This window comes from Chryseobacterium sp. JJR-5R, assembly GCF_034047335.1.
GTDB lineage: Bacteria > Bacteroidota > Bacteroidia > Flavobacteriales > Weeksellaceae > Chryseobacterium.
The window spans coordinates 1211096-1268766 of the sequence record NZ_CP139137.1; the positions used below are offsets into that span (position 1 = coordinate 1211096).

A 57671-nucleotide genomic window follows, 5' to 3' on the forward strand; every position below is an offset into this window, starting at 1 on the left:
TTCCATTCGATGAAATCTTTCTTTACAGGCAGATGAACGAGGCTCCGTGCTTTTTCAAAAGCCTGAGCCAGCCTTTCCCGTTTAATCGGTTTTCTTACATAATCAACCACGTTCAGGTCAAATGCTTCGGCAGCATATTCTTTGTAGGCGGTTGTGAAAATAATTTTTTTTGAGCCTGAGATAAGTTCCGCAACCTGAAGCCCGTTGATTCCGGGCATTTCAATATCCAGAATACAGACATCGCAGTCAATCCGGTCAATTTCGTCTAAAAAAGCCTTGGGATCATTGAATGCCTTTACGATTTCCACCTGGTCAATCTGTTCGCACAGCAGTTTTAAATAGCTGATGGCCAGCAGTTCGTCATCAAGAATAACGCATTTTATCATAGAATTCTCTCAAATTAATTGTTAGTTCTGCCGTGAAGATACCGTTTTTTGAATTTTTATGGAGAGAATAGCTGCTGTTGTAGATCATTTTCAGCCTTTGGTCCAGAGACTGGCTCCCGAAACCGCTTTTTTCTTTTTCCAGCATGTTTTTCAGTGAAGCTTTATTGCTGACTTTCATGATAAAGATGCCGTCCTCAAGTTCCAGCTGAATGGAGATAAAGGAATCCTGAGCCAGGAAATCGGTGTGTTTAAATGCATTTTCAATCAAATCTACCGAAAGCAGGGGCGCAAAAACTTTTTCCTCATACATTTCATCAGATTTGTCGATTTTAGATTTAATCCTGAAATCAAATAATGGATTTACCTTGATTTTGTTAATCTCAATAAGGCTTAATGCGAAATTCATTTCCTCTTTCGGGCTTACGAATTTATTGTTACTTTCATACAGGATATAATCCAGCACATTGGCCAGTTTATCCAGTGACCTATAGGTGTGGTAGGCATGTGACTGAACCGAGTTCAGGATATTTTTAAACAAATGCGGGTTCAGCTTGGTCCCGATGTGTTCCAGCTGTACTTCATTCAGCCTTTGTTCAATAAGTTTATTGGCTGTTGACAGCTTTGCATTCTTCAGCCTGATGGACTGATTCTGGCTGAATAGGAAAACAGCGGCCGCTAAGAAAAGGAAAATGGCAAATACCGCGGTGAAGATCAGGTAATCATGGATCATGTAATAATTGCCTTCCATAATGTAATTTGCTTTTTAATACAGTTCCATAGGTTTAAAATCAATCCTTAAGCAGTCAGGTTGGGATTATCTGATTTTCTTCAGGGTATTTAAAATCAGGGTTTCCTCACATTTTTCAAAGGTGATTTCATATGACGGATTTTTTTCAGGATAAGTTAAAAGATAATCCGGGCACGGCTTTTTCTGCGCATGGCTTCTGTCGAAATCGATCTTTCCCTCGGTCATGATGCTGTCTTTCAGGAATTTCTCATTGATTTTCAGCGCATCCATTTCAGTTTTGAAGGGTTCAGAATATTTAAAATCTTTAGATAAAGATTCTGCAATAACGCGGCTGTTGGGAAGATAACCGGTGCAGCTTGCGCCTTTTTTGTTTAAGATAAAGAATACAAGAACAAGTCCGGGAACAAGACCGATTAAGTAGAATTTCAGCTTTTTCATCAGAAAATTAAAAGGTTGATATCATGATACGTAAGCCCGAAACGGTCGCAGATGCTTTTTCTGGTATGCCTGCCTTTGTACATGTACAGGCTCTGTTTCATTTCATTTTTGCGGACCAGCATATTTTCGAAACCGCCTTCTTCATCATAATTCAGAATGTAGGACAGGAAGAAATTAGAAATGGCTTTTGTGGTGGTTCTCGGCATTCTTGAAGTGAGGTTCGGAAGCCCGCAGTGGATAACGCCGTGCTTAATGATATACGGATCTTCCACGGTGGTAAGTTCTGAAGTCTCGATTACTTTTCCGTTGTCAATGGTAATATCAATAATTACGCTGCCTTTTTTCATGGTCATGACCATATCTTCGGTCACAATAGGTGTCATGTTCAGCCTTGGAAGTGCCCCGATGACCACATCGGCTCTCCGTAAAGCCTTTTTAAGCTCTTTGGGATCGATAATGGATGTGGGAACCCTGCTGTCGACCAGCGTATGAAGCCTTCTCAGTTTTGAAAGGGAATTATCGAAAACCCTGACATTGGCACCAAGTCCTATGGCGGCTTTGGTTGCAAATTCACCAACAATTCCGGCTCCTAGAATTACAACTTCCGCAGGACGTACCCCGGTGATTCCTCCCAGCATCAGACCGTTGGACAGGGCCAGCAATTCGGAAGCATACAGGATGGAAACCGTTCCTGCAATTTCGCCGATCAGCCTTACCAGAGCCAGCTGCTTGTATTCATCGACAATAAATTCAAAAGCAATGGCGTTGACTTTTTTCTCCGCAAGTTTCAGGAAATATGCTTTATCCCTCAGATTGATCTGAAGCGCTGATACCAGATAGGTATTCGGGCGCATATAGTCGATCTCTTCTTCTGTGGGCGGATTGATTTTTAGAATTAAATCCTGGGCGAAAGCTTCCTTAGGATCATTGGTAATCCTGGCCCCCGATTCAGAATACTGTAAATCTGTAAAAAACGAGCATTCCCCGGCACCTGCTTCTATAATGATTTCATGGCCGCTCTCCACCAGGACCTGTACCGCATCCGGAGTGATACATGTTCTTCTTTCGTTCAGGGAGGTCTCCTTCGGGATCCCGATACTGAACTGTTTTCCTTTCTTAATAACCTCCAGTTTTTCTTCCTGCGGCATCAGTTCCTCTTCGGTAAAAGGAGTAAAAATGTTTGTAGTACTCATCCTTATAAATTAATTCAGTTCTTAGAGATCGTTATTTTACATTCAATTTCAACGGCAAAGATACATAATATTTACGCGAATAAAACCTCTCTGTTTTCTCCGGTATTGATGATACTCATCTCGTGATACTTAAGCCCGTACAATTCATCTTCATACACTTCCGGCCACTCGATAATGCAGAGGAAAGCGTTGTCTAGGTACTCTTCAATGCCGGTATCGTAGACTTCCTCGATGCTTTTCAGGCGGTACAGGTCAAAATGGTAGATCTTTCCTTTCGGGGTGTCATATTCGTTGACAATGGAGTAAGTAGGAGAGCTCACTTCATCCTGGCTTCCCAGATTTCTAAGCAGAAACTGTGTAAATGTGGTTTTCCCTGCACCCAGGTTGCCCTTTAACAGAAGGATGGGGTGCTTTAATTCTGAAATGACGGTCTCTGCAATATGCTGCCAGTCGTTAATGCTTTTTATATTAAATTGCATGAAAGTTCTTTGATGCAAAATTAGCCATAAACTGTTATATTTGTAACAGAATTTTCTACTTCCCACATTACTTTTTGCATTATGATTTCTAAGCTGACTATTGACAAGATCTTTTCAACAATTCGTGTAGAGGAAATTGTTGGGGAGTATGTACAGCTGAAGAGGGCCGGGTCCAATTTTAAGGGCTTAAGCCCGTTCCATGATGAAAAGTCTCCCAGCTTCGTTGTTTCGCCAAGCAAGCAGATCTGGAAAGATTTCTCTACCGGAAAAGGCGGGACTGCCATTTCTTTCCTGATGGAGATTGAAAATTTTACTTATCCTGAAGCACTCCGGCACGCTGCCAAAAAATACGGCATTGAGATTGAGGAAGACCAGAAAATTTTTTCCGAGGAAGCCCGGCAGGCCAATACCGAGCGGGACATCCTCTACAAAATTCATGAAATTGCCAATGATTACTTTCAGGAGCTGTTGTGGAATTCCCAGGAAGGGAAGTCAATCGGGTTGTCCTATTTCAAAGAGCGTGAACTGAAAGATGACATCATCAAAAAATTCCAGCTGGGGTATTCTCCGGAAAAGAAAGATGCTTTTACGGCTTATGCCCTGGAAAAAGGCTACAATAAGGAAATCCTGGAAAAATCCGGACTGTCTATATTCCCGGAAAATACACCGTCTGGTGTTGACCGTTTCCGGGAGAGGGTAATGTTCCCGATCCACAGTTTCTCAGGAAGGGTGCTGGGTTTCGGAGCACGGATCCTTAAAAACAATGTAAAGACTGCAAAATACCTCAACTCGCCGGAGACGGAGATCTATCACAAATCCAATGTCCTTTACGGATTAAACCAGAGCAAGCAGGCCATTTCCAGAAAAAATATCTGCCTTCTGGTAGAAGGATATATGGACGTGATTGCACTCCATATGTCCGGAATTGAAAATGTGGTGGCGAGTTCCGGGACTTCTTTAACCACGGAGCAGATCAAGCTGATCAAAAGGCTTACGGAAAACGTAACGATTCTCTTTGACGGTGACAATGCAGGGATAAAAGCCAGTTTCCGGAGCATTGATATGCTGCTGACGGAAGGCATGAACATCCGTGTGCTTTTATTCCCGGATGGTGACGACCCGGATTCCTTTGCCAGAAAACATCCGCAGGACTACGTTGAAAAATTCATTGAGGAAAAAGCAATGGATTTTATCGATTTTAAAGCTGAAATCCTTCTGAAGGATGTCGGAGAAGACCCGATCAAGAAAGCAGAGGCTATCCGCGATATTGTAAAGTCGGTTTCCTTTGTCCAGAATGCCCTTAAAAGAGAAGTGTACCTGAAACAGGTTTCCAATAAATTCGGGCTGTCTGAGCAGAGCCTCTTTAATGAGCTTGATGTTCAGCAGCAGATTACCCAGAATCAGACCCAGCATCAGCATGTCCAGCAGCAAAGGCAGAACGTGGCCCCTCCCAAAATGGAAATTGTCCCTCCGGAAGAAGACCGGGGCGACCGTTTTTTATATGATGTGCTGTTCATGGAAAATAAGCTGGTGGACCATATGCTGATGTTCGGTGACATTGTTCTGAAAAGAAGCAATGACAAGGATGAAGAGTACCAGATTACCGTCATCGAAGAAATACTGCATCATTTTGAAGAAGAAAATTACAGTTTTTTAGCCAAGCCCAATGAACTGATCATTCACCATGTAAGAGAAGGGATTCAGAAGGATGAACTGAGAAGCGGGAGTTTTTTTATCAATTTTATGGATGAAGGAATTACCCAAAAAGTAGTGGATGCCTTACTGACGCCGGATGACCTTGAAAACTGGGCTTCCCGAAATATTTTCCCTCCCAATTACGGTGATAAAATTGCCGAGCAGGTAAGAGGGGATGTACTGCTGCATAAATACAGATACATAGATTACCTTATAAAGGAGACGGCAAAACAGCTTGAGGAATACCGCACGGCCGATGAAAACAGGTATTATGAAATTATCAAACAGATTACCATGCTGAAACAGGCTTCCATCCGCCTAAGTGACATGATAGAATATTCCCCTATTAAAGGTATTTATGCCAACAGGAAATAAGATGTAGGACATCCTGCAAATAAAGGCTGTACTTTCTGTGACAAAAAGTCCTGTAAAATTTTAGGAATAAAAGTTGTAATTTAAATCTTGTAAATTTTAATATACACAACAGAAATATGGACATTAAAAAAGAATTCAGAGATTTCTCTACAAAACATTTAGGAAACAGCGGTCTGGCTACCGATCAATATATGGGAATGTACGGCCCTACGAATCTTACACCGTATATCATGGAAGAGAGAAGGTTAAACGTTGCGCAGATGGACGTTTTTTCCCGTCTGATGATGGACCGGATTATTTTCCTGGGTACGGGAATCGATGACCAGGTAGCGAACATCGTTACAGCACAGCTTTTATTCCTGGAAAGTGCAGACCCTTCCAAAGATATCCAGATTTACATCAATTCTCCCGGCGGAAGTGTTTATGCAGGATTGGGGATTTATGATACGATGCAGATCATTAAGCCTGATGTAGCTACCATCTGTACCGGTATTGCCGCTTCAATGGGAGCTGTATTACTGGTAGCAGGAGAAAAAGGCAAGCGTTCGGCACTTAAGCATTCAAGGGTAATGATTCACCAGCCTTCCGGAGGTGCACAAGGGGTGGCTTCTGATATGGAGATCAACCTGAGAGAAATGCTGAAGCTTAAAAAAGAGCTGTATGATATTATCTCAGAACATTCCGGACAGACGTATGAATGGGTAGAAAAAGCGTCTGACAGGGATTACTGGATGACTTCTGCCGAAGCAAAGGATTTCGGAATGGTAGACGAAGTTTTACAGAGGTCTAAAGAGAAAAAATAATTTTCTTAAACAATAAGCATAAGGCGCATCAACTGTTTTTGATGCGCTTTTTTTATATTCAATTCAATTCAACTCAAATTTCAACTGCAAGGTTATAAAAAAGATTGTATAGGATGATGACAGAGCATAAAGTTCTCAAAGAATAAAAATCAAAGGGTTTTATAATCTGATGTATCATGATCTGTTGATTTTAAATTATGTTCTTAACCATATATACTTCAAAATTTTAACAAATTTTTATCAATAAAGAAGTTGAGAACGGCACTATTTTTCCAATAAGAACAGCATAACACTTAAATCATAAAATTATGTCAAAGAAAATTGCAATTTTAGCAACCCACGGATTTGAAGAAAGCGAACTGAAATCACCGAAAGAACATCTGGAACAGCAGGGTTGGACGGCTCATATCATCAGTCCGGAATCAGGGACGATCAAGGCATGGGCAGAGAAAGACTGGGGACAGGAATACAATGTAGATAAGACGTTAGATGAGGCACATGCTTCAGATTATGATGCTTTGGTTTTGCCGGGCGGCGTAATCAATCCGGATCAGTTAAGAACCAATGAAACCGCTTTGTCATTTGTAAGAGATTTCTTCCAGCAGCATAAGCCGGTAGCAGCAATCTGCCACGGGCCGCAGATTTTGATCAATGCTGAGGTGGTAAAAGGAAGGAATATGACTTCGGTAGATTCCATCAGCAAAGACCTTAAGAATGCAGGCGCAGAATGGAAAGACAGTGAAGTAGTGGTGGATAATGGCCTGGTAACCAGCCGTACCCCGAAAGATCTTCCGGCATTCAATGCTAAAATGGTAGAAGAAATCAAGGAAGGCAAACATGAGGACCAGACGGTCTAATCTGATCTTACAAAGAAAAATATAAAATACCCGGATTTTTAATCCGGGTATTTTTATGCTTTTTATTTTGAATGAGACGGAAGCATCGGATTGCTCATGACCGAACACTTTCTGACTTCTACCACGGTAGAGGCCGTATTGTTGGTAAGATCAGTGTCTGTGATCTGGTTGCTTGAAATGGTAGATACCATTTTAAAGCTGTGGTTGGTACCGATTCCTTTTTTGTAATACTGTCCGGTTACGGTAATAATGCCTGAAGATTTGGCATTCAGTCCTACCACGCCGTTAATTTCATTCGATGTAAAATTAGAGCTTGGCAGGTTGGAATTGGTAAAACTGCTGTTATACGAAACTCCGGTAATTTTGAATTTGGAAAAATCTACCAAATTATTATTCTGGTCCAGGATTTTCCCGTTGAAATCGATGCTGTTGAGGGCAGCATTGGTATCATTGCTTATTTCTACCTTAAATGTTACGGGGCGGCTGCTTTCGTTACAGGTGAAATAACTGTCTGAACGGCTGTCTACCCTTAAATTACCGGGCGTAGTCAGTATGATATTCCGGATTTCCTGAAAGTTGAACCCTCCTCCTGTAGAAGCTGAAAAGCCCAGTTTCAGATTACTTGGAATCGGATAGGTAGCGGAGCTTAACGTGTAGGTAAATACCTGTGTAAAATCAAGTTGATTTTCTTTTCTCCACTTAACGGTAACTACGTAATCTGTTCCCGGTTTTGTAATAATCACCTGTACTCTCCTGTAAAAAATGTTATCTGCAGGTCTTGTATCCGTTACCGTATTATAATCTATTTCGTTTCTTTTGCGGATATCGTCTACCGTACCTGATCTGTCACCCAGTGCCGTGCTGGTAAGATAGATGTTGGAACTGGTATAAGTGCTGCTGGTAGGGCCTCTCAATACAAAAGCATTGGGAAGCATTCCTGAAGTGAGCGTTCCTGCCGGAGCAGACCCATGCCTGCTTTCTCCGTTGTTTGCATAGTTTCCGTACGCATCCAGGCCTACGCCCAGATATCCTCCGGAAAGCCCGGTTGTACCTGCAGGATTGCTGTATGTAGCATATCCCAATGAGCCTCCGTAGCCTCCGAGCTTAAAATTGGCATCCGATATTGACGCATCGAACAGATAGACGCAGAATCCGTCGGCTCCGTTGTAACTGTCGGCAATATTCCGCCAGTCCTTATACTCAAAATCAGCAATTACGCCTAAAGTAGTCGGGAATCCCTGTAAAACATACATGTAGCCTTTCTGATTGGCTTTGGCTTCTGTAAGCCTGAGCCATCCTGCTCCGTTGGGATCTGCACCTGTAGCGGCGGTAAGGGAAGCATTATCCCCAATCTTGATTCCTGTAAAATCTTTTGTGGTAAGCGGATTCGTTATGGTAAACTGGGCCGAAGCCGAAACAAATGCCAGGCAAGTGCATAGAGGGATAATGAATTTTGAGCAGTAGTGTTGAAATTTCATATGTCCGTGATCTTATTTTACAACAAATACAATATTCATAAAGCTGGCTTCCGTAGCATTGTTGCTTACCGTATAATTCAATATACCGTTGGCATCAATGGTTACATTGGTAAATACACTGCTGTCATGATAAGTAATGTAGTATTCAAGATCATTTTTACCCAATACCGGAATTTTTCCTGAAGCTCCGGTACTGGATACCTGGGGAGCTGTAAACTGGTTATAGTACAACTGGTAAAGATCTTTGGTTTTGGCTCCTAATGTGGTAGTATCAAACAAAATGGAAGGCATATAGAAAAACTTGGGCATAGACAGGCCTATCCATTTCGATAATGAATTATTGTAGTAATAAAACCCCGGAGCCGTAACATTGGAGGTCTTTGATGTTGAGGTACCGGGTACCGCAGTTACATAGACTACGGCAGAATTCTGGTCAGCTCCGTAGAGGTTGTCTCTGGAGGCCAGGTCGGTTCCGGACAGGCGTACGGTAAGAAAGCCTTCGGCAGAAGCTGCTGCAGATTTACCGAGATCAAGTGTTGATTTTGGGGCAGCTGTATTAATGCCTACCTGGCTATAGAACAACGAAGCTGCACACACACAGAGTAATGAGATAATTTTTTTCAATTTACAATTTTTTGCAAAATTAGAAAATCATAATGATTAATATGATGTTTTTGGGGTTAATTTTTATGAAATTAATCATATATAATCTCTTTATTAATGACTTATAATGAATTTAAGGTTAAATATTATTAATTCTCTAATTAGAGATTTTTATGAATGGCAGTAGTTCAAAGCTATGGGCCTATTTCAGAGAATAATGTAAATGTGATCATCACAGCGGTTAAGAAATATTTAATTCAACAGGCAAATAATTTAAGATATACATAGTATTCCATTGATGATCAGTTAACATAACAGCATTACTTTCGCGTCATAATAAACGACATGAAAAAAATACTGCTATCTGTAGTGATACTCGCTGCTGTTACAGCCTGTAAAGATGATGAGACCATTAGTAACCAGGATCTCAACTACTCCAAGCTTCCCCAGGAATTTCCTTTTTCTACAATGTTGACCCTTAATGGTGTCGGGGTCATCAACGGAGGTTTCGGTTCAGGAGCTGCGGCACATCCATCCAGAAAGGGAGAATTCTATGTAATTACAGACCGCGGCCCGAATACGGATTACCTAAGCGGTAAAAAATTTCTTATGCCTTCTTTTACCCCAACCATCATGCATTTTAAAATCAATGCTGACGGAAATATTGAAGTAATTAAATATATCAAGCTTAAAAATCCTTCCGGACAGCCGATTACAGGACTTCCAAACCCTGCAGGAATGGGAAGTACCGGTGAAGTAGCCTATGATGCCAACGGAAATATACTGGGCACCGATAATTACGGGCTCGACAGTGAGAGTATTGTGGCTGCTGCAGACGGTACATTCTGGGTATCTGACGAATATGGCCCACACATCGTACATTACAGCGCAGAAGGCGTTGAAATGGAAAGAATCAGTCCGATCGGCGTAAATACCGGAACGCGAAAATTACCGGCTGTTTTAGCTAAGAGAAGAGCTAACAGAGGAATGGAGGGCCTCTGCATCACGCCTGACGGGAAAACATTGGTAGGCACAATGCAGTCTATGATGTACGTACCGAACAAAAATGCCGCGACTAACAAAACCCTGACCAGAATTGTAACCTTTGATCTGGCTACAGGCCAGACCAAACAGTTTCTGTATCAGCAGGACGGAGGCGCTTCGGATTCCGTATGCGATATCACCGCCATCAGCAATACGGAATTTCTGGTGATTGAAAGAGACGGTAACTTCGGTTCCCAGGGAGGAATTAAAAAAGTATATAAAATTAACATTGCCGGAGCTTCTGATGTCAATGGGAGTGACCTGGCTGCTGCTGACGGGATGAAAATCAATGGAAAAGCCCTTGAACAGTGTACGTGGAGTGAAATTTCAGCAGCTGGGATCCAGGCTGTTTCCAAAACGTTAGCTGTTGACCTTGTCGCTAAAACAGGGTATGAGCATGATAAATTTGAAGGATTGGTTTATTTGGGAAATAATAAAATCGCAGTTTTCAATGATGACGATTTCGGCATTGTAGATGACGGAAACGGCAATCCCAAAGCAAAAGTTCTTCCTAAAACAGGAAAAGTGGATAAAGGAACCATGTACGTAATGGATATTCAGTAATGAGATTTAAAAAAGTCGGCCGCATCGAAGATGCGGCCGACTTTTTTTTATGTGCTTTTATCGGCTTTTTCTTTCTGAAGAAAACCGTATAGCCCAAAAATGCCTGTGGTTAATTGAACCCTTCAATAATCCTGGAGAAATCTTCCAGTTTCAATGCGGCTCCGCCGATCAGCCCGCCGTCAATATCCGGCTGGGAGAAAATCTCTTTTGCATTGTCCGGCTTTACGGAACCTCCGTACAGGATGGAAATTTCGTCTGCTACTTCCTGTCCGTATTTTGCGGCAATCGTGCTTCTGATATGGGCATGGATTTCCTGTGCCTGCTCAGGTGTTGCCGTTTCACCGGTTCCGATGGCCCAGACTGGCTCATAAGCAATCACTACTTTTTTGATTTCTTCTGCAGAAAGCGTGAAAAGAGCGACTTCCGTCTGGTTTTTCACCACCTCAAAATGCTCTCCGGCCTTTCTTTGCTCAAGGGTTTCACCGTTACAATAAACAGGAATCAGGCCTTTATCCAAAGCTAATTTTACTTTTTTGTTGCAGTGGGAATCTGTTTCGCCATGGTACTGCCTTCTTTCGGAGTGCCCGATTAAAGAACCCGAGGCACCAATGGATTCCAGCATGTCTGCGGAAATTTCACCGGTATAGGCACCGCTTTCATGCTCGCTCATGTCCTGGGAAAATACACCGATTTCATCCTTTTCAAAAATGTCTTTTGCCATTGTTAAATATAATGCAGGCGGGGCAATCCATACTTCACAGTTGGTGGTATGGTTATTTTTATAGCTTAGCAACTGAACCATCAACTGTTGGGCATCAATTGCATTCTTATTCATTTTCCAGTTTCCTGCTACTATTTTTCTTCTCATAGATTTATTTATTTTAGAAGTTATAAGTTATGGGTTAGAAATTAGAAGTTAGCATTACGGTAATTTTTTAAACTGATATCTAACTCCCGTTATCTAATTTCTCAATTGATTTTCCAAAGGTTTTTCAGAAGCGTATAAAAAGTATGCTCCTCATCGGTAACCACATTGTCCGCTTTGATCAGGGTTTTTGCAAATTGTACAAAATTTTTGCGCTCTTCTTCGGTAGAATCGTCATAGAAACAGCGGGCATGGAATTCAAAATGGTCTTTCCATTCTTCCGGCTGCAGGGTAGCAATGGCGTCAAGCTCATTGTCAAGATTGATTTTGAAAGGAAATTCATCGGCTAAATACTGCTGAACGATCATTCCTTCTTCCGGAGCAAATTCCCCGTCTACAGAGGAAAGGATCATCAATAAATGGTAACCGGCAATCGGTTTATTTGATTTTTGCATTATTAAATATATAGTTTAGCATTTAAAGTTAATCTTACATTTTTTCAGTTTAGCCAGGCTATTCATTAATTTACATAGTCTTTAGCAGGCTGTTTGTCGGTAATTTTCCCGTTCTGTAAAACCAGTACGAACGGGTTGCTTCTTGCAATGGTTTTAATAGCGGTGCCGTCCATCATCATGTTTTTGATGTTTTTAAAGGTATTCGGATCTGTAGAAACACCATACACCACATTGGCTCCCTGATTTTTAGCTTTGGCTTCAACCTGTTTTAAAAGTTCCGGTGAAACTTCTTTAGGGTGGTAAGAGAATACAAGAATGGCTTTCGGCGCATTGATTACTTCTTCCGTAAATTCCATTCCTGTAGGATCTTCTATCTTAAACTTAACGATCTCAGATTTATAACCTTCCTTTACCAGCACAGATTCATTCTTCCCTTCCTCAATTTTCCAGGGCGAACCTTCTGCCCAGTATTTGGTCTCTTTGATATAATCGTCCTGGTTTACTTTTAAAACTTCCCCTGTTTTCTGGTTTTTAAGGGTATAAAAAGTCTTGTATTCAGAAGGGTTTTTATTGATTTTTTCCTTTTCGGCTTTTAAGTCGGTCCCGATTTTATAGTCGCGGAAATCAATAACCGGTTCTTTTATAATCCCATACGTGCCAATCCCGATCATTACAGCGGAAAATACAGCCAAAAGAATGTACTTAAATCTGTTTGCAGGCTTTTCCTGGGCATCAGCACTATAAGCATCTTTCTTCTTAAATTCCTTTCTGTACAGGATAAGTACTACAATAAGACCGGTTAAAAGCACAACGTCTTTTATAAAACTCTGCCAGGGCGTAAATTTAATTGCGTCCCCGAAACATCCGCAGTCTGTTACCACATTAAAATAGGCAGAATAAAATGTAAGGAACCCAAAAAAGATACAAAGTGCAATTAATGCCGAAAGGGTGAATTTAAGCCTGAGTTTCAGCAAAAGCATAAACCCCAAAAGAAGCTCCAGCACCACGACAATCACTGAAAACAGCAGCGCGAACTTTTCCAGGAACGGCATGTTGAAAACAGAAGGTGAGAAGTATTCTTCCATTTTAAAGGAAAAACCGACCAAATCCACCGCCTTTACAAAACCTGAAAGGATGAAAATAACGGCAATAACGAAACGTAATAAACTTTTGATCATTTTATATGGTTTTAGGTTCAGTACTGCTTTCTGCTTCAGAACATTTAATCAGGCAGAAAACGGCGTAATTCAGCATGTCAAAATAATTGGCATCTAAGCCTTCGGAAGCAATGGTAATACCCTGGTTGTCTTCAATCTGTTTTGTCCTCAGTACTTTTTGGTAGATCAGATCAGTAATGGATGAAATTCTCATATCCCTCCATGCTTCGCCATAATCATGGTTTTTCCTTTCCATTAAATGTTGAGCGTCCGTAGAATATTTGTCATAGAGTGCTAAAATTTCTTCCCTGTTTTCATTGAAATCATTGGACAAGCCTTTTTCAAGCTGGATCAGGGCAATGATGGAGTAGTTGACAACTGCGATAAATTCACCTTCCTCGCTTTCGTCCACCATTTTTTTTCCGGTCATCTGTATCGTACGGATCCTGTTGACTTTAATATAAATCTGATCCGTAACCGAACTTGGCCTCAAGACCCTCCATGCTGCCCCGTAATCCTGTAATTTCCTGCTGAAAAGCTCACGGCATCCGGCAATGATTTTCCCGAACTGTACTGATGTTTCTGACATAAATTCTCTTAATCTTCCAAATATACGAATTAGGTTTCAGGTAGGAGAAATTAGCATTTAGTTTTTTGGAGGCCAGAAGCCGGAAGTTCGTATTTTTGCAGCACATAAATCATTCATCATGATCCATCATTACTCAATGAACTGTAACGGAAAGCTTATCGATTTATCTTGCCCGAAGATTATGGGAATACTGAACCTGACTCCGGATTCTTTTTCCGATGGCGGACAGTTCAATAATGAAAAATCGGCACTGGAGCACGCTGAAAAGCTGCTGAAGGATGGTGCGGAAATCATTGATATCGGCCCGCAGTCTACCCGCCCGAAGGCAGAATTTTTAAAGGCTGAAGAAGAAATAAAAAGAATCGGGAATGTTATTTCCTCCATTAAAAAAGAATTTCCCGAAGCCCTGGTTTCTCTTGATACCTTTTATGCAGAAACGGTGGCATTCGGCTATGATGAAGGCATTGATCTGGTTAATGATATTTCCGGAGGCCAATACGACGGCGGAATGCTTGAGGCAGTAGCCAAAACAAAGCTTCCCTATATTTTAATGCATGTCAACCCGACCTATGAGACGATGCATGATAAAACAAAATTTGCTGATATTACGGTTTCGATTAATCGGTATTTCTCCGAAAAAACAGCGGAGCTTCTGGAAATGGGTATCACTGATATTATTATCGACCCCGGTTTCGGATTCGGGAAAACGGTGGAAGACCAGATGAAAATGATTGATGAAGTACAGTACCTCGGCTTCGGAAAATTTCCTCTGTTAATCGGGATTTCCAGGAAATCGTTTATCTATAAGCCGTTGGGGAAATCGGCTCTGGACATTAATGAAGAAACGCAGAAACTGCACATGAAGGTTTTGCAGCAGGGCGCAAAAATACTCAGGGTACATGATGTTGCCGAAGCGAAAAAAACAGTTGACACATATAATCGTTATAGCGATGAGTTATAAATTTTGAATTATGAGGTTATACTCATCACTTATAACTCATCACTCATCACTGTAATCAGTTCGCCATTTTATCGGCAAACTCCTTGGAAAACTCTTTCCGGTCCTGTTCCAGCTGCTCCTGATCTGCCGGTAAACGGTAGCTGAAGAGTATTTTATCTTCATTGTTCAGAAAAATAATCTCTTTTTCATTTCCGTCGATCATTTGAGCAAAAATTTCCCACATGGAGGTGTCTTTTAATTTTAACAGCTCGAAGAACCCTTCCGCTTTTATTTCTATACTCTGCATGATATGATAATTATAGGTATTACTGATTGATGATGTGCGCTAAAATTCCAGAAGTTTTAGTTTAAACTGAAGGGCAAAGTTCTGCATAAAATTCGGAGTGGTATAATATCCGACCCGGTAAAACAGCCCCAAATTGAAATAAGAAGAAAGGAAATTGCTCCATTCCAGCCCAACTTCCTGATACAGATGGTTCAGCGGACGGAACTTAAACTGGTGGTATTCGGGATGATCCATATTCCCGATGGTTCCCCTCAATACAAAGTCGAAGCTTGAGATATTCTGTCCGATACTTTTAAAATAAAAGGGCAGTTTATGCGTAAAATAATAGGCAATGAACTTGTCATTGTAATATTTGCCGCCTTCCAGTGTCGCAAAACCCAGGAATGACGTCAGGTTGAAGTTAAAATCCCTTTGCGGCGAGGCCAGTCCGTTCATGGTAAAGTTTTTCCAGATCGGTGCATCCCCCAGAACCATTCCCCCGTACAGGCGGAAACCGGTGGTTCCTAGCATGGTTTTGAAATTGTGAACGAAAAGCGCGTCAAACCGGGTGTAGTTAAAATTTCCGCCCAGGATTTTATAGCTCTGTTCATAATTAAAATACAGTTCCGGATATTTCTGATCGATCAGGGATTTCCCCTGCGGCGTCATGATATTGGTGGAATTCGGGGAGAATTTCAGGGTAAATAAAGTGTTGAAATTATCAAAGCCGGGCCCTTTGTTTCTGAAGGAATAATCAAAAAGGGCTTCCTCATAATTCCTGCGTGCTGCGAAAACAAGGGTCAAGCCGTTGGAAACATCATTAAGGTAAGAAAAAGAAGCACTGCGGAAACGGTAATAGTTGTCATTCTGGATATTGTTGCCATAGTTGGCCATCTTCATCTTAAAATTCCAGAGCCTTTTGTAGAACTCTCCTGAAGCGGTTACGTCGTCCGTATAATCCACCCTGAAAAACGAATTTTTATCCAGCGTCGTTTTAATGTCAAGCCCGATTCCGTATTTCCAGCGGTCGTCTTTAAAACCGTAGGCAAAATAATAGTCAGGGGAAAAATAAGGGTTGAAGGTTTCATTAAGCTTAGCCTTCAAACCCACCCTGAACCCTTCATACAAGTTGTAATTTGCGATTTCATCCACTGCAAAATCCAGTGCGCCCATCCGGATCTGTCCGTTCAGCAGGCCGGTGAGTACCCTTGCTTTGGTATCGATATTATAAATTTTCCCAAGGCTGTCTATGGTCGTGTACGTATTTTTCTCCCTTGCTGTCAGCGGATCCGTACGGTAACGGTCCAATGTTGTCCCGCTGATATTTTTCACTGAAAAAGTATAGCCTTTAAAATCGTTCCTGTTATTTTCAATAGGAGCGCGGTAATCAAAATACCTCGAACTCAGGAAGGCATAGGTCCCGAAACTTTTCCGGTCTTTTTTTTCATGCCTGTCCCCGGCATGTTCCTTATCATCTTTTTCCATGGCCATATTGCTCATTTTGAGCTTTACCGTTTCATGGGCCAGGAACCACTTGCTGTTAAAATAAATCCAGGTACTGGTAATGATTCCGTCATTTTTATTTTTACTGAAATTCTCTATTTTCTTGATGCCGTACGTTTCCGTGTCAATATAAACGGCGCCGTTGTATTTCCTCTTTTTATCCGGCTTCTTATAATTAACCTCGCGGAAGCGGATCACGAAATTTTTCCTGCCGTCCATTTCCAGTGTATCCGTTAAAAAAAAACGGTACAGGCCCCTGTTTTCCTTTTTCAGCTGCACAGGGATTTTGTCACGGTTGCTCTGCTGCAGGGCAATCATTTCATAAACAGGCTGCTTCAGTCCGGAAATCCTGTTGTCGAGGATGTTGATTTTTTCACCGTACGTTTTTGAATATAAAAATTCCTGGGCCCTTTCCCAGAGGAAGAGCTTGCTTTTGGAAAAGATATTTCTTGCAGAAATATTGTTTAAGGAGTCTTTTTCCCTTTTTTTCCTGACAAAACTGCTGTTCTGAAAAAATTCGTTGAACTGTGCGATGCTGTCTTCATCAATGTCCATGGAAATTTTTTCGTATGATTTGTAAGAGTAGGATTCCAGGCTTTTCGGTGAATTTTCCCTGAACATCCGCTCCACCTTTTTCAGGATTTCCAAAGCGCGCGGATCACTTTTATCTTCAATGATTACGGTTTCAATGGAAGATTCTTTCGATTGTGAATAACCAAAAATATAAATCCAGAAACATAAAAACAGTAGTACCCTTTTCATAAAGACCTGTCAAAATTAATGATATTTATGGTATTGAAAAAGTTTTATACTGCAGAATGTTCCCAAAGAAATAAGATCCGAAAGGCCATGGATTTACCGTCAGGTACAGATAATATTGTTTTACTGAATGAATGATACGATAATGGCTTCAATATTTATAGTATTCAGATAAAAAAGCCGGAGTCTCCGGCTTTTAAAGTATTTTATTAAAACAGTTTTTTAAACGCGCGTAGGCTTAAATGCATATGAAATTTTATGGATTGCCATAATCTGCGGGAAACCATTCCTTAAATAAGCTTAACAGGCCTTATAGTCATCAGATATATGATTAATAACTGAAATTAAACTGTTAAATAATATCACTGGTTTAAAATATTAAATCTGAGTTTTATCCCGACGTTGTCCTTAAACTGGGAAGTCTGGTAATATCCGAGCCTGTAGGAGAACCCGACTCCTAAGCTGCTGCCGAGAAACCTGTTCCAGATCAATCCCGCTTCCTGGTAATAATGGTCCAGTACCCGGAATTCAAACTGGTGGTCAGCCCTGTTTTTCATATTCCCTACTGCTCCCTGGTATTCCAGTTCAATACTTGAATACCTGCTGCCGAGCGTCCTGAACCTGAACGGCAGGTATTGGGAAACCTTAAAAGCTGCAAATCTGTCTGCAAAGAAAGTTCCTGCCGGCATCGTGGCAAACCCGAGATTGGACGGCGTGCTGATATTGGAATACCAGTGATCCGTATTTCTGTCTGACTGGCCTGCGATCTCAAAGTTTTTCCATACAGGGGCGGTACCGGAAGACAGGCCTCCGAAAAGCTTGATGTTGGTAGACCCGAGTTTTGTTCTGAACTGATGCATGATCAGTGCATCCAGGCGATGGTAATTAAGGTCTCCGCCTAAGATTTCCGCGCCCTTTTCAAAATTCACAAAAACCTGGGGATATCCTTTTTCATAAGTATATTTTCCGCTGGGCGTCATGATGTTCTTGTCATTCGGGGCAAACTTCAGGGATAGGGTAGCACTGGTATTATCAAAGGCATCGCCCAGATTGCGGTACCGGTAATCAAAAAGGGCCTGCTGGTTCTCTTTGTTGACGGTAACTTTCATACTCAGTGCATTTGAAAGGTCATACAGGTAGGAAGCGCCCCATTTCCGGTTCCTGTAGAACGTACCGTTGTGAAGATCCAGCCCGATATCTGAAACTTTCATCTGCAGGTCCCACATGGTATTGCTGAACCTTCCGGCGGCAAAAACATCATCCACATAATCAACACGGAAAACAGACGTTCTTCTGTCGGACAGTCTCATGTCCAGGCCTAAGCCGTATTTCCAGCGGCTGTCTTTGAACCCATAGCCGAAATAGCCGTCCGGAGAAAAAGTTTTGCTGAATTTTTCATTGAGCTTTATGCCTGCGCCCAGACGGATTCCCTGGTACTGGTCATAGCTTAAAAATTTGGTAAGATCGAAATCAATCATCTTATAGCGGAGGTTTCCCCTGAGCAGCTGAGTTAAAAAGCTCAGTTTCTTTTCAAAATCATGCTTTACCACAAAGCTGTCGATTTTTGTATAGGTATCACTTTCCCTTTGTGTAAGGCTGTCTGTCCGGTATTGCTGCAGCAGGCTTCCGTCCGAGCTTTTCACTTCCAGCGAATAGCCTTTGAAATCAGACACTTTTTGTTCTTCATTCAGCTTAAAATCAAAAAAACGGTTTTTTACATAAAGGTAATTCCCGAATTCCTTTTTATTGTATTTTGCTTTTTCACCTTCTTTCAGGCTGTCTTTTTTTGAAGTATTAAAGACCTGTTCGCCCATCTTAACTTTGATATCTTCATAATCCAGAAACCATTTTTTATCAATCGGTTTCCACACGGAAACAATATTTCCTTCATTCCGTTTCTTGCTGGTGCTTTCAAACTTTTTCAGGGCAAAGCTTTCAGCATCTACATAGATTTTCCCGTTGAATTTTCGCGGGTTCTGTTTTTTCTTGTCGGTAATTTCCTTAAACTTGATGACATAAGTTTTCCTGCCGTCAACCTGCAGCGTGTCCGACATATAAAAGTTATACAGTTTCCTGTTTTCCGGCCTTAGCTGTCTTGGTGTCCTGTTCAGGTTGGAGATATTGATCGCCATGGCTTCGTAGATGGGATTTTTAAAACCGGACATCCTGTTGTCTATAATATTGGTCTTTTCACCGAATTTCCTGGAATATTTATATTCCGTGGCTTTTTCCCAAAGGAACATCTGGCTCTCGGCAGATGCATTAGTAAAATCTTCGTTGAGCAGGGAGTCTTTCTTTTCGCTTTCTTTCTGTTTGAACGCCCTCTTTTCATCTTTGGAAAGCGAGTCTTTACGGGAAGCGATAAAATCTTTGAAGATACCGACCGAATCTTGATCCACATCAATGGAAAATTTGCTGTACGACTTAAAATTATAGGTTTCCAATGATTTCGGTGAGTTTTCCCCGGCTCTTTTATCCAGTTTATCAAGGATCCTTAAAGCACGGGGATCACTTTTATCCGTAATGACAATCCTTTCGATATTATCCCTTTTTTCAGACAAAGGCAGCAGAGATACTTCTACGGTTTTCTTTACGTCTGCCGTGGCATCTTCAAAATTGCTTGCCAGGATTTCAATCTTTTTACATTTGGTCTTGAATAACAGGCGGCCCTCCTGATCGGTTTTGCCTAATAAATTATCATCACAGTAAACCGCCGCATTGTAAACCGGCTGCCGGCTGGTTCTGTTAAGGACTTTCAGCTGGGTCTGGCTGAAAATTACGATGCCGATGAATAAAAATAACGGAGATAAAATTTTTGTCATTAGCTTATTTATAGGTAAGACAAAACTATTGATAAGAAAGTTACAAACCGGGGTAAGAAAATATAATCTTTTGTTAAAAATGAATTCAGCTGTATTTCAATTGAATACTGCTGATTTTTATATTGTTCAATTTCCGAAGGAATGAGAAATGAAATTTTTTAAGAGATTTTAAGGCTTTTAAATGTAAACAATATTTCAAAGATTCGCTGTCTGTCAGTTAGATACAAATTATTATTTAAATAATTTTGTATCAAGAATATTAGAACTTTTATTTTTCCTGTAGTGTTGAAATAAAATTGTTTTATAGTTTATATTTATTACTTTTATTAGTTTAATAACACTAATAATAATTTAAAAAGTTATACTATCAAAATTTCTATGTTAACAATTGATGACTTACTTAATGTAAAAATCTCAGTCCAAGAAAATACTTGGTCTGAAATCAAATCTGAAATTAAACTTTTACAGGTTTTAAATTATATTAAAAATGAGAAGCTTAAAAATAAAATTGAAACTTTAAGAAAAGAGCTTGAAAAAGGAAATAAAGATTATTATGACAATAATAAAAAGAGATTACCTGCTGTAACTTTTAGTGGAAATTTTGAAAGAAAAAGATTGCTTTCCAGTTTAAAACAATATATTCCAATTATAGTAATTGATATTGATAAATTAAGTGAAGACAAATTAAAAAAGGTTAAAGCAGATTTATCATTTTGCAAATTTGTATTATCATTTTGGAAATCTCCATCAAATAAAGGATACAAAGGATTAGTTCCTTTAATTTATAATATAGAAAAGTTAGAAGAATTTGACATTGACTTTATTCATAAATGCGCATTTCGAAAACTCGCGCAATATTTTTTTGAAAAATTTAACATTGAATTAGATAAAAGCGGAAGTGATATTACACGTCTTTGTTTTCTGTCATCTGATAAAGAACTTGTATTAAAAGAACAATTATGTAAATTTGAAGTTAAAACGGATGATATTACTGAAGTTCAAAAAAGTAAAATATATTCCAAACAAATTTTAAAATTTTCTAATAGTAGAGACGCTTTATATAACCCCGCGAATAAAAATAATTATAGAGACAGACGCTTTATGTCTGATATAATTAGATATTTATACAGAACAAATAGTACAATCACAAATAATTATTACGATTGGTGTAAGGTGGCGATGGCTATCTCTAATACCTTTACTTTTGACATTGGATTAAAATATTTCAAAAAATTAAGTATCTTGGACAAAGAAAAATATAATGAGACAATATGTAATAATTTCTTAATAAATTGTTACGAAACCAGGAAAGGAGAAATAAGATTTAGCACAATTGTATATTTAGCTAATGAACAAGGTTTTAAAACAAAATATCAACGAATTGGGGTTCTGAAGGCGGAAGAGTAATTCTCTCGCAAGTATCACTTCTCATCAACGGTAAAGCCCTGCCAGAGAGTTTAAAAGGAGCCAGACTTTATATGTCAGTATCTTTGTCAATATGTGTTTATCACTTTACATGGAACCCCAATTTTAATATGAGATCAATTGATTTTTTTTTCTCGGAGTCAGAGATACTAAGACAGATTTGCAAGATGAGGATCAAGCTTGCTAGAGCAAGATCAAAAAAGCATTTACTACATCTATTAACAGAGAATCCAAATTATAATTATCATATAAAAGAAAATTCTGATTCAAAGAATGAACTCCAGAAATATCAAAAAGAACTTGAAAAAGAGCTTAGTAGTATCCTGCCTTCACGCAAAAAATGGGTGAGTTTGGGTGAAAGTTCTAGAAGAAAACCAAACAAACCTAACGAATTTTTAACTTCCAACGATAAAAATTTTTATTCATTACTGAAGACTATCAAGCTTCATAAAAAGAATAACTCAAAAGAGATTTGGTTTTTAAATTTGCAGGAATTTATTGCCAATATTAAGAATATTGTTTCAGAAAAAAAGTACTCAATATCACCACCAACTATATTTCCAGAATTAAAAGGAAATTTAAATAGAAGAGGCAATAATGAATGCAGACCAATTTGCTTATTTAATTTTACCGATAGAATAATTCTAAGCCTAACTAACAAATTTTTGACGCAACTTTTTGATGATAAATTTAAAGATAGTTCTTATGCTTTTAGAGTAAAGAAAAGAGAAAATCAAATCATATCGCATCATGATTGTGTGAAAGATATTTTAAAGTATAGGAATGATCATAAAAATGAACAACTATATGTTGTAGAATGTGATATGAAAAAATTCTTTGACACCATCGACCATAAAATAGTCAAAGATAAGTTTAATGAGTTAATTTCTTTATCCCGAGCACAATTTCCAAAATTGGATTTAGATTTTGCAATATTGATTTTTAATAAATATCTGGATTCGTATAGCTTTAATATAAATGCACCAAAGACAACAGACATTATATTTTGGAGATCTTATGGAATACAAAATGGTTATTTTGGATGGGTTGATGATGAAATTTCAGATTATTATGAAAATATTTCAAATGAAAGGATTGGTATTCCTCAAGGGGGAGCTCTTTCGGGACTAATTGCAAATATTATTTTGAATGAAACAGATACCAAAATAGAAAATTATAATGTTTTTTATTCGAGATTTTGTGATGATATGATTATAATTTCTACTTCATTAGATGAATGCTTGAAATCACAAAATAAGTATGTAGAAACCCTGAGAAATTTAAAATTGTTTCCTCATGCTTTTAAAAATGATATTGAGTTAATTGATTTTGATACAGATGATAATATTTATTACAAACCTTTTTGGAAAGGTAAATCAAAAGGTCCATATCAATGGGGGGAAATTGAAGACTTGAATTTTCCGTGGATTGGCTTTGTAGGTTATGAAATAAATTACAAAGGAGAAATAAGAGTGCGCAAAAGATCATTTAAAAAAGAAATTAAAAAACAAAAAGCTATTGTGCAAGAAATTAAAGATGCTGTAAGTATTGGCAGAAGAAAACCTAAAGGCACAATTACGGAATCTGCTATCAATCGTCTTATAGGTATGTCGGTCGGTCGTATTGGTATGGATAATTTTGAAGAGGTTTCAACTGATCTATGTTGGAAAAATGGATTCAAATTGTTAAGTATCAATGAACACTCATTAAATCAAATAAGAGATTTTGATAGAAATAGGAGTAAAAATTATTATAATTTAATAAAAGAACTAAAGTCTATTGAAGATCCTGAGATCGAAACTAATCAGAGAGAACCAATCAAATATAATAAACCTTTTAGTTATTATTACCAAATTTTAGAACGTTCAAAAAATGAAAGCTTAGAATCACAACATCCTTCAGATGAATCTTAAATATATATTTAACACAAACCTTGCCTTTTGAGGTTTTCTTATATGCTGCTAAACGGGCTGCCGGAAATTCCGCCTGTAAACCCGATATAAGCAAAGTGCTTCGTAGTTACCCGTCCGTTAGAGTATTTTTCGCAGCGAAGCGAAGATAAATGTATTGAGAATTATTGAAAGACAAAACTCAGTCGTTGAATAACAAACTTCTTGAGACGAGTTTTGCAAAAAGCTACTCGAAGTGACGAAGGGTTGATCTTATCAAAAAAAAACAACGATCCTTTTCAAAATGAAAAGGATCGTTGTTTAATTAATTTATGATTCGCCAATCCAATCTATATCAAAAATCGTAATCGGTAATATCTTAGTTGAAATTATATATTCAAAGCTTTCTGATACGCATTTTCCAGTCCGCTGAGGTTTTTTCCTCCTGCTGTCGCGAAGCCCGGGTTTCCGCCGCCGCCGCCCTGGATTTCTTTAGCTAAATCTTTAATCAATGCTCCCGCCTGGTAAATTCCTGCCAGATCATCGGAAACACCGATGGTAATCATCGGTTTTCCGTCTGCATCAGACAGGATCACCGTTATAGAAGTCGGGATTTCTTTCTTCAACTGGAATACGATGTCCTTTATTGAACCGGCATCTAAAGAAGTTCTTTTTACTAACAGTAATTTGTCGCCTTTTTGCTCGTAAGCTCCTTTCCAGTCGCCGATTTCCCCTTTTGCCTTTTCTTTTTTCAAAGATTCAACTTCTGCTTTCAAGGAAGCATTTTCTTCAATTAGCTTTTCAATAGATTTTACAATATCTTTAGATTTCAGCAATTGCGAAAGTTCAGTAACCTGTTTTTCCAGGTTTTTGAAATATTCCTCAGATTTGTCGCCGGAGATTGCTTCAATCCTTCTGATTCCTGCCGCTGCGGAACCTTCGGAAACAATTTTAAAGTGGCCGATTTCAATGGTGTTTTTTACGTGGGTCCCGCCGCAGAGCTCTTTTGAGCTTCCGAACTGGATCATTCTCACGCTGTTGCCGTATTTTTCACCGAATAACGCCATCGCCCCTTTGTCCATCGCCTCCTGGATCGGGATATTCCTGAATTCCTGCAGGGTAATGCTTTCTTTAACTTTATGGTTTACTTTTTCTTCTACCAGGGCCAGTTCTTCCTCTGTCATCTTACTGAAATGCGAGAAGTCAAAACGAAGATAATCCGGGCCTACAAATGAGCCTTTCTGCTCAACATGGGTTCCCAGAACGTCTCTTAAAGCTTCATGCAGCAAATGCGTCACCGAGTGGTTGGCCTGGGAATTTTTCCGGTCATCGGCATTCACTTTCGCATAGAAAAGTGCTCCGGCATCTTTCGGAAGGCCACTGATGAGAGAAACGATCAATCCGTTTTCTTTTTTTGTTTCCAGCACTTCAAAAGTTTCGGAAGCGTTTTCAAGGGTGCCTTTATCGCCGATCTGCCCGCCGCCTTCCGGATAGAAAGGAGATTCGCTTAAGACCACCTGATAAAATTCACCGTCCTTGTTTTCTACTTTCCGGTATCTGGTAATATAGGCTTCAGACTCCATTTTATCATAGCCTACAAACTTTTCCTCTCTTTCTTCAAGGGTTACCCAGTCATATACTTTCTGGGCAGAATCTTCTTTGGAACGCAGCCTCTGTTTTTCTTTTTCTGCTTTAAAACCCGCTTCATCAATGGTAAGGCCTTTTTCTTCGGCAATAATCCTTGTTAAATCATCCGGGAAGCCATAGGTATCGTATAATTCAAATACTTCAAGGGTAGGAAGTACCTTCTGTCCGTCCGCAACCGTCTGCTGGATCAGTTTTTCAACCCTGATCAGTCCGGTTTCAATGGTTTTAAGAAATGATTCCTCTTCACTTTTAATCACTTCGGTAACAAGGGTTCCCTGTTTTTCCAGTTCCGGGAAGAAAGGCCCCATCTGCTGCTGAAGTACGTCAACCAGCCGGTAAAGGAAAGGTTCCTTCATATCCAGGAAACGATAAGCATAAGAAATGCCCCTTCTTAAAATCCTTCTGATTACATAACCGGCACCTCCGCTTGCGGGGAGCTGTCCGTCTGCAATAGCGAAAGCAACTGCACGGATATGGTCTACCACCACACGGATGGCAATATCTTTTTCGTCTTCCAGAATCCCGGTGTATTGTTTTCCTGAAAGTTCTTCCACTTTGGCAATCAGCGGAGTGAAAACATCAGTATCGTAGTTAGAGAATTTCCCCTGAAGCGCCATGCATAAACGCTCGAAGCCCATTCCCGTATCCACGTGCTGTGCAGGAAGCTTTTCCAGTGTTCTGTCTGCTTTCCTGTTGAATTCCATGAATACCAGGTTCCAGACTTCCACTACCTGAGGGTGGTCATTGTTAACCAGTTCCAGCCCTGAAACCCTGGCTTTTTCCTCAGGTGTCCTTAAATCTACGTGAATTTCAGAGCACGGCCCGCACGGCCCGCTTTCACCCATTTCCCAGAAATTGTCTTTTTTGTTGCCGTTGATAATGCGGTCTTCGGAAATATGTGATTTCCAGAAATCATAAGCATCCTGGTCCCTTTCCAGATTCTCGGAAGCATCTCCTTCAAAGATCGTCACGTACAGGTTTTCTTTCGGGATTCCGTACACGTCCGTTAATAATTCCCAGGCAAAAGCAATAGCCTCTTTTTTAAAATAATCACCGAAAGACCAGTTCCCCAACATCTCAAACATGGTGTGGTGATAGGTATCCCTGCCTACATCATCCAGGTCATTGTGCTTTCCAGAAACCCTTAAACACTTTTGTGTATCGGCAATCCTTGGGGCAGTAGGCGTTTTGTAGCCCAAGAAAAAATCTTTGAACTGCGTCATCCCTGAATTGGAGAACATAAGGGTAGGGTCGTCTTTCAGCACGATGGGTGCAGAAGGGACGATGAGGTGGTCTTTGCTTTTAAAATAATCTAAAAATTTCTGACGGATCTGCTGTGATGTCATAAGTATAGGTATTGCTTTGCTTTTAATCGATTTGATAAGATGCAAATTTAAGATTTTTTTACTGAAACCCGTAACAAATAAGGAAAGCCATAATTCATAAATTATATAATATCCGGATGGTTTGCTTTTTGATCCTTTATAAGTATTAATTATATCTAACTAAAAATAAAAATCAGATACAATGAAAGTATTCATCAATAAAAGGATTCCTGAAACAGGAATCAAAATGCTGGAGGAAGCAGGCCTGGAAGTTTTTATCCCGGAACATGAAAACCTGTCTCATGAAGAATGGCTGGGCTACTGCAAAAGCCATGATATGATTTTAAGTGTCGGTGCCGATTTTAAGTATGACAAGGATTTTTTTACTGAATGTCCCGATATCAAGGCAATCGCCCTGTATTCTGTCGGCTTTGACCATGTAGATATCAAAGAAGCGGTTCAACGGAATATTCCCGTAGGAAACACGCCTGATGTTTTAAGCAAGGCGACTTCGGATGTGGCATTTCTGCTGATGCAGTCAGTGGCACGACGGGCGAGCTATAATTTTGAAAAGGTAAAGTCCGGAAACTGGGGAGATTTTGATCCGCTGCATGCACTGGGCCAGGAGCTGTATGGGAAAACACTGGGGATTTTCGGACTGGGAAGAATCGGGATTGAAATGGCGAAAAAGTCTAAGGCCGCTTTTGATATGGATATCATTTACCACAACCGCCACCGTAACGAAGAAGCGGAAAAAGAGCTGGATGCCCGGTATGTTTCTTTTGAAGAGCTGGTGGCAGAATCTGATGTGCTGAGCATTCACGCGAATTTCAAACCTGAGCAGAAAGAGCTTTTCAACCGTTCCGTTTTTGAAAAAATGAAGGAGAATGCTATTTTTATCAATACGGCCAGAGGCGGGTTCCATCATCAGAAGGATCTGTATGACGTACTTACGGAAAAGAAAATCTGGGGTGCCGGACTGGATGTTACGAATCCTGAACCTATATTCAAGGATGATCCCATCCTCGGGCTTTCAAGTGTCTGTGTCCTTCCGCACATCGGCTCGGCTACCATGGAGGCGAGAAACGGAATGGCCAAAGTGGCTGCCGAAAACCTGATCGCCGTTGCGAAAGGTGAAAAGATGCCGGCATGTGCCAACCCTGAAATATATTCTTGAGATCAGCAGTAATTGGAATTGTTTTTGTTTAAATTAAGCCAACACCAAAATATAATTATTATGTCCGAAAACAGCGAACAAGAACAGGAAAGAAGATTAGAGCAGAGAGATTATCAGCCTAATGAAGATATTTTTAATCAGGAAGAACATATTCCGGTTGACGGAGACGGCAGGCCGGTTTTCAATGAAGAAAGCCTTATTGCCGATGACGATACATTGGATAAAGGTCTTGATATTCCGGGAGTGGACGGAGAAGCCGGGACAAATGATATCGGCGAAGATGAGGAAAACAGCTACTGGGGCCTCAGTGACAATGAAGACAACCATGAGGAACAGAACGATGACCTGATCCGATAACTGATAAATAAATGCAGACATTAATTAACCTTACTTTCACAGTAGGGTTTTTTAGTTTTTAAAATTAAACCGGATGTCATAATAATATAGTATGAATTCTACTGATTTGGTATTCATAACATCTTCATTTGAAAATTATATAATTCAGAAAAGACAAAAAACAGCGAACCGGTTTCAACAATGACGAAAATGATCAGGAAGTGCAAAATGGTGTCCTGATACGTTAATCCTGCTTAACAATGAATGAAATAACTTAATCGACCTTACGATGCCATAAGGTTTTTTATTGCTTTTTTAAGAATAAATTGTTGTATTAGAATAACATAGAATTAATTCTATAAATTTAACATAAATATTATTTATATTTGAGAATTATACAATTATAATTACTAAATTTATCATTAGATAGTGACTAATTTTATGGAGAAATTTTTACAATTTATAGGTATATTTATTGGATTTTACGGCCTTTCCCAAACTCCTTTAGATATTAAAGTGAAAGATACAGCAGGGAATGAAAGTATTAATGTTACCTGCAACAACGGTTTAGATACCAACGGCTGTATTGCCCTGCATGTTGAATACCCCGTACTGAAACAGACCCTCAATTATGAGGTAACACAGGAAACCTACAATCCGCCCGTACCTATGAACCAGGGGACGCCGCTGAACGCCAATTATGATGATCTCTTTGCCGTAAAGCTTGATCTTCCTTTTAAGTTCTGTTTTTACAACCAGTATTTTCAGGCCATCGTAGTCGGTTCCAACGGAATGGTAACTTTTGATACAGCTCAGCTAGGGAATATCAATTATCCGAATGTCCAATGGCAGAACCCAAATGTAAATCTTCCGAAAAATTCAATTTTCGGGGTGTACCATGACTTGGTTTTCTCTTCAGCAGATTCTTCGGAAATTTATTATTCAACCATCGGGACGGCCCCTTACCGGAAGTTTGTGGTCAGTTTCTTTGACGGAAGGGTCGCAGGGTGTACAGACCGTTCTTCCTCGCAGATCGTACTGCATGAAACAACAAACGTAATCGATGTATTTGTAGACAAAAAGCTGACACCGTGCCCGACCAGAAAATTCGAGAATGCCCTGATCGGTGTAATGAACAGCGACGGGACGCAGGGTGTCTCTCCGGCCGGAAGAAATACAGGCGTATGGCAGGCTTCACAGGAGGGATGGAGATTCAACCCGGTTGGAAATGTAATCCAGCCGCAGGTGACGTGGACGAATTCTGCAGGACAGACTGTAGCATCCGGGATCCAGGCCACGGTATGCCCCGCTCAGAATGAAGTATATACAGCCAATGTGAAATTCAATATCTGCGGAAACAGTGATCTTACGTTCACGGATGATTTTCCGGTGACTTTTGATCCTACCTATCCCGCAGCAAAAAATTACACGCAGAATTTCTGTGGCAATACGGCGGTAAACCTTGCTCTGAACAGTTTCCAGGCTAACCTGACGACCCAGAACCCGGCTAATTTTACCTTCAGTTTTCATACCAGCCTGCAGGATGCACAGAACAATGCCAATCCGTTACCGAACAGTTTTGCGCTGACAGCGAATGCAGTCCTGTATGTGAGAATCCAGAACCCGGGTGTGCCGACATGTTATCGCGTAGCAGTACTAACCTTAAATCTTTTGAGCAAAAGCCTCCTTAAAAATACCGTGGAGCTATGCGATACCAATAATAACGGAACAGAAGCGAACTATAATCTGAGTTTACTGAATGCAGAACTTTTTGCACCGGGAACCACCGGCATTTCCTATTACGCAAGCCAGTCCGATGCCCAGAATAATGTCAATGCCCTTACCACTGCGAATATTAATACGGGAACACAGCTTTGGGTAAGGCTCCAGGAGGCAAACTGTACCTATGTTCTAGGACCTGTCCAGTTCCAGTTCAGGCCAGGGGTAAATATGAATTCGCCCATCAGCTTTACGTATTCCATTTGTGATATCAATGCCGATAACCAGGAGCCTTTTGATTACCCGTTAACCATAGGCCCGCTGGTTTCCACGCAGCCGGGAGCTGTTTTTTCGGCCTACAATACCTATGATGAAGCATTTTCCGGCTCAGGTTCGGTGTTAAACAATATTAAAGAAGGGATCTATACCATTTATGTAAGGGTTCAGATTCCGAACGGCTGTTTTGCCGTAGCAACCGTGAATATGAATGTGACATTCAATAAAATTCTGGCCAACGAGAAAAATGAATACCTGTGCTTTAACGGCACGGATGATGTCAGCATTAATTTAAATACACTTTCCGCGGGTATGCTGGTTTTCCCGGCTACAGTTCCGGTAACGGAATTTTATGCTACCTATCCGGCCGCCGGCCTGGGCTTGGACCCGATCAGCCCGAACCAGACCATCACCACCAACGGTAATTTTGTAACCCAGACTTATTTTGTACGGTTTGAAATTGCGGAGGACTGTTATACGATCCGGCCGATTACCGTTAACCTGGTACATCCGGTAGCGGTTCAGAATAATTTTATGGTTTGTGATTTCAATAATAACAATTCCGAAAACGTAACCTTATCTCAGTTTTCGTCAGCCATTGCCGGAAACCAGAATGCCGGCATCACGTACTACCTGACTTCTGCAGATGCAGCAGCTGGAAGCAATCCGGTAACGGCCGTAACACTCACCGGGACGCAGCAGATTTTCGTAAAGATCAATTCCTACAACTGCCAGCAGGTCTATCCTGTTACTTTAGGATTAACTTCAACGCCGGCAGTAAATTCCCCGGTAACGATCACGCTGAACAATATCTGTGACAATAACAATGACAATACTGAAATATATAATCTTACCCAGGTGCAGCCTCAGATTTATACAGGTTCCAATGTAAGTTTTACGTATTATCTCAATTACAATGCAGCCACCCATACTTTTTCTGACCAGATTACGGACCCGACCCAGTTTGTGGTTTCGGCGGGAAGTGCAACCGTGTATGTAAAGGTTAAATTTAATAACGGCGAATGTTTTTCAGCAGCACAGGTTAACATCCAGATGACGTTTTTACCGCCGGTGGTCCTGAACAGCGCTACACTCAACACCTGTGATGAAGATTTCAATTTGAATGAAACTTTTCAGCTGAATAATGCGGTTTCCCAACTGTTTATTCCTTCCCAGAACACCTATCCGCTGTCAAATATGACAATTTCATATTACAATACGGCAGCAGAAGCTAATGCAGGGAACCCGGCCAGTCAGATCGGAACAACGGTTACGACAAACATTTCTTCCGTTCAGGTATGGGCAAGGTTCCAGTCCAATACAACAGGATGTTATTCGGTAGCCCCCATCCAGCTGAATACCTATTTCCCTCCGAAGGCCATCAATTCCACCATTACGGTGTGTGATGAAAACCTGGACGGAAGCTATGAGGCAAACCTTCTGAATTTTACCAATCTGATGGTGGACATCCAGAATCCGGCCAACACATTTACCTTTTACCTGTCTCAGCAGGATGCCCAGAACGGGGTGAATCCTATTGCCAACCCGGCTAATTTTACAGTCAATCCGTTCCCAGCTCAGATCTGGGTAAAAGTACAGAATATTCCGGGCTGTGATGACATCGCTGAAGTAAGTTTCATATTAGGAAATAAAGTAACATTACAGAACGGCGGGCCTTTCCAGCTTGCGGTATGCGATACGGCAAATGACGGAACTGAAAATGTGAATTTAACCCAGTTTCAGACCCAGATCTATTCCGGTGCCACTGCTACGTTCACTTATTATCCGTCTTTAGCGGATCTGAACGCAGGGACTAATGCTATTGCCGCTCCTTCAAATTTTACCTATAACCAAACTACTGGTTCAAATACCGTGTATGTGAAAATAAGCGTTCCTGGCCTCTGCCCGAATGTAGCTGAGATTAAGCTGTCACTGAAACCTACGCCTGTATTTGATATTCCGACGCTGTATTTCTGTCCGGAAGGCTCACTGGATTATACCGTAAATATCGAAGGCTATACGATTACAAATTATGTCTGGACCAATCCTTCAGGACAAGTGGTTTCTACAACTGACACCATTACAGGAATTAAGGTTGTCGGAACCTACACACTTACGGTAACAGCAGACAACGGATGCTCTTATACGGATACTTTTGAGATAAAGCATTATGATGTTCCTGTCATCCAGAACCTTGAATTTAACGGAAATAATGCTGTAGTGTATGCAACCGGTTTACAGACGATTCTGTATTCTATTGATGGAATTACCTGGCAGGCAACCAATACGTTTTATAATTTACCGACGGGAATCACCACGTTTTATGTAAAATATGCAGAGAGCGACTGTATTGTAAAGCAGCAGGGCGTGGTACTGGATATCAAAAATGCCATTACCCCGAACGGAGACGGCATGAACGACCATTGGATTGTGAAGAATCTTCAGGTTTTCGGTGGAAAGATGTCCAATGTTAAAATATTCGACCGTTATCAGATGCTTGTCTTCGAACAAAGTTCAGGCACTCAATTTTTCTGGGACGGAACCATTAAAGGCAGGGCAATCCCCACTTCAAGTTACTGGTATGTGATCACACTTCCGGACGGAAGATCGTTTACAGGCTGGATATTGGTTAAAAACAATAATTAATCCCAAACTTATCACCTCACAGGCTTTGATGCTTGTGAGGTTTTTATTATCATTCATATTAATCCGGATTCTCTGATTTCCGGTCTTACAGATATTAGTCAGTCATCTGTCTTCGCAGACTTGGATCTGCCAATGATCATTGCTTTCATTATTATTGAATGTATAACCTGTTGATTTAAATGTGATTTTACCTTTAAAAGTATTTCATTGAAGGTGTTTAAAATTTAGTTCTTAACTTTATAATGGACTTATCTTAAATCTTAATCTATTCTCGTAAGGTTCGATGATTATGCAGATTTTTACACAATTAACTTTAATCAATTAAAAATCATTTTCAAGAACAGATCGGTGCAAACTTTTGAGACACTTAAAAAGGCGGATCGTATAAAACCGTTTCCTTTTCTTTTTCGTATATAATAATAAGCAGGACAGTAACTGATATTCTATCGTGATGATAGACAGCATCATTATAAAGCACTTAACATTTAGAGCGAAATTTGCATCTAAATAATAGTTGAAAAAATCAGTTTCAGCTTCTGTATTTTAAGATTATAAATGAAAATGAATAATAAGATAAAAATGAAGAACATATTGGTATTTTTCGGAATGATTCTGGGAATAGCTGTTTTTGCCACAGGATGCGGAGATTCAAAAAAAATGAAGGCAGCAGGCAATACAAAAGAAAATGAGAACGTTATGGATAACAAAAATGTAAAGGAAATTTATTTTGCAGGAGGGTGTTTCTGGGGAACAGAGCATTTTTTCCAGCAGGTTCGCGGAGTCGTAGGAACAGAAGTAGGATATGCCAATGGGAATACTAAAAACCCGACGTATGAAGAAGTGGTAAGCCATACGACAGGCTTTGCAGAAACGGTAAAAGTAAAATATGACCCGGAGCAGGTTGATGTAAAGCTGCTGATTGATCTATATTTTAAGACAATCGATCCTACCAGTATTGACAAGCAGGGAAATGACAGAGGAAACCAGTACAGGACGGGAATTTATACAAGTGATAAAGAGACCCAGGCTATCGTAAAATCTGAAGTTGAAAAACTGGCTAAAAATTACAGTAAGCCTGTTGTAGTGGAAACGGTTGCTTTGAAAAATTTTTATAAAGCAGAAGACTATCACCAGGATTATCTGGACAAAAATCCGGGCGGATACTGCCATATTGAACCGGGACTTTTTGAAATGGCAAGAAACGCAAACCCGCTTCCGAAAAAAGAAACAAAATACCAGAAGCAGGATAAAAAGGTGTTAAAAGAAAAACTGACTTCGGAACAGTATAATGTAACCCAGGAAAACGGTACTGAAATGCCTTTTAAAAACGAATACTGGGATGAAACCCGTGAAGGGATTTACGTGGACATTACTACGGGAGAGCCGTTATTTATTTCTACCGACAAATTTGAATCCGGATGCGGATGGCCAAGCTTCTCCAAGCCGATTACCAAAAAACTGGTGGAAGAAAAATTAGACAGGACGGCAGGAATGACCAGGGTTGAGGTAAGAAGCAAAACCGGGGACGCCCATTTAGGTCACGTTTTCAATGACGGACCTGAGGAAAAAGGAGGGCTCAGATACTGTATTAACAGTGCTTCGCTTAAATTTGTACCTAAAGCAGAAATGAAAGCAAAAGGATACGGAGAATATATTGCTCTGTTGGATAAAAAATAATATTATAGTGTTTAAGTGAAAGTGTGAGTGATTGAAGGACTGCCTTAGGGCAGTCTTTTTTTATAACTATTGTTGATCATTCAATACGGGAAAATGTGGTAGAAATGGAAGTATTTCTGTTTCAGATTATTGCAGTTGAAATCTTTCTTTAATGCTTAACATGGAGATATTTAAAAATAAAAGGAATCCGAAAATAATAAATAAAGCACCTTTTGGAAGTTTGGAAATATTTTCAAGAAGTATTTGATAATACTGTTCATGTAATACATCAGAAATCCTATCCATGAAAGTTGGCTTTACATAAGTATAAATTACATCATCACAAAAAAGACATTCAGATTTTTCTTCTGTAACATCAGAATCTTTATAATTTAAAATAGCAAAAAAATTTCCTGTTTTTTCTAAATCGAAAGCATAAGTTTCCTGTTTTGTAATGGCCATATCATTGGTTAAAGACACAAAATCTCCGTAAGGTATTTTTTTTATCTAAAATGAATTCGAGTCCTGTATTTTTTTCATTTCTATTTTGAAGCGCCTTTACCTCGGAAACATATAATGCTGAATTTTTCTTTGCCTGTGCGGGATTAACTTTTATCTTCTTATATTTCCGGTTTCTGAAAGGTTCAAAAGTCTGATTCATATTACTTTGATCCTTTGTAAATTTTGCGGGAAGTCCAATATCAATGACATTATAGGTTGTTGTGTCAATATATGGATTGATATAATACCAGAATAAAACAGGAATCAGTAAGGCACTGATCATTCCCGGAACATAAAATATTTTTTTCACAGATATTATTTTTCGTAAAAATAATGAAAAATTCGATCCGTTTTTTTCTGTACAAAAAAAGTGATCCGGAAGCCGGACCACTTTCAAAAAACAATCTTCAAATATGAAGGTAATATTTAAATTTTTTTAATCTTATTGAGAATAATTACCAGTCTCTTTTTCTTAGAATAAAGTAGGATCCGAAGATAAAAATTCCGCACCATACCAGGCAGGCGATCATGCTTTCCGTAGGGTAGTGGAATTCATATTTCATTCCCATCATTTTGGCCATATTCAGCCTCATCATCGGATTCGGAATCAGGCTTGACATGCTTTCCAGCGGTAAAAGATGGGTAATAAAAAAATCATTCTGCAATACATCATTTCTCTGAGGGCCCTGCATTCCTTTTACTTTGGTAAATACTTCCACCGCCGTTAAAATTCCTTCAACAATCCAGAATACAAACAGGGCAAGAAAAACAAATACCGATTTTCTCAGGAGGATGGAAAGAAACATCAGGAAGCAGAAAAACGTAAACAGTTTTACAAAGTAATTCCCGATGAAGAAGATTTCACTGAAAACCGTTTCCGAGTCGGTTGTTTTAGAATATTGATATCCCAGAAACATGGTGATGGCAAACACCACTACTGTTGAAACAATGGTAAAAACAGCAATGGTCAGCAATTTGGAGCTGATGAATTCCTTCCTGCTCAGCCCGTCAATGGTATTCTGCTTGAACATCCGGTTGCTGAATTCCTGGCAGATGGAAAAAACAATGATCAGCCCCAGGAATATTTTCAGAAGAGCAACAATCCAGGTCGTGAAATTCCATATTTCCGGGAAATTATAAATGCCCTGTTCTTTCAGGTTGATGGTTCCCCCGAAAAGATCAAAATCCACCAGTCCGATGAAAAGCAGTGCAATAAGAATCGCAAAATACAATGCTGTAAAAATCTTGAATGGCCGGTAATTCAGATTTTTATAATATTCCAGTTTTAATAGTTTCGTCATGATTATTTTGTGTTTTTTACAAGTTCAAGGAATTGGGATTCTAAAGACATTTTTTTCTTGGTTAAATGAGAGAGGAAAATCCCTTTTTCAGCCAGTTTCTGATTCAGGTTGGACGCTGAGATGGACGCATCGTCACGGATCTGGGCTTTCAGCAGATCGCCTTCCTGTTTTACTGCGGTGAACCAATGGAGTTCTTCCAGTACACTCATTAATAAGGTATTATTGTCTGCTCTTAATTCAAAAAAGCCATTATTGGCGGTCATTTCATCAACCCGGCCGCAATAGAGGGAATTGCCTTCCTTTAGAACAATTACATGGCTGCATATCTTTTCAATTTCATCCAGCAGGTGGCTCGCAATGATGATCGTAATGCCCTGTTTTGCAATATTGCTGATGATTTCACGGATCTGAATGATTCCTTCCGGATCAAGCCCGTTCGTAGGTTCGTCCAGAATCATCACTTCAGGATTATTGAGCATGGCAGAAGCAATGGCAAGACGCTGTTTCATCCCCAGGGAAAACGTTTTGAAGGTATCTTTTTTCCGTTCCAGAAGGCCTACCGTCTGCAGGACTTCATCAATCCTCTGCTGAGGTGTTTCCTTGATTTCCGCTACAATCTTCAGGTTGGTTTCTGCGCTCAGGTAAGGGTAAAAGTTCGGTTGTTCAATAATGGCCCCGATTTTTTTTAAAGTATCAGGGTCAGTTCCTTTTTTCCCGAACCAGTACCATTCGCCGCTGGTGGGGTTAATGGTAGAAAGCAGCATTCCGAATGTAGTGGATTTCCCGCTCCCGTTCGGGCCGAGGAGTCCGTAAACATTGCCCCGCTCCACATCAAAGGAGATGTTGTTGACTACGGTTCTCTTGAATTTTTTAGTCAGGTTCTTGACAGATAAAATTTTTTCCATGTAATTTGTTTTACTCTATAATAGTCTCTGCTGCAAGTAAATTGTTACAAAATTGATTAATAAATACTTTCCGCGACATGATCTGTCTTCAAAATAGATATGTTTAAACGAAGTCCGTTGCATGTAATGCTGTACGCTGAAAACCGCATGATAAAGGCACCCATATGCGTTTATTGTATGCGGAACAACAGAAAAACCGCTCCTGATTTCTCAGAAATCATTATATTTATACCATTAACAGGTTATTATGAAATTGATTCAACTGGCTGAAGAACTTCATGTTTCTGCCGAAGCTATAAAACAGTTTATCCAGGATTTTGATCTTGAGCTGGGCGAATGCATCAGTACCAATTTTGAAGTAAAGGAAGATTTTGAAAAATTTGCCCGCGAAAACATAGCGTTTTTAAGGCGTTATGAAAAAGATCTCGGTAAAGAAAAAACAGCAGGACAGATTGCGGATAAGATCAACCAGCCAAAAGAGAAAGTTGAACAAGCTATCAAAGAAACCGACCCGAATATTTTTGATAACGGGTTTTTCAAGTCATCGGTCTCCAGCTACGGCATTGATAATAAACTCGGCGGGAATTATCAGTTTGTATACAACTATTTCGGACATACCACCAGCCTTCATAAAAGGGATTTTATCGGCTACCGGGATTTGTTTTTCTACATTTCCGGTGTTCTGGAGCCCTTTATCAATCCGCAGCAGATCAAAGATTGGGGAATCAACAGGCCGGCAGGGATTGTCCTGTACGGGCCTCCGGGAAGTGGTAAGATTTTCTGGGCAAAGAAGATCGCGGAAATCATCGGCTATCATTTTAAAGAGGTAAAAAAACACTACCTGGGCACTTCTTTTGTGGACGGGAACCAGACTGATTTTAATGATTTTATGGCAACGGTGATGCAAGACGACAGGGTATTGCTGTTTCTTACGGATTTCGATGAGATCATGATGGCCAGAAAAGCTGATAAAAATATAGCTTCATGCCATCTGGAAACCCGGGAAGTCATCCTGCATTATATTTCAAAATTTGAGCAGGAAGATATTCTGATGGTTGGTTCCGCCACTTCTGTCTCGGATATTGATGAAGAAATAATAGCGCCAGGAAGATTTGATGTCATGGTTCCCGTATTTCCTCCCAATCTTGCGGAACGGTCTGAGATTATCCTGTATGCCATGACCAAAAACCTGGAGAAAGATTCCCTGCTGTATAAAATTCTAAAAAACAACAAAGCGGACCGAATTCCTTTCTGGCATGACGTTTCATCTAAAATGAAAGTATTCAGCAATACCATGCTGATTGATTTTACACAAAGCCTCAAAAAACGCATCAAGCATCAGTACTATAAAACCAGGAATGAAAGCCTGAAGATTGATCAGTTGCTTTTAGATGCTGCGCTGAGAGATGCCGCCGGAAAACTGACGAGTGAATACCTGGACCAGATTGCCGTTTTCCTAAGAAATGTAGCCGCCCATAATGCGGACCAGTTCCAGTACAGGATGCACAGCCTGAAAACCGAGCTGGATTCCTACAAAGCGGTGGAAGAACCAAGAAGGATTATCGGGTTCCATCATCATGGTGAAGATAAAAGTGAGCAATAATAAATTCCGTAGAATCCGCTTGTTGTTTAATTATTACTGACACAAGTAAGGCTTCACAGGAAATAACTGATCATTCACCGTTCACAAGGAATAGGTAATCTCCGGTTATAAAACAAATATCCGTATTTTTGCAAAAAATAAACATTCGTGATTAACAACGACCATATAAAAGAAACCCAGGCAAGAATCGATGACCTGTACAAATATCTTCAGATTGAAAAAAAGAAGATTGAAATTGCCAATGATGATGAAAAAACCGCCGCGCCGGAATTTTGGGACAACCCTAAAACCGCGGAAGTATTTTTGAAGCAGCTCCGTTCCAAGAAAAAATGGGTGGAAGCCTATGACGAGATCAATACCCAGTTTGAAGATATACAGGTTTTGGTTGAATTTGCCAGGGAAGACCCGGATTCTGAGAAAGAACTGGATGAAAATTTCCCTAAGCTGCTAGAAAAGATTGATGACCTTGAGTTTAAAAACATGCTTTCCAACGAAGGTGATGAGCTGTCTGCCGTACTGCAAATTACAGCCGGAGCGGGAGGGACGGAAAGTTGCGACTGGGCTTCCATGCTGATGAGGATGTACACGATGTGGGCGGAAAAGCAGGGCTATAAAATCCGTGAGCTGAATTTTCAGGAAGGTGATGTGGCCGGCATCAAAACGGTAACCATGGAAATTGAAGGTGAATTTGCCTTCGGATATCTGAGAGGGGAGAACGGCGTACACAGGCTGGTAAGGATTTCGCCTTTCGATTCCAATGCCAAACGCCATACGAGCTTTGTTTCCGTATATGTGTATCCGCTGGTGGACGATACCATTGAAATCAACATCAATCCTGCCGATATTTCATTTGAAACGATGAGGTCTTCCGGAGCGGGAGGGCAGAACGTAAACAAGGTGGAAACCGCCGTACGTCTGCGCCACGCGCCGACAGGGATTATCATTGAAAACTCAGAATCGCGTTCCCAGCTTCAGAATAAAGAAAAAGCTATGCAGCTTCTCCGTTCCAGATTATACGAAATGGAACTGGAAGAGCGCCTGAAAGCCCGTAACGAAATTGAAGCTGGCAAGATGAAAATAGAGTGGGGAAGCCAGATCAGAAACTACGTTATGCATCCTTACAAACTGGTAAAAGATGTCAGGTCCGGATTTGAGACATCGGATGTGGATTCTGTGATGAACGGAAATCTCACCCCGTTCCTCAAAGCGTTTCTGATGGCTGACGGGACGGCGGTTTCCGATGATGACATGGAGCTGTAAAAGTCATATTTAAATTTAGTTAAAATCTTATAATAAATTTCCTTTTGATCTTTATTAAGCTTATTTTTGTTGCTTATCAAAGTGTATGGAAGATTTCAATAACTGGAAAGATTTATTAAATCCGGAATTTTATATAGACAACGGCGGTTTTTGGTTGATTTTATTTATCATTTTTGCTGAAACCGGCCTGTTTATTGGGTTTTTTCTTCCCGGAGACTCTTTGCTTTTCGTATCGGGGATTTATGCGGTTAAGATCATTGCAGAGACTTTCGGGTCTACGGGCAGCGATTTTTTAGATACCACGATCCTGGCTTCATGTGTGGCCGTTGCCGCCATTATCGGTAATGAAGTGGGCTATTATTTCGGGCGCAAAGCCGGACCGGCCCTGTACAGAAAGAAAGACACCATGCTGTTCAAGAAAAAGTACCTGTACCAGGCGCATGATTTCTTTGAGAAAAACGGTGCCCTCGCGATCATCATGGCAAGGTTCTTACCGGTAGTAAGGACATTCACGCCCATCGTGGCAGGTATCGTGAGGATGGATAAAAAAGAGTTCCTCAGAGACAATATCATCGGAGCGGTACTGTGGTCGTTTATACTGATCTTTGCGGGACACTACCTGGATAAACTGTTCATGGACCAGTTTCAGATCGACCTTAAAAAGAAACTGGAACTGATTATCATCGTTATTGTTCTGATAACTACAGTACCGATAATCATCAAATTCCTTTTCGGGAAAAAAGAAGATTTTTCCAAGTATGAAAACCACAATTTTGACGAGGATAATAAATAAGGATACGTTAGATAACAATAGAAATAACCTGCTTTGAAAAGCAGGTTATTTTTTTGATAATAATATCACTTTAAATTAATGATTGGATTTTCTTTTGTCAGAATAACATAAGCCTGAAAAATAATCTATAACATCTAACTTCTCAATTTTTAATCCATTCTAAAATATTGGGATAAATAATGCTGTCTCTTTTCCTTTTACTGAAAAACCGCGGTACATGCCCGGTTCTCTCCATATAAATGAATCTGTGCGGAACGTTCTGCGCAGTTAATACCGAATCCAGGGCCAATCCCTGTTTCCGGTTTACCAGAAAATCGGTTGTGCCCTGGAAAAACAAGGTTGGGACAGGGGAAACATTGTAAATCGGGCTTGCTTTTCTGAACTCTTCAGACAGGTCCTGACGGTGAAATTTCTCGCCGACCATTTTCTGGATCGTAGGGGAAGAATATTTGGAATAAAAAGAATTCAGGTATTCCGGGGAGTAAAAATCAGTCGGGCCGCTCAGGGAAATAATTTTTTTTATCTGATCCGGATGCCGGTATCCGTACAGCAGAGAAAGGTGACCGCCGGAGCTTTCTCCCAGAATAATATAATTGTCCGGCTGAAGGCCGGCTTTCCCTGCCAGTTCATTGAACTTCGCAATCACAGACTGAATGTCTTCAAGCTGCTGTCTGTAGGTGATCTTTTTTGGTTTTGAAACCAGCCTGTAATTCATATTAATGCTCGGGATGTTATTCTTGAAAAGCATTTTCTGAACCTGGATCATGTGTTCTTTCTTTCCCAGTGTCCAGGCGCCGCCATGGACAATGAGTACAACCGGAGCATCTTTGGCATAATCAGACGGAAGAAAAACATCCATCTTCTGTTTTTTATGCTCTCCGTATTTCAGGTTATAGATTTTCTGTTCATTCTCTGTTCCTACCCAGACTTTGAATTTCCTTGTATTGCATGAATTGAGGACAAAGCCAATTAAGCCTAAAACAAAGAAATGGTATTTGAGAATCAGCTTTTTCATAGAATAAATGTACATAAAATTAGGGTTGTAATTAAATCTCAACAGATGATTTTTAGCATCATTCTGCGTTCAGGAAAAGAATTTATCATTTGAATTCATGTAAAATAAAGTCCGGATCACAGAAGCACAGTCATTAGAGTACAAGATAAAAAAGCCTTTCTTTTCCCTTATCTGTAAGCATTGCTGCGCCTATTCCCCACACTTCCTTCATGCCTGAATCAGTGTTTAGATCCAGTCTCAGCAGGGCCTTAGATCGATAATATTAATTTCATAAGCCGCTTCATCTACTATATCGGCAACAGGTGCAACTGATGTTATCTGCAGCCGCTGCTTCATGCGGATTTTTCAGTAATAGTTTTAGGTGAAGTATAATCTAGGGCGGTCATCTTTTTTACCGGATTTAATAAATCCAGAACATATCAGGTCTGTGAAAAAGAAGAACACGAAATCAGTAACACAAACTGTAAGAAATTTATTTAGGTCTCTTTTTTGATAAGTGAATACCTTGAACATTAAACCTTTGATTATATATTGTTTCACAGGACAGTATTTAACAGGTGTTGAGATCAGTAATCAATGGAAGAAATTCTGAACGCATATGTAACCAGGAACTTATTTTGATTTCTTTTAAAACCTTATATAATCATTCAATAAGTCGAATTAAATAATTATTTTTGCTTTTAACAATTATTAAAAAAATATTAAAAATTTATGGCATCTGGTTTTTTTGCAATTTTGGATGATATCGCTGCTTTGATGGACGACGTAGCGGTTACCAGTAAAATAGCTACACAAAAAACGGCAGGCATCCTTGGTGACGACCTTGCGGTAAATGCTGAAAAAGCAACAGGTTTCCTCGCTTCGAGAGAGATACCGGTACTGTGGGCCATTACAAAGGGTTCCTTCATTAACAAATTAATCATCCTGCCGGTTGTATTTCTACTGAACTGGCTGTATGAACCGGCCATTAATTATGTGCTGATTCTGGGAGGATTGTACCTTGCCTTCGAAGGGGTTGAAAAAATCATAGAATTCCTGTTTCACCGTGAAAAAAAAGGCCATGAGGTGGTGGAAGAAGTTAAAGAAGAAGGCCAGACCCCTGAAGAAATAGAAAAAACAAAAGTGAAATCAGCCATTACCACGGATTTTATCCTGTCCATTGAGATTGTCATTATTGCGTTGGGAACGGTGCTGGAAGAAAAGCACCCTTTTATTACACAGATTTTAGTAACGAGCCTGGTGGCATTCATAGCTACGGTGGGAGTGTACGGAATTGTTGCCCTGATCGTAAGAATGGATGATGCCGGATTTAAGCTGATTAAAAAGAGCAATGACAAAGGATTCTTCGGAAAGCTGGGCCATTTGCTGGTAAAGGCTTTACCGATTGTCATCAAGGCACTGGGCGTCATCGGCACCATTGCTTTAATTATGGTGGCAGGCGGGATTTTTGCGCACAGGATCGATTATTTCCACCATATTTTGCCATCATGGTCTTCCAGTAAAACCCTGACTGTCCTGAAAGAAGTGATACTGGGACTGGCAGGAGGATTGATCGCCGTTGCTCTTTTCACCATCGGAAAGAAAATCTACAGCTTGGTACGCGGATAATGAAATCAGATTAAATCATTAATTATTCATTTGGATTAAAATAACAGAAGCTTATGAATGCATCAGGAAAATCCTGCATTCATAAGCTTTTTTTGTGTAACGTTGTGAACAGGAATGTTTACTGTTCCTGCTTTTATTACCTTTGTGAACCGCTTTATCGTATTGACGAATCTGTTACTTTATAGATTCGTCTATAGAAAGATTATTGACATATGCCAATTTGATAGGTGTCGCATCAACAAACTCCGAATGGTTAAGGTCAATGTTTTCCTCTGTTTTTAATTTCTCATAAAAACTCAGGATTTTCCTTTTGTGGCTGCTGTTCCTGATGTAGTTATTAAAAAAAAGTTCTGCGGTTTCTTTATCTGAACAGCATAACAGAAAATCAATCGGGCTTAAGGAATCTTCACAATGCATATTGAATCTTGTTCCGTTATTTTTAAGAAATTCGATGGCGTTTTCCCTGGAACTGAACACTTCAAATATGGGAAGTACATATTTTTTAATGCTGGCTGCAATCTCATTTACCGACTTTTCAAAACCCAGTCCGGCAACATTCCATTTTTTCCATGTATTGTAAGGCGTAATATAGCCGAGATGGCTTCCGTAAATTACCCCGTTGCTGAATTTATTGCCGGTATGTGTAATCTGCCATTTCTTTAAGGCTTTAGAATAAATGACAATATCGGGAATAACCATGATATGGGAAGAAAAGTTTCTGAAATCACTTTGAAAAGTGATCTCAAAGAAAATGTCTTTATCTGCCGAGATCTTTTTTAGCCTCTGCCCGTTTTTGTATTTTTCAAAACCTTCAAGTTGGTCAGCTACTGCGTGGCATGCGTTTAAAAATATCGTTTTTGTATCCATCATTTCCGTCAGTATCTTGGTGCTTGGGCAAATATAAATTAATATTTACGGATAATAAAGGCGCTAAGGAAAAGATGTAACTTAGAATGCTCCGCAGTAATCTCTCACATTTTTATCAAACGCGTAAAATATGGCCAGATCATTCAGCTGTTTTTCGGTAAGGTTGATTTGTTTTGAAAATCCGGCGTGGGCAGCATCAAAAGCTTCATCATGCAACTTGGTAAATTCAGGCTGCATTTCGGTCCCAGGATATTCTGCTCGTGCAACATCATAGTATGAATCATCAATTTCGTATGCTCTTTTTATAAAATCGCAGTAACTCAATGCCCTCTTATCAAGTGAATCCAGAAGGGCAGCCAGTTTTTCCTTATCATTCTTATGTTTTAACTGCGGTAAAATTTCTTTACGGAACTGATCGTTCGGTAAAATGTATTGTTTTGTTTCAGCAATATTTTTTTCAGCAGCTGATTTCATCTTTTCATTCCGACAGGAAATCAGTGATAACAGCAGGAAGACAGATACGGTTTTCTTCATGGCTTGATTATTTGCTTCAAAGTTAAACCGGAGAACAGTCCATAAAAAAAGGATTCCCGTAAGAATCCTTTATATTTTAGTTGAACAAATCTTTCACTTTATCAAAGAACGTTTTTTCTTTTCCGGAAGGTTCTGCAACCATTTCTCCGCTGCTCATCTGCTTTTCAAAAAAGTCTTTTTGTTCTTTCGTCAGCTGCTGCGGGGTCCATACATTAATGTGGATGAACATATCGCCTTTTCCATAGCTGTCGATGCTTGGAAGGCCTTTCCCGGCAAGTCTTAAAATCTTTCCGGACTGGGTTCCCGTATCAATGGTGATTTTTACTTTTCCTCCTACCGTAGGTACTTCCTTCTTGGTTCCCAATGCGGCTTCGGCAAATGAGATGTAGAGTTCCTGGTGAAGGTTGTCACCTTCTCTTTTGATGGTTTTATCAATTTCCTCTTCAATAATCACCAAAAGGTCTCCCGGAATCCCTCCGAAGGGCGCGTCGTTTCCTTTTCCCCTTACATTAAGCTGGATCCCGTCTCTTGCCCCTGCCGGAATATTGATTGAGATTTCCTCTTCATCTTTTATCAGGCCCTGTGCATTGGCACCTGCTGGAATTTTATCCGCCACTTTCCCGATTCCCTGGCAGGTTCCGCAGGTCGTCTGGGTCTGCATCTGCCCGAACATCGTATTCATCACTTTCAGCTGGACTCCGGAACCGCCGCAGGTAGGGCAGGTTTTTGAAGTGGCGCCTTCTGCCATCTTCATTTTTCTGACCTTGATGGTTTTCTGTGTCCCGTTTACCATTTCTTCAAGGTTCAGCTTGATGCGGATTCTTAAATTAGAGCCTTTCACCTGCTGACGGCCGCCGCCACCGCCGAATCCACCGAAACCGCCGCCGCCGCCGAAAATGTCACCGAACTGGCTGAAGATATCTTCCATGTTCATTCCGCCGCCGAAACCTCCGCCGCCGCCAAAGCCGCCGTTTCCGCCAACGCCTGCATGGCCGAACTGGTCATACCGTGCACGTTTCTGCTCGTCGCTCAGCACTTCATAAGCTTCTGCCGCTTCCTTGAACTTATCTTCCGCCTCCTTATCACCCGGGTTTTTATCAGGGTGGAATTTGATGGCCATTTTACGGTATGCTTTCTTTATTTCGTCGGCTGATGCAGATTTGCTGATTTCAAGAACCTCGTAATAATCTCTTTTTGACATGTTGTTATATGAGTAATTGATAATGGGTAATCCTCAATAATCAGTTTTTGAATATCATGGATTACCCATTGCGTATGTTTTTAATTTCCGGTTACTACTTTAGCAAAACGGATTACTTTATCTCCTAAGGTATAACCTGTTTCAATAACATCCACGATCTTGCCTTTCAAATCTTCTGACGGTGCAGGAATCTGCGTAATCGCTTCATGGAAATCCACATTAAAGCTGTCTCCGGCTCTTACTTCCATGATTTTTAAACCTTTCTCAGTCAGTTTGCTCTTGAATTTATTGTAGATCAGTTCAACCCCCTGAAGGTCTGCAGGGTTTCCGTTTTTGGCAATTTCCTTCAGTGCTCTTTCAAAGTCATCCAAAACCCCAAGCATGGAAACCATCATGTCCTGATTGGCATACTGGAAGAACTCCATCTTTTCTTTTGACGTCCTTTTCTTATAATTTTCAAATTCAGCATACAGCCTGATGTAACGGTCTTTTTCTTCTGCCAAAAGTTCCTCGGCAGAGGGCTTTTCTGTCACTTTGTCTTCTAATACAGCTTCATTCTGAATATTTGTTTCTTCCTGATTATTGATGCTTTCTTCGTTAATATCCTGGTTTTCCATAATTCAATATTTATTTTCCATAGTATTCACAAACATGCTGCCAAATAAAAAATCAGGACATTTAGGCATAAAATCGTATTGGAACCTTCTTATATGCATTATGGACAGGAAAATGGACGATTGCTTAGCAGAAAATTGAGTAAATCAGGAGCTGTTTCGCGCTATCCACTCATACGCCTCGCACAGCCGCTTTTTCCATCGCCTGCTGTGGGGTAACCGTTTCTATCGCGGCTAGGGTAGCTGCCATTTTAATAGCTTTCAGGTATTTACATACAATTTTCATATCTACTTAATTATTCCCCGAAAAATGTCTGGTACAGAAGGTAAAGATTTAAAATAATAATAACCACGGAGATTACCCAGACTGAAATTTTAAGAAAAGGCTTGTTGACAAATTCACCCATCTTGGCTTTGTCATTCGTGAACATTACCAAAGGAACGACAGCAAAACTCAGCTGCATCGAAAGGATCACTTGGCTTAAGACCAGAAGTTCTGTCGTGCCCTGCTCACCATACAGGATAGCCACAATCAAAGCAGGAATTACAGCAATCAAACGGGTAATTAGACGCCTTAACCACGGTTTCAGCCTGATATTCAGGAATCCTTCCATTACAATTTGTCCGGCTAGGGTTCCCGTAAGCGTAGAATTCTGTCCCGAAGCGAGTAAAGCAACGGCAAAAACAATACTTGCCATGGAAGCTCCCAGAATAGGGGTCAGCATTTTATACGCATCATGAATATCCGCAACATCCTTATTGCCTGAAATATGAAAAGTGGCAGCAGCCAGAATTAAAATGGCACCATTGATGAAAAAGGCCAGCATCAGGGAAACCGTGCTGTCCAACGTCGCGAATTTTATCGCTTCTTTTTTCCCTTCCCGGTCACGCGTATAATCCCTCGTCTGAACAATGCTGCTGTGAAGATACAGGTTATGGGGCATGACGGTGGCCCCAAGAATCCCTATTGCAATATAAAGCATAGCAGGGTTCCGGATGATCTCCGCTTTAGGAACCAGCCCTCCCAGCAGTTCATTGATCGCAGGTTTTGAAATCACCAGTTCATAGATAAAACAGGCAAGGATAACGAAGATTAGTCCGCCAATAATGCTTTCGATCCATCGGAATCCCTTCGACTGAAGCAGAAGGATAATCAGTACATCAACCGTGGTGATTACAATTCCCCACGTAAGAGGAATATGGAACAATAGATTCAGGGCAATGGCAGAGCCGATGACTTCTGCAAGGTCGCAGGCAGCAATGGCAATCTCACAGAATACCCAAAGCATAAAATTGGTTTTAGGTCCGAAATGGTCCCGGCAGGCCTGCGCAAGGTCCCTTTCTGCAACAACACCCAGTTTTACGGATAAATGCTGGAGGACCATCGCAAAAATATTTGAAATTAGAATTACCGAAAGCAGGGTATAACCGAACTGTGCGCCTCCCGCAATATCGGTTGCCCAGTTTCCAGGGTCCATATATCCTACCGCAACCATAAGGCCCGGACCTGCAAATGCAAGGTATTTTCTCCAAAAGCCGGCGTTTTTAGGAATCTTTACCGAAGAATAAACCTCTGCAAGAGAATTTGAAGTTTTATCTTTTCGCCAGGCACTTTTTAAATTCAGGTTCATAATGTTAGGAATGACTAACAAATATAGTTAAATAAATAAAAATCACAAAATGATAAAAGCGAATCCCGGAAAAATAAATATTCCCGGGATTCATGATATATGTTGAAAGGTTATTTTGCAAATCTTACCGCCATTCTTCTGTCGGTAGCCCTTTCTGCATCTGAAGCCGATGCATCCACGGTAGCAAACTCGCTTCCGTATCCGTCAGCATCCAGTACCTGTGATCCTACACCCTGCTTACCTAACCAGGATTTAATGAAATCCGCTCTTTCACCGGATAATTTCATGTTCTGAGCTTCGTCCCCGGTTTTATCCGTATAGCCTCCGATTTTAATTTTTGCATCAGGATATGCTTTCAGAATAGCTACCAGATTCTGCAGCTGTCCTTCAGAACCGGTTTCAAGTTCATTGGCACTTCCCATCTTAAAGTTCACATGGTCAAAATTGTACCATTGTGTTTTCAAAGCATCATCATCCTTGGCATTTTTATAGCCGTCAGATTTCATAAAAGTAATCATCTGGTCTTCCATTCCTCCACGGTAGCCTTTCAGGGCAGTTCCATTCAGGTCAATATCTTCATCGGTTCTTGAAGCAACCACAGTGGCTCCCGTAGCGTTTGCCGGAGTAACTACTGTAGCAGTATCCGTATTTACGGTCCCGGAATCCGTAGGCGTTGTGGTAATGGTGGTTTCTTTCTTCTCGCACTGCTGCCAGATAAAATAAGCGGCTGCAATTAGAAGCAGGAGAGGAAGGAGCCATTTCCAGATAGACCCTTTGTCATCCACTTTTCTGTCAGGAAAAGTTCCTTCCGGCGCTGTACTTCTCGTTACTTCTACCTTGGGCTCTTCATGAGCAGGAATATTTATTTTGTCACCGTCATTGTCAAATTTGTACCGGGCATCCCAGTCGCCCATACTTAAGGAAGCAAAAGAAAGCCCTGTAGGCAGAAGTCCTGCAACTGTTCCCTGCTGTTCTTTCAGCAGTGCTGAAATTCCTGCCTTATCCAGATTGTTGTCAGCTGCATATTTTCCTAAAGTTCCTACAACAGCTGCCGTTACTACATTCAGTAAAGCACCTGAAGAATCATTGCTGATGCCTGCATACGATGCTACAGCAGTGATCAGTCCGCTCAACTTATCGCCAAAAATAGAAGATACAACGTCGGAAATCTCTGAACTGGTAGAAGTTACTCCTAACAGATTTCCCAAAACTCCGTTTGAAGAAGAACGGGTAACAGCATCCAGGACATGCGGATTATCAGCATCGTTGGCAAGTCCGCCTACAACAGCCGGCAGTAAACCGCCTATTGCTTTGGATATTCCCGATTCGCTTTCTCCGAACTGTGATGCAGCCTGAGATACCAGGGCGGGCCCCAGTTGTCCTTTAATTAAATCAATGATGTTTAAAGACATAATAAATTATTTTGGAATTAATGTTAATTGTTATTTACATTGAATCAAAAACTTGTCCATTGTCGTCTTTAAATGAAAAATCTTTAAAAATCCATGTGATTTTTAAAGATTTTCAATATTATATTAAGTAGAATTAATATGCTTTCGCAAATAAAACCCTTCTTTGTGATGCTTTCCCGGAGATCAGGGAAATGCCCGGTTCGATGTCATCATCCAAAGGGATACATCGTATGGTAGCTTTGGTTTCTTCCTTAATCTGCTCTTCTTCTTCTTCAGTTCCGTCCCAGTGGGCATAGATGAATCCGCCTTTTTCTTCCAGAACTTTTTTGAATTCTTCATAGCTGTCAACTTTGGTAATGTTGTTTTTCCTGAAATCGGCAGCTTTGGTATAAAGGTCTTTCTGAATGGTTTTCAACAGGTCTTCGATATAAGAATCCAGCCCTTCGATAGAACGCACTTCTTTGGTCAGGTTGTCCCTTCTTGCAATTTCCACAGATTTGTTTTCAAGATCCCTCGGTCCCATGGCAATTCTTAAAGGAACCCCTTTCAGTTCATATTCTGCGAATTTCCAGCCCGGCTTGTTATGGGTATCATCGTCGAACTTCACGGAAATGCCTTTCGCTCTGAGTTTAGCCTGGATGTCCAGAGCCACTTCACTGATCTGCGCCAGCTGTTCTTCACCTTTGAAGATCGGAACAATCACCACCTGGATCGGGGCCAGGGTAGGAGGCAGCACCAGGCCGAAGTCATCGGAATGGGTCATGATCAGAGCGCCCATCAGACGCGTGGAAGTTCCCCACGAGGTTGCCCAAGCGTGTTCTATTTTCCCTTCCTTATTGGTGAACTTTACATCAAATGCCTTAGCGAAATTCTGTCCTAGAAAGTGCGAAGTTCCGGCCTGAAGAGCCTTTCCGTCCTGCATCAGGGCTTCAATACAATACGTTTCGTCTGCTCCTGCAAACCGCTCTGAAGGTGTTTTCAGCCCCTGGATTACGGGCATTGACATAAAGTTTTCTGCAAAATCAGCATATACCTTATTCATTTTTTCAGCTTCTTCAACAGCTTCGTCTTTTGTTGCATGTGCCGTGTGGCCTTCCTGCCACAAGAATTCTGCTGTTCTCAGGAACAGACGGGTTCTCATTTCCCAACGCACGACGTTTGCCCATTGGTTGATGAGTATCGGCAGGTCTCTGTAAGACTGGATCCAGTTTTTATAGGTATTCCAGATAATCGCTTCAGATGTAGGGCGGACAATCAGTTCTTCTTCCAGCTTGGCATCCGGGTCCACAATCAGTTTGGACGGATTGTCAGGATCTGTTTTCAGCCTGTAATGGGTAACGACGGCACATTCTTTAGCGAAGCCCTCTGCATTTTTCTCTTCAGCCTCAAATAAGCTTTTGGGCACAAACAGAGGAAAATAAGCGTTTACGTGACCGGTCTCTTTGAATTTTTTATCCATTTCGTCACGCATTTTTTCCCAGATTGCATAGCCGTAAGGTTTGATTACCATGCATCCGCGTACTCCTGAGTTTTCAGCTAAGTCGGCTTTTACCACCAACTCATTATACCACTTGCTGTAATCCTCGCTTCTTGAGGTTAATTTTGCCATTATATTTTAAAATTTTTTTAACTTTTTACTATTATTGCTATCTAAAAATAAAGATCTATTTTTGATATATTTTTTGTAACCTTGAATGGTACATTTTTGGTACAGACTGCAAATATAATTTAATTTAAAAATTTTTACGTTATCATGAAAAGAAATATACATAAAAGTTTGCTGAGCATGCTGAAATCCAAAGGGATTCTGGCTATCTCCGGCGGATTGTTGCTCGTATCCTGCGGCGCTCAGATGGGCGGCTACAGTGAGACAGACGGTGTTTACTACGACCCGAATAAAGACACGCTTCCGGAAGGGGTAATTATTAATGAAAGAGGAAACCGGGTAGGGGATGATTACAATTACTACCAGGATGATACAAATGTTGTACAGAACGCAGAAATGAATTCCAGGGAAGGAAGATATGAAGACTGGAACAATTACAACTGGAACTCTACTGCAACGGACTCTGACTGGGGGAATTTCGCAGGAAGCCAGACCAATTATTACGACAGCTCATGGGGATCTCCGTGGGGAATGTACGGCGGCTACAGCCCTTGGGGCTGGGGCGGAGGCTGGGGCCTCGGACTTTCATGGGGCTGGGGCAGTTCCTGGGGCTGGGGAGGCGGCTGGAATATGGGATGGGGATACTCACCTTATTGGGGCGGCTTTAATCCATACTGGGGCGGTCTATACGGCTACGGATATCCATACGGATATGGCGGCTGGGGCTACGGCGGAGGGTACTGGGGTGGAAACTACAATAACATCTACAGAAGAAGTGCATCCGGCGGAAGAGGATTTAATTCATATAACGGAAGCTTTGCGAACAAATATGGGGCAGCTTCAGGAAACGGTTTCAGAAGAAGCAACACCAATACGGGTGGTTTCAGAAACGGTAATACGGTAAACGGAGGATTCAGAAACGGTACCAACGTAGGCTTCAGAGGATCTAACGGAGGCTTCAGACAGGGAACAGCCAATGGTGGTTTCAGAAATCAGGGAGGATTCCGCAACCAGACTCAGGTAAGGCCGAATTACAACAATCAGTCCCAGCCAAGAAGGAACGACGGCGGATTCAGGAATGACAACGGAGGCGGATTCAGAAATAATGGAGGCTTTAATAATTCCAACAGCGGAGGCGGCTTCAGATCATCCGGCGGCGGTGGCTTTGGCGGCGGAAGCGGCGGCGGCGGTTTCAGATCCGGCGGCGGTGGCGGTGGATTCAGAGGTGGCAGATAATCAGAAATTAATAACTATTTAAGAAAATAATGTTAAAAAAATCTTTAGCAATGATGAGTATTTCTGCTGCATTTTTTGCGCAGGCTCAGGATGTTTCCGTAATAAGGAATACGGTAGATGTATATTCAGCTTCTCCAAGCATAGGTTCTGCCAAGTTTAATGCGATGGCAGGATCTAACGGAGCATTAGGAGGCGATGCCAATGCCCTGTTAACCAATCCTGCAGGACTTGGTGTTGCCATTTCCGGAGAAATTTCGGGAACATTGTCGCTTACCGGCAATAAAAACACATCTTCGTATGCAGGATCTTCTTATTCATACAATATCAATAAAGGAGATATCGGGAATATCGGTGCAGTAATGACTTTTCAGCTGATGACCGAAAGTGCATGGAAGTTTATTAACGTCGGGGTAAACTACTCTAACCAGTCTATTGACAATTATATTGAAACGCCGGGGAACAACAATCTGGTCTATGATTTTGCTGCTGGCGGAAGTTCTTCATTCGGAAGGCATGCTTATGACAGATATGGATATTTATCAAAAACAAGCTTTGGTGTAGGTGCCAATTACAATAACAATATATACATCGGTGCAGGATTGAATTTCCTTAACTCTTCAATGGATCAGTCGGATACAGCTATTTTCAATGATGTATCTTCCGGTAATTCAGAATACTTCAGCAAGCAGAATACACCTTTCTATGAAAAAGGAAACGGTTTCTCCGCCTCATTAGGGGTAATAGGAAAACTAAACCCGAACTTCAGGATCGGGGCTGCATTGGAAACGCCAACGTTCTGGAACATTGATAGAAGCTATAATTTCTATAATGATGCCATCTACGGTGATGATTACGGGATTGAAAACAGAAAACTGACATCCCCGTTAAAAGCGACGGTAAGTGCTGCATTTATTGCAAGTAAAAGTTTTTCTTTAAATGTTGATTATACTTTAGGCTTAACCAAGCCAAAATATAAAGTATACGGTGCAGCAGAAAATGATTTAAATGATTTTTTCAGAGAAGATTCTAAAAATCTGTCAGAATTAAAAATGGGTGCGGAATACAGGATCAAACAGTTCAGGCTGAGAGGCGGATATTCTTATGCTTCAAGTCCTTTTGATGCGCTTTCCGTGAATTCTTTCAACAATGACGGAAGCTTATCTGACAACCCAAGGTCTTACAGCAATCTTATTCTTAATGACAGGAATATGCTGTCGTTCGGTATCGGATATGATTTCAGGTCATTCTATATTGATGCAGCTTATCAGAACATGACTTCAAAATACAGCAATCCTTTTCTGAGAGGATTGGTTAACGGTGATTTTGAAGACGGATATTATTCTCCTAACCGTCTGATTGCGAGTGAAGGTTATGCCGTTTCAGATGTGAAAAATATCAGAAATAATTTCTTTCTTACATTCGGGTGGAAATTTTAATTTCATACACTCAGTAAATAGATAAACAGAAAGCTCCGGAATTTTCCGGAGCTTTTTTATGTTTTAAAAACGATAAGGTTAATGTTGATGCCCAACCGCTGAATGATTATGGAACATGTGTAGTATTAAAGCCAAAGAAACGCCCAGAATAACCAATCCGATTTTTACCCAGTCGATATTATGATTCTTATTGCTTTCAAAAATGATAACAGAAGAAATGTGCAGGAAGATTCCGCCGACAATGGCAAGGAAATAAGGCTGCAGATCCGGGTTAAAATAATTTCCCAGAAGCATTCCCATCGGTGAAGCCAGGGCAAATAAAACCACAATCAAAATAGAAGGATAAGATGTATTGGACTTGGATTCACTCTTTCTGTTAAATAAAAAGGCACCTAAAATAAAGGAAATCGGAAGGTTATGAAATACAATGCCCAGCAAATAGGGTGAAAATTCATGCGCCTCATTCGCCAAAGGAATTCCCTCAATAAAAGCATGTACGAAAAGCCCGACCATTAGAGCAACGGGAAGGATATTATGTTCGCTGTGATGATGGACGTGGCCATGCTCAAAACCTTTTGTCAGCGCTTCCAGGACCATCTGCAACAATACGCCTGCAATGACGAATACACCCAGGCTGCTGCCTGATTTGGCAGCATATACCTGCGGGAATACTTCATTCAGACAAATTGTAATCAGGAACCCTGCGCTGAGGACCAGCAAGTTTTTCGCGAGCTTTTCTTTTTTCCCGAAATGTTTTCCGAGAAATACGCCGGCAATCACACTTGCAATCAGCAAAAGTACAGTTATCATTTTTTCTTAAATAAATTAATACAACGAAGAGACGTTTCTTTTTTGAATACATTCAGCTGGTAATCGCCCCAGATTTTCATTCTTTCAAACCCGCAGTCTGATGCATAAGAATTAATGGTTTCCAGGGTGTGAAGCTTTACCTTTTCAAAGAAATGATGGGATTTTCCGTCAGCTTCAAAATAGATATCCTTTACAACATGCCTGCCTTCTATTTTCTTGCAGATTTTAAATTCAATCCCGCCTTTTTCAACAACTGATTCCGGAACAATGTTTTTCCGCACATATTCTTCATTAAGATAATCCAAAACAAAGAATCCTCCGGGCTTCAAGGCATTGTACACGGACTGGAATACTTTTTTATCGTCATCTGCATGGTCAAAATACCCGAAACTGGTAAAAAGATTGAAAACCGCATCCACAGGATCTGCTTTAATCGGGTTCCTCATGTCGTGAACGTCAAATTTAAGCGTCTGATTTTCAAACTGTCTGTCAAATTCTATGCTCTGTCTCGAAAGGTCCAAACCTAATACATTATAGCCTGATTGATTGAGGAAAACAGAGTGCCTTCCTTTTCCGCAGGCCAGATCAATAATTCTGGAATCCGGCGGAAGCTGCAGGTCTGCAGTGAGTTTTGTGATGAAGCTTTCTGCTTCCGTATAGTCTCTGTTGCTGTAAAGCAGATGATAATAAGGGGTATCAAACCAAGATTCAAACCATTCCATAATGCAAAAATAACTAAATTTGTGCGGTAAAAGGAAAAAGTATTTAACATTGGAAGATTGAAACATTCAATTAAATGAAAAACAGAATACCTAATCTTTTAATTTTTAAATATTTATATCTTTAATACTTACTTATGAATACAGAAAACTTACAGATTCAGATAAAGACATTCTTTGGACTTGAGCAGATCCTGGCCGAAGAAATAAAAAAATTAGGCGGGCGCAACGTGGAAATGAAGAACCGGGCAGTCAATTGCGAAGGTGATCTCGGATTTTTATATAAAATCAATTATTCTTCAAGGCTTGCCTTGAAAATTCTAATTCCGGTTATGGAATTCAAAGCGTTCAACCAGCATCAGTTTTACGACAAGCTTTTTAAAGTGGAGTGGGAGCAGTTTATGGATGTTGAACAGTCTTTTGCGATTGATTCTACGGTGAATTCCGAAACCTTCAAGCATTCGCAGTTTGTCACCCTGAAAATGAAGGATGCCATTGTGGATTATTTCCAGGAAAAATTCAAGAGGCGACCTAATGTAGAGCCTAAAAGCCCGGATATTAAATTCCATCTGCATATTGACAGAGAGCTGGTGACGATCTCTCTGGATTCTTCCGGCGATGCCCTCTTTAAAAGAGGCTACAGGAAAGAGCAGGGCGAAGCGCCGATCAATGAAGTTCTGGCAAGCGGAATGCTTCACCTGGCAGGCTGGGACGGAAAAGGGAATTTCCTTGACCCGATGTGCGGTTCCGGGACACTTCTGATTGAAGCGGCCATGATTGCACTGGATCTTCCGGCGCAGATTTTCAGGAAAAGATTTGCTTTCCAGAACTGGAAAAATTACGATGCCGACCTGTTTACAAAAATCAAGGAAGTAAGAATTGGAAGGATCAAGGAATTTACCGGTAAAATTGTAGGTTATGACATTGATGCCAGAATGCTGAACGCTGCCGGAACCAATATCGAAGCAGCCGAAATGGAAGATGTGATTGAGCTGAAAAAACAGAATTTCTTTGAATCCAAAAAAGAGCTTTTCCCTTTGCTGATGGTTTTCAATCCGCCGTATGACGAAAGAATTTCTATTAATGACGATGACTTTTATAAAAAAATAGGGGATACGTTTAAAACCCATTATCCGAATACGTTAGCGTGGCTTATTTCTTCCGATCTGGAAGCTGTGAAAAAAATCGGTCTGCGTCCGTCAAGAAAAATCAAGCTGTTCAACGGGAAGCTGGAAACGAGGTTCCTGCAGTATGAAATGTATGAGGGAACGAAGAAAGTTCATAAACTGGAGAACCAATAATGAATGAATAACAGCCTTCCTTTAACGGAAGGTTTTTTACTGTAAACTGGATATGATTCTCTATTTTACAAAAACCAAAACAGATAATGTCCTGGAATTTTTTTGAGATTTTTGAAGTTATTACCGATTTCCTCGGTTTTTTAGGCAGCCTGTCTTCAGACGTAAGTGATGATGGAAAAGTTAAAATCAAAAAAAAAATAAAATACTTTACTGAAAAATTAAGTTCAGGATTGGTTCTGGTTTCTGCCATATTGCTGTTTTTTGTTTTTAAAGACCCGTTGCCTCCTGAAAATTATGTTCAGACGCTTATCGTTATTTCTTTAATCGGACTGGCAGTTTCATTGGTGTCATTTTTTGTTTTATATATTCTGGGGAAATATTATTTCAAAAGTGTTTTTCAATGGCTGTTTTTCAGCTGTTCTGTGGTTTTATTTTTTATTTCCGTTGTTCTGTGCGTTTATTTCAAATCGGGAATATTTGTTTAATTACCAATTACAAAACAGCTTTACTGATATGCAATCATAAATAAGCAACTTCCCGGTATCAAATGGGATGTACTATTTTATGGTACTTTCCGTTCAATTGGTACAAAACATGTTGCGCAATCCTCCGCGAATAATTAATTTTGAAAAATTTTCAATTTGAATCCTACCATCTCCATCATTGTCGCTATATTTAATCGCAAAGACGAACTTTTTGAACTGCTGAATTCGCTGACGGCCCAGTCAGACAAAGCATTTGAAATCATTATAGTAGATGACGGCTCGCTTATTGATTTAAAGCCGACCATCCGGAATTTTGAAGAAGTACTGGAGCTCCGGTATTTCAGGAAAGATAATTCCGGCCCTGGACTGTCAAGGAATTACGGAGCCAGAAGGGCAAAGAATGAATGGCTGGTTTTCGTGGACAGTGATGTGATTGTGGAAACGGATTATATCGAAAATATTAAGAAAAATATCCTTCGGATTCCCTGTGATGCTTTCGGCGGAGCGGATAAAGCCCATAAAGGATTCAATCTGATGCAGAAGGCAATTTCCTATTCCATGACTTCGGTATTTACCACCGGCGGAATCCGAGGGAATAAAAATACAGTGTCAAAATTCCAGCCGCGAAGCTTTAACATGGGCGTGAAGAAAGAAGTTTTTAATGCAGTAGGCGGCTTTTCGGAAATGAGGATCGGAGA

General features: G+C 40.4%; 49 protein-coding genes (2 of these 49 running past the window's edge). 20 read left to right on the forward strand and 29 right to left on the reverse strand.

The window, feature by feature from the left end; translation table 11 throughout:
* The 5 genes from SD427_RS05675 to tsaE all read right to left on the reverse strand — a co-directional run.
* Positions 1-386, reverse strand: the 5' portion of a protein-coding gene (locus tag SD427_RS05675; RefSeq protein ID WP_320560308.1) for a response regulator transcription factor. It extends 325 nt beyond the left edge of the window; the window shows 386 of its 711 coding nt (coding positions 1-386); it begins with the start codon at positions 384-386; its stop codon lies beyond the left edge, outside the window.
* Entirely contained in the window at positions 364-1134 is a 771-nt protein-coding gene (locus SD427_RS05680; RefSeq protein ID WP_320560309.1) for a histidine kinase, read from the reverse strand. Before SD427_RS05680 ends, SD427_RS05675 begins: the two co-directional genes overlap by 23 nt.
* A gap of 66 nt (positions 1135-1200) precedes the next feature.
* On the reverse strand, positions 1201-1572 hold the full coding sequence (locus SD427_RS05685) for a hypothetical protein (protein ID WP_320560310.1): 372 nt from the start codon (positions 1570-1572) through the stop codon (positions 1201-1203).
* Positions 1572-2765: an alanine dehydrogenase gene (locus SD427_RS05690; RefSeq protein WP_320560311.1), complete on the reverse strand. Its 1194-nt coding sequence runs from the start codon at positions 2763-2765 to the stop codon at positions 1572-1574. The genes SD427_RS05685 and SD427_RS05690 overlap by 1 nt, the downstream gene beginning before the upstream one ends.
* Positions 2766-2836: 71 nt before the next feature.
* The gene (gene tsaE, locus SD427_RS05695) at positions 2837-3244 is read right to left on the reverse strand and encodes a tRNA (adenosine(37)-N6)-threonylcarbamoyltransferase complex ATPase subunit type 1 TsaE (RefSeq protein WP_320560312.1); all 408 of its coding nucleotides are present in this window, start codon (positions 3242-3244) and stop codon (positions 2837-2839) included.
* A gap of 81 nt (positions 3245-3325) precedes the next feature.
* Between tsaE and dnaG the strand changes: the two genes are divergently transcribed.
* The 3 genes from dnaG to SD427_RS05710 all read left to right on the forward strand — a co-directional run bounded on the left by dnaG (position 3326) and on the right by SD427_RS05710 (position 6974).
* Positions 3326-5314, forward strand: coding sequence for a DNA primase (gene dnaG, locus SD427_RS05700; protein ID WP_320560313.1), 1989 nt, complete (start codon positions 3326-3328; stop codon positions 5312-5314).
* A gap of 116 nt (positions 5315-5430) precedes the next feature.
* A complete protein-coding gene (gene clpP, locus SD427_RS05705) occupies positions 5431-6117 on the forward strand; it encodes an ATP-dependent Clp endopeptidase proteolytic subunit ClpP (RefSeq protein ID WP_320560314.1) in 687 nt (228 codons plus the stop codon).
* 308 nt (positions 6118-6425) lie between these two features.
* Positions 6426-6974, forward strand: a complete 549-nt coding sequence (locus SD427_RS05710; protein WP_320560315.1) for a type 1 glutamine amidotransferase domain-containing protein — start codon at positions 6426-6428, stop codon at positions 6972-6974.
* 62 nt (positions 6975-7036) lie between these two features.
* Here SD427_RS05710 and SD427_RS05715 read toward each other — a convergent pair whose 3' ends face one another.
* A complete protein-coding gene (locus tag SD427_RS05715; protein ID WP_320560316.1) occupies positions 7037-8452 on the reverse strand; it encodes a hypothetical protein in 1416 nt (471 codons plus the stop codon).
* 12 nt (positions 8453-8464) lie between these two features.
* On the reverse strand, positions 8465-9076 hold the full coding sequence (locus tag SD427_RS05720) for a hypothetical protein (RefSeq protein ID WP_320560317.1): 612 nt from the start codon (positions 9074-9076) through the stop codon (positions 8465-8467).
* 324 nt (positions 9077-9400) lie between these two features.
* Between SD427_RS05720 and SD427_RS05725 the strand changes: the two genes are divergently transcribed.
* Positions 9401-10663: an esterase-like activity of phytase family protein gene (locus SD427_RS05725; protein WP_320560318.1), complete on the forward strand. Its 1263-nt coding sequence runs from the start codon at positions 9401-9403 to the stop codon at positions 10661-10663.
* Positions 10664-10772: 109 nt separating this feature from the next.
* Here the strand turns inward: SD427_RS05725 and tpiA are convergent, their stop codons facing one another.
* The 4 genes from tpiA to SD427_RS05745 all read right to left on the reverse strand — a co-directional run bounded on the left by tpiA (position 10773) and on the right by SD427_RS05745 (position 13729).
* The gene (tpiA, locus tag SD427_RS05730) at positions 10773-11531 is read right to left on the reverse strand and encodes a triose-phosphate isomerase (protein WP_320560319.1); all 759 of its coding nucleotides are present in this window, start codon (positions 11529-11531) and stop codon (positions 10773-10775) included.
* Positions 11532-11632: 101 nt separating this feature from the next.
* Entirely contained in the window at positions 11633-11983 is a 351-nt protein-coding gene (locus tag SD427_RS05735; protein ID WP_056217386.1) for a TerB family tellurite resistance protein, read from the reverse strand.
* A 65-nt stretch (positions 11984-12048) separates the two neighbouring features.
* Positions 12049-13161, reverse strand: coding sequence for a BT_3928 family protein (locus SD427_RS05740; protein WP_320560320.1), 1113 nt, complete (start codon positions 13159-13161; stop codon positions 12049-12051).
* A 1-nt stretch (position 13162) separates the two neighbouring features.
* On the reverse strand, positions 13163-13729 hold the full coding sequence (locus SD427_RS05745; RefSeq protein WP_320560321.1) for a DUF1599 domain-containing protein: 567 nt from the start codon (positions 13727-13729) through the stop codon (positions 13163-13165).
* Positions 13730-13910: 181 nt separating this feature from the next.
* Between SD427_RS05745 and folP the strand changes: the two genes are divergently transcribed.
* Complete coding sequence (folP, locus tag SD427_RS05750) at positions 13911-14690, forward strand: dihydropteroate synthase (protein ID WP_414017718.1); 780 nt, start codon at positions 13911-13913, stop codon at positions 14688-14690.
* 55 nt (positions 14691-14745) lie between these two features.
* On the opposite strand, the gene SD427_RS05755 is transcribed toward folP, so the two are convergent.
* The 3 genes from SD427_RS05755 to SD427_RS05765 form a co-directional block, all read right to left on the reverse strand.
* Positions 14746-14976 carry a hypothetical protein gene (locus SD427_RS05755; protein WP_320560323.1) on the reverse strand — a complete coding sequence of 77 codons (231 nt, stop codon included), beginning with the start codon at positions 14974-14976 and terminating at the stop codon, positions 14746-14748.
* Between the two features lie 39 nt (positions 14977-15015).
* Positions 15016-17220, reverse strand: a complete 2205-nt coding sequence (locus SD427_RS05760; protein WP_320560324.1) for a hypothetical protein — start codon at positions 17218-17220, stop codon at positions 15016-15018.
* 359 nt (positions 17221-17579) lie between these two features.
* Positions 17580-20039, reverse strand: a complete 2460-nt coding sequence (locus SD427_RS05765; protein WP_320560325.1) for a hypothetical protein — start codon at positions 20037-20039, stop codon at positions 17580-17582.
* A gap of 378 nt (positions 20040-20417) precedes the next feature.
* Here SD427_RS05765 and SD427_RS05770 point away from each other — a divergent pair, with 378 nt between their 5' ends.
* A complete protein-coding gene (locus SD427_RS05770) occupies positions 20418-21446 on the forward strand; it encodes a BT4734/BF3469 family protein (RefSeq protein WP_320560326.1) in 1029 nt (342 codons plus the stop codon).
* Positions 21447-21631: 185 nt separating this feature from the next.
* A complete protein-coding gene (locus tag SD427_RS05775; protein ID WP_320560327.1) occupies positions 21632-23377 on the forward strand; it encodes a reverse transcriptase/maturase family protein in 1746 nt (581 codons plus the stop codon).
* A gap of 365 nt (positions 23378-23742) precedes the next feature.
* Here SD427_RS05775 and alaS read toward each other — a convergent pair whose 3' ends face one another.
* Positions 23743-26346 carry an alanine--tRNA ligase gene (alaS, locus tag SD427_RS05780; RefSeq protein ID WP_320560328.1) on the reverse strand — a complete coding sequence of 868 codons (2604 nt, stop codon included), beginning with the start codon at positions 26344-26346 and terminating at the stop codon, positions 23743-23745.
* Between the two features lie 181 nt (positions 26347-26527).
* On the opposite strand from alaS, the gene SD427_RS05785 reads away from it, so the two are divergent.
* The 4 genes from SD427_RS05785 to msrB all read left to right on the forward strand — a co-directional run bounded on the left by SD427_RS05785 (position 26528) and on the right by msrB (position 34156).
* Positions 26528-27502 carry a D-glycerate dehydrogenase gene (locus tag SD427_RS05785; protein ID WP_320560329.1) on the forward strand — a complete coding sequence of 325 codons (975 nt, stop codon included), beginning with the start codon at positions 26528-26530 and terminating at the stop codon, positions 27500-27502.
* Positions 27503-27562: 60 nt separating this feature from the next.
* The gene (locus SD427_RS05790) at positions 27563-27859 is read left to right on the forward strand and encodes a hypothetical protein (protein ID WP_320560330.1); all 297 of its coding nucleotides are present in this window, start codon (positions 27563-27565) and stop codon (positions 27857-27859) included.
* Positions 27860-28279: 420 nt separating this feature from the next.
* Positions 28280-32479 (forward strand): T9SS type B sorting domain-containing protein, encoded by a 4200-nt coding sequence (locus SD427_RS05795; RefSeq protein ID WP_320560331.1) that lies wholly within the window; start codon positions 28280-28282, stop codon positions 32477-32479.
* A gap of 579 nt (positions 32480-33058) precedes the next feature.
* On the forward strand, positions 33059-34156 hold the full coding sequence (msrB, locus tag SD427_RS05800) for a peptide-methionine (R)-S-oxide reductase MsrB (protein ID WP_320560332.1): 1098 nt from the start codon (positions 33059-33061) through the stop codon (positions 34154-34156).
* Positions 34157-34282: 126 nt separating this feature from the next.
* On the opposite strand, the gene SD427_RS05805 is transcribed toward msrB, so the two are convergent.
* From SD427_RS05805 to SD427_RS05820, 4 genes are all read right to left on the reverse strand, one after another.
* The gene (locus tag SD427_RS05805) at positions 34283-34597 is read right to left on the reverse strand and encodes a hypothetical protein (RefSeq protein WP_320560333.1); all 315 of its coding nucleotides are present in this window, start codon (positions 34595-34597) and stop codon (positions 34283-34285) included.
* Between the two features lies 1 nt (position 34598).
* Positions 34599-34946, reverse strand: a complete 348-nt coding sequence (locus SD427_RS05810; RefSeq protein WP_320560334.1) for a hypothetical protein — start codon at positions 34944-34946, stop codon at positions 34599-34601.
* A gap of 145 nt (positions 34947-35091) precedes the next feature.
* Positions 35092-35937: an ABC transporter permease gene (locus tag SD427_RS05815; RefSeq protein WP_320560335.1), complete on the reverse strand. Its 846-nt coding sequence runs from the start codon at positions 35935-35937 to the stop codon at positions 35092-35094.
* A 2-nt stretch (positions 35938-35939) separates the two neighbouring features.
* A complete protein-coding gene (locus SD427_RS05820) occupies positions 35940-36842 on the reverse strand; it encodes an ABC transporter ATP-binding protein (RefSeq protein ID WP_320560336.1) in 903 nt (300 codons plus the stop codon).
* A gap of 247 nt (positions 36843-37089) precedes the next feature.
* Between SD427_RS05820 and SD427_RS05825 the strand changes: the two genes are divergently transcribed.
* The 3 genes from SD427_RS05825 to SD427_RS05835 all read left to right on the forward strand — a co-directional run bounded on the left by SD427_RS05825 (position 37090) and on the right by SD427_RS05835 (position 40498).
* Entirely contained in the window at positions 37090-38445 is a 1356-nt protein-coding gene (locus SD427_RS05825) for an AAA family ATPase (RefSeq protein ID WP_320560337.1), read from the forward strand.
* A 147-nt stretch (positions 38446-38592) separates the two neighbouring features.
* Positions 38593-39705: a peptide chain release factor 2 gene (prfB, locus tag SD427_RS05830; protein WP_320560338.1), complete on the forward strand. Its 1113-nt coding sequence runs from the start codon at positions 38593-38595 to the stop codon at positions 39703-39705.
* 85 nt (positions 39706-39790) lie between these two features.
* Entirely contained in the window at positions 39791-40498 is a 708-nt protein-coding gene (locus SD427_RS05835; RefSeq protein ID WP_320560339.1) for a DedA family protein, read from the forward strand.
* Positions 40499-40640: 142 nt separating this feature from the next.
* On the opposite strand, the gene SD427_RS05840 is transcribed toward SD427_RS05835, so the two are convergent.
* Positions 40641-41513, reverse strand: coding sequence for an alpha/beta hydrolase (locus SD427_RS05840; protein ID WP_320560340.1), 873 nt, complete (start codon positions 41511-41513; stop codon positions 40641-40643).
* A 711-nt stretch (positions 41514-42224) separates the two neighbouring features.
* Between SD427_RS05840 and SD427_RS05845 the strand changes: the two genes are divergently transcribed.
* Positions 42225-43121, forward strand: a complete 897-nt coding sequence (locus SD427_RS05845; RefSeq protein WP_320560341.1) for a DUF808 domain-containing protein — start codon at positions 42225-42227, stop codon at positions 43119-43121.
* A gap of 174 nt (positions 43122-43295) precedes the next feature.
* On the opposite strand, the gene SD427_RS05850 is transcribed toward SD427_RS05845, so the two are convergent.
* From SD427_RS05850 to proS, 7 genes are all read right to left on the reverse strand, one after another.
* Complete coding sequence (locus SD427_RS05850) at positions 43296-43991, reverse strand: hypothetical protein (RefSeq protein ID WP_320560342.1); 696 nt, start codon at positions 43989-43991, stop codon at positions 43296-43298.
* A 78-nt stretch (positions 43992-44069) separates the two neighbouring features.
* A complete protein-coding gene (locus SD427_RS05855) occupies positions 44070-44522 on the reverse strand; it encodes a hypothetical protein (RefSeq protein ID WP_320560343.1) in 453 nt (150 codons plus the stop codon).
* Between the two features lie 76 nt (positions 44523-44598).
* Positions 44599-45723 carry a molecular chaperone DnaJ gene (gene dnaJ, locus SD427_RS05860; RefSeq protein ID WP_320560344.1) on the reverse strand — a complete coding sequence of 375 codons (1125 nt, stop codon included), beginning with the start codon at positions 45721-45723 and terminating at the stop codon, positions 44599-44601.
* Between the two features lie 80 nt (positions 45724-45803).
* Positions 45804-46340 (reverse strand): nucleotide exchange factor GrpE, encoded by a 537-nt coding sequence (locus SD427_RS05865; protein ID WP_414017708.1) that lies wholly within the window; start codon positions 46338-46340, stop codon positions 45804-45806.
* 293 nt (positions 46341-46633) lie between these two features.
* The gene (locus SD427_RS05870) at positions 46634-47968 is read right to left on the reverse strand and encodes an Nramp family divalent metal transporter (protein WP_320560345.1); all 1335 of its coding nucleotides are present in this window, start codon (positions 47966-47968) and stop codon (positions 46634-46636) included.
* 110 nt (positions 47969-48078) lie between these two features.
* Positions 48079-49380, reverse strand: a complete 1302-nt coding sequence (locus tag SD427_RS05875) for an OmpA family protein (RefSeq protein ID WP_320560346.1) — start codon at positions 49378-49380, stop codon at positions 48079-48081.
* Positions 49381-49513: 133 nt separating this feature from the next.
* The gene (gene proS, locus SD427_RS05880) at positions 49514-50989 is read right to left on the reverse strand and encodes a proline--tRNA ligase (RefSeq protein ID WP_320560347.1); all 1476 of its coding nucleotides are present in this window, start codon (positions 50987-50989) and stop codon (positions 49514-49516) included.
* Positions 50990-51133: 144 nt separating this feature from the next.
* Between proS and SD427_RS05885 the strand changes: the two genes are divergently transcribed.
* On the forward strand, positions 51134-52222 hold the full coding sequence (locus SD427_RS05885; RefSeq protein WP_320560348.1) for a prolyl-tRNA synthetase: 1089 nt from the start codon (positions 51134-51136) through the stop codon (positions 52220-52222).
* 50 nt (positions 52223-52272) lie between these two features.
* A complete protein-coding gene (locus tag SD427_RS05890) occupies positions 52273-53658 on the forward strand; it encodes a hemin receptor (RefSeq protein ID WP_320560349.1) in 1386 nt (461 codons plus the stop codon).
* A gap of 78 nt (positions 53659-53736) precedes the next feature.
* Here SD427_RS05890 and SD427_RS05895 read toward each other — a convergent pair whose 3' ends face one another.
* Both SD427_RS05895 and SD427_RS05900 read right to left on the reverse strand, forming a co-directional pair.
* Positions 53737-54465 carry a ZIP family metal transporter gene (locus tag SD427_RS05895; RefSeq protein ID WP_414017719.1) on the reverse strand — a complete coding sequence of 243 codons (729 nt, stop codon included), beginning with the start codon at positions 54463-54465 and terminating at the stop codon, positions 53737-53739.
* Positions 54465-55190: a class I SAM-dependent methyltransferase gene (locus SD427_RS05900; RefSeq protein WP_320560351.1), complete on the reverse strand. Its 726-nt coding sequence runs from the start codon at positions 55188-55190 to the stop codon at positions 54465-54467. Before SD427_RS05900 ends, SD427_RS05895 begins: the two co-directional genes overlap by 1 nt.
* Positions 55191-55324: 134 nt before the next feature.
* On the opposite strand from SD427_RS05900, the gene SD427_RS05905 reads away from it, so the two are divergent.
* The 3 genes from SD427_RS05905 to SD427_RS05915 all read left to right on the forward strand — a co-directional run.
* Positions 55325-56488, forward strand: coding sequence for a class I SAM-dependent RNA methyltransferase (locus SD427_RS05905; RefSeq protein WP_320560352.1), 1164 nt, complete (start codon positions 55325-55327; stop codon positions 56486-56488).
* 86 nt (positions 56489-56574) lie between these two features.
* Positions 56575-56973, forward strand: coding sequence for a branched-chain amino acid ABC transporter substrate-binding protein (locus SD427_RS05910; protein ID WP_320560354.1), 399 nt, complete (start codon positions 56575-56577; stop codon positions 56971-56973).
* Between the two features lie 156 nt (positions 56974-57129).
* Positions 57130-57671 carry the 5' portion of a glycosyltransferase gene (locus SD427_RS05915; protein ID WP_320560355.1) on the forward strand. It continues 463 nt past the right edge of the window, so the window shows 542 of its 1005 coding nt (coding positions 1-542); it begins with the start codon at positions 57130-57132; its stop codon lies off the right edge, out of view.

Bases quoted from the DNA above. Each gene is read 5' to 3' on its own strand.
- SD427_RS05785 (WP_320560329.1), top strand. From the start codon at position 26,528: ATGAAAGTATTCATCAATAAAAGGATTCCTGAAACAGGAATCAAAATG.
- SD427_RS05685 (WP_320560310.1), bottom strand. From the start codon at position 1,572: ATGAAAAAGCTGAAATTCTACTTAATCGGTCTTGTTCCCGGACTTGTT.
- SD427_RS05875 (WP_320560346.1), bottom strand. From the start codon at position 49,380: ATGTCTTTAAACATCATTGATTTAATTAAAGGACAACTGGGGCCCGCC.
- SD427_RS05790 (WP_320560330.1), top strand. From the start codon at position 27,563: ATGTCCGAAAACAGCGAACAAGAACAGGAAAGAAGATTAGAGCAGAGA.
- SD427_RS05820 (WP_320560336.1), bottom strand. From the start codon at position 36,842: ATGGAAAAAATTTTATCTGTCAAGAACCTGACTAAAAAATTCAAGAGA.
- SD427_RS05855 (WP_320560343.1), bottom strand. From the start codon at position 44,522: ATGAAGAAAACCGTATCTGTCTTCCTGCTGTTATCACTGATTTCCTGT.
- SD427_RS05775 (WP_320560327.1), top strand. From the start codon at position 21,632: ATGAGGATCAAGCTTGCTAGAGCAAGATCAAAAAAGCATTTACTACAT.
- SD427_RS05890 (WP_320560349.1), top strand. From the start codon at position 52,273: ATGATGAGTATTTCTGCTGCATTTTTTGCGCAGGCTCAGGATGTTTCC.
- dnaJ (WP_320560344.1), bottom strand. From the start codon at position 45,723: ATGTCAAAAAGAGATTATTACGAGGTTCTTGAAATCAGCAAATCTGCA.
- SD427_RS05680 (WP_320560309.1), bottom strand. From the start codon at position 1,134: ATGGAAGGCAATTATTACATGATCCATGATTACCTGATCTTCACCGCG.
- SD427_RS05845 (WP_320560341.1), top strand. From the start codon at position 42,225: ATGGCATCTGGTTTTTTTGCAATTTTGGATGATATCGCTGCTTTGATG.
- SD427_RS05865 (WP_414017708.1), bottom strand. From the start codon at position 46,340: ATGGAAAACCAGGATATTAACGAAGAAAGCATCAATAATCAGGAAGAA.
- SD427_RS05885 (WP_320560348.1), top strand. From the start codon at position 51,134: ATGAAAAGAAATATACATAAAAGTTTGCTGAGCATGCTGAAATCCAAA.
- clpP (WP_320560314.1), top strand. From the start codon at position 5,431: ATGGACATTAAAAAAGAATTCAGAGATTTCTCTACAAAACATTTAGGA.
- SD427_RS05825 (WP_320560337.1), top strand. From the start codon at position 37,090: ATGAAATTGATTCAACTGGCTGAAGAACTTCATGTTTCTGCCGAAGCT.
- SD427_RS05815 (WP_320560335.1), bottom strand. From the start codon at position 35,937: ATGACGAAACTATTAAAACTGGAATATTATAAAAATCTGAATTACCGG.
- SD427_RS05795 (WP_320560331.1), top strand. From the start codon at position 28,280: ATGGAGAAATTTTTACAATTTATAGGTATATTTATTGGATTTTACGGC.
- SD427_RS05850 (WP_320560342.1), bottom strand. From the start codon at position 43,991: ATGATGGATACAAAAACGATATTTTTAAACGCATGCCACGCAGTAGCT.
- alaS (WP_320560328.1), bottom strand. From the start codon at position 26,346: ATGACATCACAGCAGATCCGTCAGAAATTTTTAGATTATTTTAAAAGC.
- msrB (WP_320560332.1), top strand. From the start codon at position 33,059: ATGAAGAACATATTGGTATTTTTCGGAATGATTCTGGGAATAGCTGTT.
- SD427_RS05755 (WP_320560323.1), bottom strand. From the start codon at position 14,976: ATGCAGAGTATAGAAATAAAAGCGGAAGGGTTCTTCGAGCTGTTAAAA.
- folP (WP_414017718.1), top strand. From the start codon at position 13,911: ATGGGAATACTGAACCTGACTCCGGATTCTTTTTCCGATGGCGGACAG.
- SD427_RS05770 (WP_320560326.1), top strand. From the start codon at position 20,418: ATGTTAACAATTGATGACTTACTTAATGTAAAAATCTCAGTCCAAGAA.
- SD427_RS05870 (WP_320560345.1), bottom strand. From the start codon at position 47,968: ATGAACCTGAATTTAAAAAGTGCCTGGCGAAAAGATAAAACTTCAAAT.
- tsaE (WP_320560312.1), bottom strand. From the start codon at position 3,244: ATGCAATTTAATATAAAAAGCATTAACGACTGGCAGCATATTGCAGAG.
- SD427_RS05805 (WP_320560333.1), bottom strand. From the start codon at position 34,597: ATGGCCATTACAAAACAGGAAACTTATGCTTTCGATTTAGAAAAAACA.
- SD427_RS05715 (WP_320560316.1), bottom strand. From the start codon at position 8,452: ATGAAATTTCAACACTACTGCTCAAAATTCATTATCCCTCTATGCACT.
- SD427_RS05835 (WP_320560339.1), top strand. From the start codon at position 39,791: ATGGAAGATTTCAATAACTGGAAAGATTTATTAAATCCGGAATTTTAT.
- SD427_RS05710 (WP_320560315.1), top strand. From the start codon at position 6,426: ATGTCAAAGAAAATTGCAATTTTAGCAACCCACGGATTTGAAGAAAGC.
- SD427_RS05690 (WP_320560311.1), bottom strand. From the start codon at position 2,765: ATGAGTACTACAAACATTTTTACTCCTTTTACCGAAGAGGAACTGATG.
- SD427_RS05740 (WP_320560320.1), bottom strand. From the start codon at position 13,161: ATGATCAAAAGTTTATTACGTTTCGTTATTGCCGTTATTTTCATCCTT.
- proS (WP_320560347.1), bottom strand. From the start codon at position 50,989: ATGGCAAAATTAACCTCAAGAAGCGAGGATTACAGCAAGTGGTATAAT.
- dnaG (WP_320560313.1), top strand. From the start codon at position 3,326: ATGATTTCTAAGCTGACTATTGACAAGATCTTTTCAACAATTCGTGTA.
- SD427_RS05900 (WP_320560351.1), bottom strand. From the start codon at position 55,190: ATGGAATGGTTTGAATCTTGGTTTGATACCCCTTATTATCATCTGCTT.
- SD427_RS05910 (WP_320560354.1), top strand. From the start codon at position 56,575: ATGTCCTGGAATTTTTTTGAGATTTTTGAAGTTATTACCGATTTCCTC.
- SD427_RS05760 (WP_320560324.1), bottom strand. From the start codon at position 17,220: ATGAAAAGGGTACTACTGTTTTTATGTTTCTGGATTTATATTTTTGGT.
- SD427_RS05905 (WP_320560352.1), top strand. From the start codon at position 55,325: ATGAATACAGAAAACTTACAGATTCAGATAAAGACATTCTTTGGACTT.
- SD427_RS05735 (WP_056217386.1), bottom strand. From the start codon at position 11,983: ATGCAAAAATCAAATAAACCGATTGCCGGTTACCATTTATTGATGATC.
- SD427_RS05765 (WP_320560325.1), bottom strand. From the start codon at position 20,039: ATGACAAAAATTTTATCTCCGTTATTTTTATTCATCGGCATCGTAATT.
- SD427_RS05840 (WP_320560340.1), bottom strand. From the start codon at position 41,513: ATGAAAAAGCTGATTCTCAAATACCATTTCTTTGTTTTAGGCTTAATT.
- SD427_RS05725 (WP_320560318.1), top strand. From the start codon at position 9,401: ATGAAAAAAATACTGCTATCTGTAGTGATACTCGCTGCTGTTACAGCC.
- SD427_RS05745 (WP_320560321.1), bottom strand. From the start codon at position 13,729: ATGTCAGAAACATCAGTACAGTTCGGGAAAATCATTGCCGGATGCCGT.
- tpiA (WP_320560319.1), bottom strand. From the start codon at position 11,531: ATGAGAAGAAAAATAGTAGCAGGAAACTGGAAAATGAATAAGAATGCA.